Annotated in this window: 48 protein-coding genes and 1 tRNA gene (1 of these 49 only partly in view); 28 read left to right on the top strand and 21 right to left on the bottom strand. The window is 69.1% G+C overall.

Going from position 1 to position 57537, the window contains the following annotated elements:
• The 3 genes in view from E8A49_RS06015 to E8A49_RS06005 are tightly spaced (at most 10 nt apart) and all read right to left on the bottom strand, a layout consistent with a single transcriptional unit that may run on beyond the window.
• On the bottom strand, positions 1-791 hold the 5' portion of the coding sequence (locus E8A49_RS06015; RefSeq protein ID WP_293377598.1) for a 2-oxoacid:ferredoxin oxidoreductase subunit beta. It extends 265 nt beyond the left edge of the window; 791 of the gene's 1056 nt are visible here — the first part of the coding sequence; the start codon lies at positions 789-791; the stop codon falls past the left edge of the window.
• Positions 792-801: 10 nt separating this feature from the next.
• Positions 802-2652 (bottom strand): 2-oxoacid:acceptor oxidoreductase subunit alpha, encoded by a 1851-nt coding sequence (locus E8A49_RS06010; RefSeq protein WP_293377595.1) that lies wholly within the window; start codon positions 2650-2652, stop codon positions 802-804.
• On the bottom strand, positions 2637-4421 hold the full coding sequence (locus E8A49_RS06005; RefSeq protein WP_293377592.1) for an FAD-dependent oxidoreductase: 1785 nt from the start codon (positions 4419-4421) through the stop codon (positions 2637-2639). The genes E8A49_RS06010 and E8A49_RS06005 overlap by 16 nt, the downstream gene beginning before the upstream one ends.
• A gap of 380 nt (positions 4422-4801) precedes the next feature.
• On the opposite strand from E8A49_RS06005, the gene E8A49_RS06000 reads away from it, so the two are divergent.
• Positions 4802-4960 (top strand): hypothetical protein, encoded by a 159-nt coding sequence (locus E8A49_RS06000; protein WP_293377589.1) that lies wholly within the window; start codon positions 4802-4804, stop codon positions 4958-4960.
• A 166-nt stretch (positions 4961-5126) separates the two neighbouring features.
• Here the strand turns inward: E8A49_RS06000 and tig are convergent, their stop codons facing one another.
• Together tig and E8A49_RS05990 are read right to left on the bottom strand one after the other, a co-directional pair.
• Positions 5127-6485 carry a trigger factor gene (tig, locus tag E8A49_RS05995; protein WP_293378021.1) on the bottom strand — a complete coding sequence of 453 codons (1359 nt, stop codon included), beginning with the start codon at positions 6483-6485 and terminating at the stop codon, positions 5127-5129.
• A 212-nt stretch (positions 6486-6697) separates the two neighbouring features.
• Positions 6698-6780, bottom strand: a tRNA-Leu gene (locus E8A49_RS05990).
• Between the two features lie 88 nt (positions 6781-6868).
• Between E8A49_RS05990 and E8A49_RS05985 the strand changes: the two genes are divergently transcribed.
• The gene (locus E8A49_RS05985; protein ID WP_293377586.1) at positions 6869-8122 is read left to right on the top strand and encodes a glycosyltransferase; all 1254 of its coding nucleotides are present in this window, start codon (positions 6869-6871) and stop codon (positions 8120-8122) included.
• Here E8A49_RS05985 and E8A49_RS05980 read toward each other — a convergent pair.
• The 3 genes from E8A49_RS05980 to E8A49_RS05970 are packed head-to-tail and all read right to left on the bottom strand — an operon-like array spanning position 8119 to position 10736.
• Entirely contained in the window at positions 8119-8580 is a 462-nt protein-coding gene (locus tag E8A49_RS05980; protein WP_293377583.1) for a DNA polymerase III subunit chi, read from the bottom strand. The two genes, E8A49_RS05985 and E8A49_RS05980, sit on opposite strands and share 4 nt — an antisense overlap.
• The gene (locus E8A49_RS05975) at positions 8573-9283 is read right to left on the bottom strand and encodes an alpha/beta fold hydrolase (protein ID WP_293377580.1); all 711 of its coding nucleotides are present in this window, start codon (positions 9281-9283) and stop codon (positions 8573-8575) included. Before E8A49_RS05975 ends, E8A49_RS05980 begins: the two co-directional genes overlap by 8 nt.
• Before the next feature lies 1 nt (position 9284).
• Positions 9285-10736 carry a leucyl aminopeptidase gene (locus E8A49_RS05970; protein WP_293377577.1) on the bottom strand — a complete coding sequence of 484 codons (1452 nt, stop codon included), beginning with the start codon at positions 10734-10736 and terminating at the stop codon, positions 9285-9287.
• Between the two features lie 167 nt (positions 10737-10903).
• Here E8A49_RS05970 and lptF point away from each other — a divergent pair, with 167 nt between their 5' ends.
• The 6 genes from lptF to rsmA all read left to right on the top strand — a co-directional run bounded on the left by lptF (position 10904) and on the right by rsmA (position 19112).
• Positions 10904-12040, top strand: coding sequence for an LPS export ABC transporter permease LptF (lptF, locus tag E8A49_RS05965; RefSeq protein WP_293377574.1), 1137 nt, complete (start codon positions 10904-10906; stop codon positions 12038-12040).
• A gap of 7 nt (positions 12041-12047) precedes the next feature.
• A complete protein-coding gene (lptG, locus tag E8A49_RS05960) occupies positions 12048-13148 on the top strand; it encodes an LPS export ABC transporter permease LptG (RefSeq protein ID WP_293377571.1) in 1101 nt (366 codons plus the stop codon).
• 153 nt (positions 13149-13301) lie between these two features.
• Complete coding sequence (lptD, locus tag E8A49_RS05955; protein ID WP_293377568.1) at positions 13302-15746, top strand: LPS assembly protein LptD; 2445 nt, start codon at positions 13302-13304, stop codon at positions 15744-15746.
• A 99-nt stretch (positions 15747-15845) separates the two neighbouring features.
• On the top strand, positions 15846-17201 hold the full coding sequence (locus E8A49_RS05950; RefSeq protein ID WP_293377565.1) for a peptidylprolyl isomerase: 1356 nt from the start codon (positions 15846-15848) through the stop codon (positions 17199-17201).
• Between the two features lie 7 nt (positions 17202-17208).
• Positions 17209-18267, top strand: coding sequence for a 4-hydroxythreonine-4-phosphate dehydrogenase PdxA (gene pdxA / locus E8A49_RS05945; RefSeq protein ID WP_293377562.1), 1059 nt, complete (start codon positions 17209-17211; stop codon positions 18265-18267).
• An 11-nt stretch (positions 18268-18278) separates the two neighbouring features.
• A complete protein-coding gene (rsmA, locus tag E8A49_RS05940) occupies positions 18279-19112 on the top strand; it encodes a 16S rRNA (adenine(1518)-N(6)/adenine(1519)-N(6))-dimethyltransferase RsmA (RefSeq protein WP_293377559.1) in 834 nt (277 codons plus the stop codon).
• 62 nt (positions 19113-19174) lie between these two features.
• On the opposite strand, the gene E8A49_RS05935 is transcribed toward rsmA, so the two are convergent.
• Positions 19175-20323, bottom strand: coding sequence for an NAD(P)/FAD-dependent oxidoreductase (locus E8A49_RS05935; RefSeq protein WP_293377556.1), 1149 nt, complete (start codon positions 20321-20323; stop codon positions 19175-19177).
• A gap of 307 nt (positions 20324-20630) precedes the next feature.
• Entirely contained in the window at positions 20631-20756 is a 126-nt protein-coding gene (locus tag E8A49_RS05930; RefSeq protein ID WP_293377553.1) for a hypothetical protein, read from the bottom strand.
• Between the two features lie 86 nt (positions 20757-20842).
• Here E8A49_RS05930 and E8A49_RS05925 point away from each other — a divergent pair, with 86 nt between their 5' ends.
• The 7 genes from E8A49_RS05925 to E8A49_RS05895 all read left to right on the top strand — a co-directional run bounded on the left by E8A49_RS05925 (position 20843) and on the right by E8A49_RS05895 (position 28224).
• On the top strand, positions 20843-21544 hold the full coding sequence (locus E8A49_RS05925) for a DUF969 domain-containing protein (RefSeq protein ID WP_293377550.1): 702 nt from the start codon (positions 20843-20845) through the stop codon (positions 21542-21544).
• Positions 21541-22512, top strand: a complete 972-nt coding sequence (locus E8A49_RS05920; RefSeq protein ID WP_293377546.1) for a DUF979 domain-containing protein — start codon at positions 21541-21543, stop codon at positions 22510-22512. Before E8A49_RS05925 ends, E8A49_RS05920 begins: the two co-directional genes overlap by 4 nt.
• On the top strand, positions 22493-23518 hold the full coding sequence (locus E8A49_RS05915; RefSeq protein ID WP_293377543.1) for a DUF2891 domain-containing protein: 1026 nt from the start codon (positions 22493-22495) through the stop codon (positions 23516-23518). The genes E8A49_RS05920 and E8A49_RS05915 overlap by 20 nt, the downstream gene beginning before the upstream one ends.
• A gap of 181 nt (positions 23519-23699) precedes the next feature.
• Positions 23700-23924 (top strand): hypothetical protein, encoded by a 225-nt coding sequence (locus E8A49_RS05910; RefSeq protein ID WP_293377540.1) that lies wholly within the window; start codon positions 23700-23702, stop codon positions 23922-23924.
• Positions 23925-23971: 47 nt separating this feature from the next.
• On the top strand, positions 23972-24289 hold the full coding sequence (locus tag E8A49_RS05905) for a hypothetical protein (protein ID WP_293377537.1): 318 nt from the start codon (positions 23972-23974) through the stop codon (positions 24287-24289).
• A 164-nt stretch (positions 24290-24453) separates the two neighbouring features.
• The gene (locus tag E8A49_RS05900; protein WP_293377534.1) at positions 24454-24918 is read left to right on the top strand and encodes an Lrp/AsnC family transcriptional regulator; all 465 of its coding nucleotides are present in this window, start codon (positions 24454-24456) and stop codon (positions 24916-24918) included.
• 285 nt (positions 24919-25203) lie between these two features.
• The gene (locus tag E8A49_RS05895; protein WP_293377531.1) at positions 25204-28224 is read left to right on the top strand and encodes a TonB-dependent siderophore receptor; all 3021 of its coding nucleotides are present in this window, start codon (positions 25204-25206) and stop codon (positions 28222-28224) included.
• A 62-nt stretch (positions 28225-28286) separates the two neighbouring features.
• Here E8A49_RS05895 and E8A49_RS05890 read toward each other — a convergent pair whose 3' ends face one another.
• From E8A49_RS05890 to E8A49_RS05880, 3 genes are read right to left on the bottom strand one after another with little or no spacing between them, the layout of a single operon-like run.
• On the bottom strand, positions 28287-29732 hold the full coding sequence (locus E8A49_RS05890; RefSeq protein WP_293377528.1) for an NAD(P)H-hydrate dehydratase: 1446 nt from the start codon (positions 29730-29732) through the stop codon (positions 28287-28289).
• Between the two features lie 17 nt (positions 29733-29749).
• The gene (locus tag E8A49_RS05885; protein WP_293377525.1) at positions 29750-30319 is read right to left on the bottom strand and encodes a histidine phosphatase family protein; all 570 of its coding nucleotides are present in this window, start codon (positions 30317-30319) and stop codon (positions 29750-29752) included.
• A 9-nt stretch (positions 30320-30328) separates the two neighbouring features.
• Complete coding sequence (locus E8A49_RS05880) at positions 30329-31873, bottom strand: acetyl-CoA acetyltransferase (RefSeq protein WP_293377522.1); 1545 nt, start codon at positions 31871-31873, stop codon at positions 30329-30331.
• A 240-nt stretch (positions 31874-32113) separates the two neighbouring features.
• Between E8A49_RS05880 and E8A49_RS05875 the strand changes: the two genes are divergently transcribed.
• The 5 genes from E8A49_RS05875 to E8A49_RS05855 all read left to right on the top strand — a co-directional run bounded on the left by E8A49_RS05875 (position 32114) and on the right by E8A49_RS05855 (position 36982).
• Positions 32114-32452: a P-II family nitrogen regulator gene (locus E8A49_RS05875; protein ID WP_293377519.1), complete on the top strand. Its 339-nt coding sequence runs from the start codon at positions 32114-32116 to the stop codon at positions 32450-32452.
• Between the two features lie 38 nt (positions 32453-32490).
• Entirely contained in the window at positions 32491-33903 is a 1413-nt protein-coding gene (gene glnA / locus E8A49_RS05870; protein WP_293377516.1) for a type I glutamate--ammonia ligase, read from the top strand.
• A gap of 84 nt (positions 33904-33987) precedes the next feature.
• Entirely contained in the window at positions 33988-34227 is a 240-nt protein-coding gene (locus E8A49_RS05865) for a hypothetical protein (RefSeq protein ID WP_293377513.1), read from the top strand.
• A gap of 149 nt (positions 34228-34376) precedes the next feature.
• Positions 34377-36257, top strand: coding sequence for a peptidase M61 (locus E8A49_RS05860; protein ID WP_293378018.1), 1881 nt, complete (start codon positions 34377-34379; stop codon positions 36255-36257).
• An 11-nt stretch (positions 36258-36268) separates the two neighbouring features.
• Positions 36269-36982 carry a hypothetical protein gene (locus E8A49_RS05855; RefSeq protein ID WP_293377510.1) on the top strand — a complete coding sequence of 238 codons (714 nt, stop codon included), beginning with the start codon at positions 36269-36271 and terminating at the stop codon, positions 36980-36982.
• Here the strand turns inward: E8A49_RS05855 and E8A49_RS05850 are convergent.
• On the bottom strand, positions 36979-38832 hold the full coding sequence (locus E8A49_RS05850) for an aspartyl protease family protein (RefSeq protein ID WP_293377507.1): 1854 nt from the start codon (positions 38830-38832) through the stop codon (positions 36979-36981). The two genes, E8A49_RS05855 and E8A49_RS05850, sit on opposite strands and share 4 nt — an antisense overlap.
• 87 nt (positions 38833-38919) lie before the next feature.
• Positions 38920-39831: an alpha/beta hydrolase gene (locus E8A49_RS05845; RefSeq protein ID WP_293377504.1), complete on the bottom strand. Its 912-nt coding sequence runs from the start codon at positions 39829-39831 to the stop codon at positions 38920-38922.
• A 170-nt stretch (positions 39832-40001) separates the two neighbouring features.
• Here E8A49_RS05845 and parE point away from each other — a divergent pair, with 170 nt between their 5' ends.
• A complete protein-coding gene (parE, locus tag E8A49_RS05840; protein WP_293377501.1) occupies positions 40002-42065 on the top strand; it encodes a DNA topoisomerase IV subunit B in 2064 nt (687 codons plus the stop codon).
• A gap of 144 nt (positions 42066-42209) precedes the next feature.
• A complete protein-coding gene (locus tag E8A49_RS05835) occupies positions 42210-43427 on the top strand; it encodes a TIGR03118 family protein (protein ID WP_293377498.1) in 1218 nt (405 codons plus the stop codon).
• A gap of 66 nt (positions 43428-43493) precedes the next feature.
• Here E8A49_RS05835 and E8A49_RS05830 read toward each other — a convergent pair whose 3' ends face one another.
• From E8A49_RS05830 to E8A49_RS05815, 4 genes are read right to left on the bottom strand one after another with little or no spacing between them, the layout of a single operon-like run.
• Positions 43494-44267: a LytTR family DNA-binding domain-containing protein gene (locus E8A49_RS05830; RefSeq protein WP_293377495.1), complete on the bottom strand. Its 774-nt coding sequence runs from the start codon at positions 44265-44267 to the stop codon at positions 43494-43496.
• The gene (locus tag E8A49_RS05825) at positions 44257-44646 is read right to left on the bottom strand and encodes a hypothetical protein (protein ID WP_293377492.1); all 390 of its coding nucleotides are present in this window, start codon (positions 44644-44646) and stop codon (positions 44257-44259) included. The genes E8A49_RS05830 and E8A49_RS05825 overlap by 11 nt, the downstream gene beginning before the upstream one ends.
• On the bottom strand, positions 44643-45449 hold the full coding sequence (locus E8A49_RS05820; RefSeq protein ID WP_293377489.1) for a hypothetical protein: 807 nt from the start codon (positions 45447-45449) through the stop codon (positions 44643-44645). Before E8A49_RS05820 ends, E8A49_RS05825 begins: the two co-directional genes overlap by 4 nt.
• On the bottom strand, positions 45433-46536 hold the full coding sequence (locus E8A49_RS05815; RefSeq protein ID WP_293377486.1) for a histidine kinase: 1104 nt from the start codon (positions 46534-46536) through the stop codon (positions 45433-45435). Before E8A49_RS05815 ends, E8A49_RS05820 begins: the two co-directional genes overlap by 17 nt.
• Positions 46537-46785: 249 nt before the next feature.
• Between E8A49_RS05815 and E8A49_RS05810 the strand changes: the two genes are divergently transcribed.
• Complete coding sequence (locus E8A49_RS05810; protein WP_293377483.1) at positions 46786-50109, top strand: S41 family peptidase; 3324 nt, start codon at positions 46786-46788, stop codon at positions 50107-50109.
• Here the strand turns inward: E8A49_RS05810 and E8A49_RS05805 are convergent.
• Complete coding sequence (locus E8A49_RS05805) at positions 50075-50566, bottom strand: hypothetical protein (RefSeq protein WP_293377480.1); 492 nt, start codon at positions 50564-50566, stop codon at positions 50075-50077. The genes E8A49_RS05810 and E8A49_RS05805 overlap by 35 nt on opposite strands.
• Before the next feature lie 205 nt (positions 50567-50771).
• On the opposite strand from E8A49_RS05805, the gene E8A49_RS05800 reads away from it, so the two are divergent.
• The 4 genes from E8A49_RS05800 (at position 50772) to E8A49_RS05785 (ending at position 56648) form a co-directional block, all read left to right on the top strand.
• Complete coding sequence (locus E8A49_RS05800) at positions 50772-52712, top strand: PQQ-binding-like beta-propeller repeat protein (RefSeq protein ID WP_293377477.1); 1941 nt, start codon at positions 50772-50774, stop codon at positions 52710-52712.
• 221 nt (positions 52713-52933) lie between these two features.
• Positions 52934-54577: a DEAD/DEAH box helicase gene (locus E8A49_RS05795; RefSeq protein ID WP_293377475.1), complete on the top strand. Its 1644-nt coding sequence runs from the start codon at positions 52934-52936 to the stop codon at positions 54575-54577.
• 125 nt (positions 54578-54702) lie between these two features.
• On the top strand, positions 54703-55761 hold the full coding sequence (locus E8A49_RS05790; protein ID WP_293377473.1) for a GGDEF domain-containing protein: 1059 nt from the start codon (positions 54703-54705) through the stop codon (positions 55759-55761).
• Positions 55762-55844: 83 nt separating this feature from the next.
• Complete coding sequence (locus E8A49_RS05785; protein WP_293377470.1) at positions 55845-56648, top strand: enoyl-CoA hydratase/isomerase; 804 nt, start codon at positions 55845-55847, stop codon at positions 56646-56648.
• A 15-nt stretch (positions 56649-56663) separates the two neighbouring features.
• On the opposite strand, the gene E8A49_RS05780 is transcribed toward E8A49_RS05785, so the two are convergent.
• Positions 56664-56840 carry a hypothetical protein gene (locus E8A49_RS05780; RefSeq protein ID WP_293377468.1) on the bottom strand — a complete coding sequence of 59 codons (177 nt, stop codon included), beginning with the start codon at positions 56838-56840 and terminating at the stop codon, positions 56664-56666.
• Positions 56841-57069: 229 nt separating this feature from the next.
• On the opposite strand from E8A49_RS05780, the gene E8A49_RS05775 reads away from it, so the two are divergent.
• A complete protein-coding gene (locus E8A49_RS05775) occupies positions 57070-57435 on the top strand; it encodes a response regulator (RefSeq protein ID WP_293377465.1) in 366 nt (121 codons plus the stop codon).
• Positions 57436-57537: the final 102 nt, after the last annotated feature.

Genomic DNA, 57537 nt, shown 5'->3' with positions numbered 1-57537 from the left:
GTCACCGTCTCGCCCGGGGCGTAGTCCACGTGGATGGGGCTGCGGGCCGGGATCATGTCCAGCCGGTTCACCGCCTCGTTGTGCTCGCGCACGTAGTCGAAGCTCTTGGTCGAGCCGACGTGGTTGTTGAACTGCACGCAGGGGCTGATGACGTCGATGAAGGCCGCGCCCTTGTGCGCCAGGCCCGCCTTGATCAGCGGGACCAGCTGGTCCTTGTCGCCGCTGAACGAGCGGCCGACGTAGGTGGCGCCGAGTTGCAGGGCCATGCCGACCAGGTCGATCCCGGCGTCGTGGTTCACCACGCCCTTCTTGGACTTCGAGCCCTTGTCGGAGGTGGCCGAGAACTGGCCCTTGGTCAGGCCGTAGACCCCGTTGTTCTCGACGATATAGAGCATGTTGACGCCGCGCCGCACCGCGTGGGCGAACTGGCCAAGACCGATCGAGGCGCTATCGCCGTCACCGGAAACACCTAGGTAAATCAGATCCTTGTTGGCGAGATTTGCGCCGGTCAGAACGGAGGGCATGCGGCCGTGGACGGTGTTGAAGCCGTGGCTCGCACCCAGGAAATAGTCCGGGGTCTTGGACGAACAGCCGATGCCGGAGAGCTTGGCGATGCGGTGCGGCGGCAACTCCAGCTCGAACACCGCCTGGATGATCGCCGAGGAGATCGAGTCATGGCCGCAACCGGCGCAGAGGGTCGAGACCGAGCCCTCGTAGTCGCGCCGCGTGAAGCCCAGATTGTTGGTGGCCAGCTTGGGGTGGTGCAGCTGGGGCTTGAGGATGTAGGTCATGCCGCCGCCCCTATTCCGCCGCTTCGATCTGGCCGAGCGCCAGGAGCTGGCCAATCTCGCCGGCGATGAACCGCGCGGTGATCGGCGTCCCGTCATAGTGCAGCACCGGCACCAGCTTGGCCGGGTCGATCTCGCCCTCGTTCATCAGGAGGGTCCTGAGTTGGCCGTCGCGGTTCTGCTCGACCACGAACACCCGCTCGTGCGCCGCCACGAAGTCGTAGACCTCGTCGCTGAACGGGAAGCCGCGCAGGCGCATGGCGTCGAGGTGGCGGCCGTGGCCTTCCAGCATCTCCAGCGCCTCCAGCATCGAGGGCGTGGTCGAGCCGAAGTAGAGCACGCCGTCTGTCGTCTTGCGCTTGGCGTCCTGGCGGACCGGCTTCGGCATAAGGGCCTTGGCGCTCTCGAACTTGCGCAACAGGCGCTGCATGTTGTCGACGTAAACCGCGCCCTCCTCCGAATAGCGGGCGTAGGGATTGCGCGAGGTGCCGCGGGTGAAATAGGCGCCCTTGGACGGGTGCACGCCGGGATAGGTGCGGAACGGGATACCGTCGCTGTCGACGTCCTTGTAGCGGCCGAAGTCGGCGCCCGCCTCCAGCATCTCCGCCGTCATCACCTTGCCGCGGTCAAGATTGTGGCTGTCGTCCCAGGCGAAGGGCTTGGTCAGCCACTCGTTCATGCCGATGTCGAGGTCGAGCATGACGAAGACCGTGGTCTGCAGGCGGTCGGAGAGATCGAAGGCCAGCGCGCCCATCTCGAAGCACTCGCCCGGGTCGGCGGGCAGCAGCAACGGGTGCTTGGTGTCGCCGTGGCTGGCGTAGGCCGCGCCCAGCAGGTCGGCCTGTTGCGTGCGGGTCGGCATGCCGGTGGAGGGCCCGCCGCGCTGCACGTCGAAGATCACCGCCGGGATCTCTGCGAAATAGCTGAGGCCGATGAATTCGGTCATCAGCGAGACACCGGGCCCGGAGGTGCAGGTGAAGGCCCTGGCGCCGTTCCAGCCCGCGCCCACCACGATGCCGATGGAGGCGATCTCGTCCTCGGCCTGGACGATGGCGTAGCGCGCCTTGCCGTCCGGATCGGTGCGCAGATCCTCGCAATAGCCGGTGAAGGCCTCCGCCAGCGAGGTGGACGGCGTGATCGGATACCAAGCGCAGACCGTGGCGCCGCCATAGACAGCGCCGAGCGCCGCGGCCGAGTTGCCCTCGACGTAGATGCGGTCGCCGACCTTGTCGGCCTTCCGGACCTGCAGCCGGATCGGCGCCAGGTGCTCGTGGACGTAGCCCACGCCCATGTGCAGGGCCTCGATATTGGCGTCGATCAGCTTCTGGCGGCCGGCGAACTGCTCGGCGAGGATGGTCTCGACCACCGCCGGCTCGACGCCCAGCAGCGCCGCCAGCGCGCCGAGATAGACCACGTTCTTGAACAGCTGGCGCTCGCGGGGCAGCTGGTAGCGTTCGTTGCACATGGCCGTCAGCGGCACGCCGATGACGGTCACGTCGTCGCGGAACTTGCTGGGCGGCAGCGGCTTGGTGGAATCGTAGAACAGGAAGCCGCCGGCCTCGATCTCGGCCACGTCGCGGTCCCAGGTCTGCGGGTTCATGGCGACCATCAGGTCGACCCCGCCGCGGCGGCCCAGGTGGCCGGCCTCGGTCACCCGCACCTCGAACCAGGTCGGCAGGCCCTGGATGTTGGAGGGGAAGATGTTGCGCGCCGCCACCGGCACGCCGCAGCGCAGGATCGACTTGGCGAACATGCCGTTGGCGCTGGCCGAGCCGGAGCCGTTCACATTGGCGAACTTGACCACGAAGTCGTTGATCGTCACCGCACCGGAACTCGTCGAACCCGTTTTCACCGAGATTGGCATGCACCCCCCGCATGGGTCATTTCCAAGGTGAAGCGCTGCATGTCCCAGGCGCCGGTGGGACAGCGCTCGGCGCAGAGGCCGCAGTGCAGGCAGACATCCTCGTCCTTGACCATGACGCGGCCCGTGGGCAGCGCGCCGGAGACGTAGAGCGGCTGGTCGAGGTTTAGCGCCGGCGCCTTCAGGTGCTGGCGCAGGTCCGGCTCATCGCGTTCCTGAGTGAAGGTGATGCAGTCCACCGGGCAGATGTCGACGCAGGCGTCGCACTCGATGCACAGGTTGTCGGCGAACACTGTCTGGACGTCGCAGTTCAGGCAGCGCTCGGCCTCGCGGTAGCCGGTCTCGCGGTCGAAGCCGAGCTCGACCTCCATCTTCACGTCCTTCAGCGCCACGGCCTTGTCGCGCAGCGGCACGCGGTAGCGGCGGTCGTTGGCGATGTCGTTGTCGTAGCTCCACTCATGGATGCCCATCTTCTGGCTGATGAGCGAGAACTCCGGCGGCGGGCGGTCGGCGACGTCCTCTCCGCAGCAGAACTTGTGGATCGAGACCGCCGCGTCATGGCCATGGGCCACCGCCCAGATGATGTTCTTCGGCCCGAAGGCCGCGTCGCCGCCGAAGAAGACGTTGGGGATGCCGCCGCGCATGGTGATCGGATCGACCTTGGGCACGTCCCACTCGTCGAACTCCAGGCCAAGGTCGCGCTCGATCCAGGGGAATGCGTTCTCCTGGCCCACGGCCACCAGCACGTCGTCGCATTCATAGTGCTCGTCCGGCGCGCCGGAGGGCGTGAGCCGGCGGCGGCCCTTGTCGTCGTACTGGGCCTCCACGACCTCGAAGAGCACGCCGGTCAGCCGGCCGTCCGCATGGGTGAATTCCTTGGGCACCCGGAAATTGATGATCGGGATGTCCTCGTGGACGGCGTCTTCCTTCTCCCAGGGGCTGGCCTTCATCTCCTCGTAGCCGGAGCGGACGATCACCTTGACGTCCTCGCCGCCCAGCCGGCGCGAGGTGCGGCAGCAGTCCATGGCCGTGTTGCCGCCGCCCAGCACGATCACGCGCCGGCCGATCTTGTCGACGTGGCCGAAGGAGACGCTGGAGAGCCAGTCGATGCCGATGTGGATGTTGGCCGCCGCGGCCTGGCGGCCCGGCAGGTCCAGCTCGCGGCCGCGGGGCGCGCCGGAGCCCACGAAGACCGCGTCATAGCCCTCGGCCAACAGCGTCTTCAGGCTGCCGATCCGCTCGCCCAGGCGAAGCGTCATGCCGAGGCCGGTGATGTAGCCCACCTCCTCGTCGATCACGCTCTCGGGCAGGCGGAAGCGCGGGATCTGGCTGCGGATCATGCCGCCCGCCTTGGCGTCGCCGTCGAAGATGGTGATGTCGTAGCCGAGGGGCGCGAGATCGCGGGCCACCGTCAGCGAGGCGGGTCCGGCCCCCACCATGGCCACCCGCTTGCCGTTCTTCGCCGCCGGCGCGGGCATGCGGGCGGAGACGTCGTCCTTGTTGTCGGCTGCGACCCTCTTCAGCCGGCAGATGGCGACCGGCTCCTCCTCGACGCGTCCTCGCCGGCAGGCGGGTTCACAGGGGCGGTCGCAGGTCCGCCCGAGCACGCCCGGGAAGACATTGGACTGCCAGTTGATCATGTAGGCGTCGGAGTAGCGGCCCTCCGCGATCAGGCGGATGTACTCCGGCACCGGCGTGTGGGCCGGACAGGCGTACTGGCAATCGACGACCTTATGGAAGTAGTCGGGAGTCCACGCGCTGGTACGTTGCAACGGCTTCAGGTCCCTTCCCGCGACGCTCTACTCTCGCGGCGGCAAGTCGGACCTGGGTCAGGCGCGGAGCGCTTCGGCTCAGGAGGGGCTTTGGCCGTCACAACGCGGCGTTATTGCGTCAGGTTAGGCCCCGTTGCCCGGTCAAGCCAAGCCCATTCCTGATCGGCGTTCGGTAATTTCAGGCGGGACATGCGCGATCCACGCGAGAAATCTGCCTTTTCGGGCGTGAGCTTGGCGGGCGTTTTCCCTAGGGGCGCCTCAAGCGAACGTGAGCGCGCCGCCAGCTTTTCTGGCGGGCGTCCGGATTTCCTAATGGTAACTTAACGACGGGAGCCTCGTGGGTCCGCCAACCGGCGGATGGCGGGGATTGGGAGAAGGCCATGGAGCCATTCAGCGAAGCCGCAGTGCAAGAGTCCCTGCCCTATTCGCCCGCCCCGCTCGACGAGGACCTGGGCGCGCCGACCCTGTTCCAGGAAATCAACGAACGCCGCGCCCGCGTGGAGAACACCGAGCTGCTGCAGCACCTTCGGGGGCTCTGAACCTCTGAGGGTGTCATCCCGGTTTCGCGGCACGCGAAGACCGGGATTCATGGACTCAGCAGAACGAAAAAGGGCTCAGCCACGTGGCCGAGCCCTTTTTGGCGCATCATGCGCTTATGGGTCCCGGACAGCCGCTCCGCGGCTTCGGGATGACATCCAAGGAAACTCAGTCCCCGTAGCCGGCCGGAAGGTCGTCGTCCTTCATCAGCTCGTCCTTGGAGACCTTGGTGTCCTTCACCTTGGCCTTCTCGACGATCAGGTCGACCACCTTGTCCTCGAAGATCGGCGCGCGCAGCTGTGCCTGGGCGTTGGGGTTCTGGCGGAACAGGTCGAAGACCTGCTGGGCCTGGGGCCCGTACTTCATGGCTTCCTGGCGCATGGCCTCGCCCAGCTCCTGGTCGGTGACCTGGACGTTGTTGGCGCGGCCGATCTCGGCCAGGACCAGGCCCAGGCGCACCCGGCGCTCGGCGATCTTGCGGTATTCCTCGCGCAGCTTGTCGTCCGACTTCCCCTTGTCCTCGTCGGGCAGGGCGCCGGCTTCCTTGTCCTGCTCCACCTGTTGCCAGATGGCGTTGAACTCCGCCTCGACCATCTTCGGCGGCAGCGGGAAGTCGTGCTTGGTGTCGAGCTGGTCCAGCAGGGCGCGCTTCAGCTTGAAGCGGCTGGCGCCGGCGTATTCGCGCTCCAGGTTGCCTTTCAGCAGCTCGCGCAGCTTTTCCAGGCTGTCGACGCCCAGGCGGGTGGCGAAGGCGTCGTCGGCGGGCGCGTCGACCGGCGCCTTGATCTCCTTCACCTTGACCTCGAACACCGCGGCCTGGCCGGCCAGGTTGGCGGCCTGGTACTGCTCGGGGAAGGTCACCTTGACCTCGACCTCGTCGCCGGCCTTCACGCCGACCAGCTGCTCCTCGAAGCCCGGGATGAACTGGCCCGAGCCCAGGACCAGCTCTGCGTCCTCGGCCGCGCCGCCGTCGAAGGGCGTGCCGTCCAGCTTGCCCAGGAAGTCGATGACGACCATGTCGCCGTCCTTGGCCTTGACGGTCTTGCCGGTCTTGGCCTCGTAGGTGCGGTTCTGCTTGGCGAGGTCGGCCACGGCCTCGTCGACCTCGGCCTCGGTGGGCTCGTAGACCGGCCGGGTCAGCGACAGCTTGGCGATGTCGGTGGGCTCGAAGTCCGGCATGACGTCGACGGCGATCTCATAGGCGAGGTCAGCCTTGCCCTCGATGACGGCCTCCATGTCGCCTTCCGGCTTCAGGTCCGGATCGGCGGCGGGGCGCAGCTTGTTCTCGTCGAGCACCTTCTGGGTGGTCTCGTTGAGGGTCTTTTCGACCACCTCGCTCATCAACGCCTTGCCATAGAGGCGGCGCACGTGGCCCGGCGGCACCTTGCCCGGCCGGAAGCCCTTGATGTTCAGGGTGGGCGTGATCTCGGCGATGCGCGCGTCCAGCGCGGCGTTGAGGTCCGACACCGGAACGGTGACCCCGAACACGCGGCTCAGGCCTTCACCGGACTTTTCAACGATCTGCATCGACATCTTGGGACTTTCGGTTCGAAAACTTCCGGACCGCCGCGCCGTATCCGCGCCATCGGCCACGCTGAGATTGAGGACAATAACCGCCAATGCGGCGGAGGGCGCGGGTTATGTCACGGCGGCCCTTCTTCGCCAAGGCTTCGAAGGGCAAGCCCTTTTCGCGGCGCTGGAAACCTGTCCCGCGCAGCGCCTCCAGGCGCGAAGCAGGATGGTGCGGCTAGAGGGACTCGAACCCCCACGGTTGCCCGACGGTACCTAAAACCGTTGCGTCTACCAATTCCGCCATAGCCGCGTGGGACCGCCATAGCCGGGATGGCCCGCGCCGCCAAGCCGGCGCCTCGCCCCGTGACAGGGGCGTCGGCTGCGGGCAGAAGGCGGCGATGTCGCGCGGCGTGCTCTTCGTCCACACCAACTTCCCCGGCCAATTCCGCAAGCTGGCCGAGGCGCTGACGGCGCGCGGCGTGCCCTGCTGGGCGCTTGCGGGCAAGGATGCGCGCGGCATGCCCGGAGTGCGTATGGGCCGCTATACGCTCGACCGGGGCACGACGCCGGGCGTCCTGCCTCTGGCCATGCGCGCCGAGGCCGACATGATCCGCGCCGCCAACGCCCTGCGCGTCGCCGGCGTCCTGAAGGCCGAGGGGGTCGAGCCGCGGGTGATCGTGGGCCACAACGGCTGGGGCGAGACCCTCTTCCTCGACGAGGTCTGGCCGGACGCCAAGCAGGTGGCGTTCTCGGAGTTCTTCTACAGAGGCCGCGGCCTCGACATCGGCTTCGACACCGAGTTCTTCCAGCCCACGGAGCTGTCGATCCTGCTGGGCAAGTCCAAGAACGCCGGCATGGCGCTGGCCCTGACCGACGCCGACGCGATCGTTGCCCCGACGCCCTTCCAGGCCTCCGTCCTGCCGCCGGTGTTCCAACCCCGGGTCCGGGTGATCCACGAAGGCATCGACGTGGACGCCATCCGGCCCGGGCCGGCCGAGCCCTTCGCCCTGGCCGACGGCCGGGTCATCGCGCCCGGAACCCCGGTGATCACCTACGCCAACAACCACATGGAGCCGCTCCGGGGCCTGCACATCTTCGCCCGCGCCCTGCCCCGGCTGATGGCCGAGGTCCCGGACGCCCAGGTGCTGATGTTCGGCGAGAGCAACCCGCGGCCCTATGGCGGCGCTTCGCCCGATGGGCGCAGCTGGCGCGAAGTGGCCTTCGAGGGGCTGGCGCTGGACACCAGGCGCCTGCACTTCCTCGGCAAGGCGCCGCACGAGCAGTTGCTGGCGGCGATGCGGCTCTCGACCGCGCACATCTACTACACCTACCCCTTCGTGCTCTCCTGGTCGCTGGTCGAGGCCATGGCCAGCGGCTGCTACGTCATCGCCTCCGACACCGCCCCGCTGCACGACGCCATCGAGGACGGGGTGAACGGACGGCTGCTGCCGTTCTTCGACGTGGACGCCCTGTCGCGCGCGATGATCGAGGCCTGCTGCGACCCGCAGGCCTCAGCGCCCTTGAGAGCCGCCGCCCGCGCCACGGCCGTGGCGAGGTTCGCCAGCCGTGACGGCCTGGCCGCCTGGTTCGAGGTCCTGCGCGAGATGGGGTTGGAGATCCCGGAGCCGCCGGCGGAGGGCGCGGCGTCCTAGGCCTGCCGCGCCCAGCCCCTCGCCTGCTGCTTCCAGTAGGAGACCTGGGCGCCGGCGGCCTTGATGGCGCTCCACTGGGCGCGGGCGACCGCCAGCTGGGCTTCGTCGGCGCCGTCGAACAGCACCAGGCAGCGTTCGAAACCGGCGAGTTCGCCGGGCTCGGCGCCGTCCACCAGGAAGAGCGCGGCGGCGGCGTTGGGGTTCTCGAAGCCGGTGGTCAGCAGGATCGGCTGGCGCGCGGCGCTGGCCTCGTCGGCGGGGGCGTGCGGCAGGAAGCTGTCGTCCCGATAGGTCCAGAGGGCGGCGTCCAACTCGCGCACGCGGGCCGGGTCGCGGGCCCGCACCAGGGCGCGCCAGCCGCGCTGCAGGGTCTTTTCCAGGAGCTCCGGCAGGGCCTGCTCCAGGCTGGTCCGCTCCAGATGGTAGAACCACACCTCGATGGGCGCCGCCTCAGCCATGCGCGGGCTCCGCCAGTTGCACGGCCAGCGACTCCAGCGCCGCCGCGACAGCTTCGGGATGGGTCAGCATGGCCAGATGATGCAGCGGAAGATGCACCCGAGGCCAGCCGTATCGCCCGGCCACCAGACCTTCCGCCTCGTAGGCGCCGCTCAGCTGCAGATAGGCGACGGGCCCCGTCAGGGCCTCTTCGGGCGCGGGTTCCTCGAAATAGGCCTGCGGCAAGGGCTCCAGCTCGGCGAGGAGTTCACTGCGGACGGCGGCGTCGGGCACCAGGCGCTCCAGGGCGCCCGGGGGCCACCATTCATCCCAGGCGGGCAGTTCGCCCATCTGGGCGCCGGCCCGCAGCCTCTGGCGCATCTCGGCCGGCGCGGTGTCGAACCAGCTGCGCCCGGGATGCGGCAGGATGGCGTCGACCAGGATCACGCCGGCTGGAGGAGACGAAAGCCGCGCCGCCAGGGCCGGGATCAGGGCGCCGGCGCCGCTGTGGGCGACCAACAAGGCGGGCGCCTCGCCGGCAAGCTCAGCCGCGACGCCGTCGGCCAACGCGCCGTAAAACCCCTCAACGATGTCCGACAGCCTTGGCCATCTCGGCGTCGGCGCCGCGTGGCCCCGCCGCTCGAGTTCGGCGGCGACCCGACGCCACGCCATCGGGCCCAGCAGCGGGCTGTGCAACAGGACGAAACGCGGCGCGCGCTCGGCCACCTCAGCCCTCGTACTTCTCCGCCACCATGCGGTTCAGAAGGCGCACGCCATAGCCGGTGGCGCCGTCCGGGCTGGTGGGGATGGTCGAAGGCTTCTTCCAGGCGGTGGATGCGATGTCGAGGTGGGCCCAGGGCACGCCGTTGACGAAGCGCTGGATGAACATGGCCGCCGTGATCGAGCCGCCCGGCCGTCCGCCGGTGTTCTTCATGTCGGCGATCATCGAGTCGATGTTCTTGTCGTACTGCGCCGGCAGCGGCATGCGCCACAGGGGCTCGCCCTCGGTGTTGGAGGCGGCGACCAGGTTGTCGGCCAGCTCGTCGTTGTTGGCGTAGCAGCCGGCCAAGTCGTTCCCCAGCGCGATGATGATCGCCCCGGTGAGCGTCGCCAGGTCGACCATGAACTTCGGCTTGAAGCGGTCCTGGCAGTACCAGATGGCGTCGGCCAGCACGAGGCGGCCCTCGGCGTCGGTATTGATGATCTCGATGGTCTGGCCGGACATGGAGGTGACCACGTCGCCGGGCCGCTGGGCGTTGCCGTCGGGCATGTTCTCCACCAGGCCCAGGATGCCCACGGCGTTGACCTTGGCCTTGCGGCCGGCCAGCACGTGCATGAGGCCCGCGACGGCGCCCGCGCCGCCCATGTCCCACTTCATGTCTTCCATATTCTCGGCCGGCTTCAGCGAGATGCCGCCGGTGTCGAAGCAGACGCCCTTGCCCACGAAGGCGATGGGCTGGGCGGTTTTGTCCGCCGCCCCGTTCCACTTGAGGATCGCGAGCTGGCTTTCGCGGATCGAGCCCTGGCCCACGCCCAGGAGCGAGCCCATACCGAGCTTCATCATCTCCGGCTCGCCCAGGATCTCGACCTCCAGGCCCAGGCTCTCCAGCGCCTTCACCCGGCGGGCGAACTCGGCGGGATAGAGGACGTTCGGCGGCTCGGAGACCAGGTCGCGGGTGAAGGCCACCGCGTCGGCCAGGGCGGCCAGGGGCTCGAAGGCCTTCAGCGCCTGGGTGACGTCGCCGACGACGATCTCGGCCTTGACCACCGAGGGCTTCTTCTCCGCTGGCTCCTTGGTGCGGTACTTGTCGAAGCGGTAGCTGGCGAGGCGGACGCCGAGGGCGGCGCGGGCGGCGAGTTCCGGCCCGGCGTTGGGCAGCTCCAGGCGAAGCGCCGTCAGGCCCGAGGCCTTCACCGCCGCATAGGCGCTGGCAGCGGCGTGCTCCAGCGTCAGCGCATCGACCGCCTCGGCCTTGCCAGCGCCCACCAGCACCAGCCGGGCCGCGTCGAGGCCCGCCGGCGCCAGCACATCGAGGGTCTGGCCCTTGGCGCCGGTGAAGCGGCTGGCGGCCGCGGCCGCGCCCAGGACGCCGTCGAGGCCCGCGCCTTCATAGACGACCCGGCCGACGGCGGTGTTCGGGGAAAGGGCGGCGCCGGCGGCGACAAACTCGATGTCCATTCAATCTCTCTGTGCGTGGTGGGCCGTGGATGCCAAAAGGCTACACCCGCGTCCGACAAGCTCGGCGAGAACTGAGCGGCGGTTGTCTGACTGGGCGACGCATGGTTTAGATCACCTCCGCGGCGGGGGCGCGGCAAAATCTCCGAGCGAATCCCGATTTTTTAGCCATGCGCCTGATCGACCGCTACCTGCTCCGACAGCTCTTGGGCCCGACCGTGTTCGCGATTCTGGCGCTGACCGGTGTTGTCCTGTTGGGTGAAAGCCTTTCGGGCCTGGACCTGATCGTCAATCAGCAGCAGAGCGCCATCGTCTTCCTGAAGGTCACCCTGCTGGCCATGCCGCAGCAGATCAACCTCGTCCTGCCGATCGCGGTGTTCGTGGCTGCCCTGGTGGCGCTGAACCGGCTGCACACGGAGCAGGAGATCGTCGTCTGCTTCGCCGGCGGCATGAGCCGTTGGCGGGTGATCTCGCCGGCCATGCGGCTGGCGGCCACCATCGCCTTCCTGGCCCTGGTTATGAACCTGTGGGTGCAGCCCCTGGCCTACCGCGCCCTGCGTCAGGTGTGGATGGACGTGCGTGGCGACATGGCCGCGACCATGGTGCGCGAGGGCGAATTCACCCAGCCCGCGCCGGGCCTGACGGTCTACGCCCAAAGCATCGACAACAAGGGGGACATGCACAACATGTTCATCCACGAGCTGAAGCAGGACGGCACGGCGACCAGCTATCTGGCCAACACCGGTCACATCGCCAAGAACCGCGGGAACTCGGTGCTGTATCTGGAGAACGGCTCGACCCAGAAATTCTCGGCCCGGGGCGTCCTGGAGGTCCTGACCTTCAAGGAATATCCCTACGAGCTGAACCAGCTCAGCAACGCCGATGAGATGATCCACTACAAGCCGTCGGACCGCTGGCTGCATGAGCTGTTCCACCCCGACATGCAGCAGACCTGGGAGAAGAAGAACCGCAAGCAGCTGCTGGCCGAGGGGCATTCGCGGCTGGCGACCCCGCTCTACAACATCGCCTTCATGGCCATGGCGCTCTCGGCGATCATCGGCGGCGGGTTCTCGCGCCTGGGCTACGCGCGTCGGATCATCACCACCATCGGCGTCGCGGTGCTGGTGCGAATCCTGGGCTTCGTGGCCCAGTCGGCCAGCGAGGCCAACGTCGCGGTCAATCTGTTGCAGTACCTGATCCCGCTCGGCGCCACCGCCTTTGCCCTGCACGCCATCTTCCGCCAGCGGGTGAGCCGCTTCATCGACATCCGCCGCAGGCCGACACGCCTCGTGGCGGCGCCCGCGTGAGGCAGCGATGAACGGTCGGCTCGAACGCTATGTGCTCTACCGCAACCTGACCGGGGTCGCCGGCGCCTTCGCGCTGTTGTCTTCGGTGATCCTGCTCGTGCAGTTCGTCGACCTGTCGCGCTCGTTGGCGGTGCGCGCCGACGTCAGCGCGGCCGACATCTTCGGCCTGACGCTGCTGAAGTCGCCCTCGGTGATCCAACTGCTGCTGCCCCTCGTCTTCCTGAGCGGGGTGATGTTCGCCTATGTGGGCCTGAACCGCCGCAGCGAGCTGGTGGCCATGCGCGCCGCCGGCATCTCGGCGTGGCGGTTCATCACACCCTCGGCCATCGCCGCCTTTCTCGCGGGGATATTGGCGGTGGTGGCGATCAACCCGGTCTCGGCGGCGCTCAACGCCCGGTTTGAAGCCGACCGCGCCAAGATCATGTCCGAATCCCAGGGCGCCGCCCCGGCCAAGGACCTCTGGCTGCGCCAAGGCGACGAGCACACCCAGATGGTGATCCACGCCAAGTCGCGGGTGACCGTGAACGGCGAGGTGCGCCTGCGCGGGGTCTCGATGTTCATCTACCAGAAGACCCCCACCGGCCAGCCGGAGTTCAAACGCCGGCTGGAGGCCGCCGAGGCGGTGATGCGTCCGGGATTCTGGCAGCTCACCGACGTGCGCGAGGCCACAGCCGGCGAGAGTTCGGTGCAGTCGGACAGCCTGACGATCCGCTCGACCCTGGATTCGGAATCCGCCCTCGAAAGCCTGGCCGCGCCGGACACCATCACCTTCTGGCGCCTGCCGCAGGCGATCGAACAGACGGAACAGTCCGGCTTCTCCGCCGCCGGCTACCGGTTGCGCTTCCAGCAGTTGCTGGCCACGCCGCTGATGTTCGCCGCCATGGCGATTCTCGCAGCGGCCTTCTCGCTGCGGCTGGTGCGCCTGGGCGGCCTCGCCAGCCTAGTGGGCGCGGGTATGGCGCTGGGCTTCATCGTCTACTTCTTGAACCAGTTCTCGGGCGCGCTCGGCAAGGCCAGCATCATTCCGACCTTCGCGGCGGCCTGGGCGCCGGCGGTGGTGGCGCTGCTGTCTGGCCTTACCCTGCTCTGCTACACCGAAGACGGTTGAATCCTCAGCATGCGGGGCTATGCAGGCGGTGAGGCGCGTCGCGATAGGGATCGGAAAGCCAAGATGACTCCGCGTCGGCGCGCGCTGCCCGCTGCCGTCCTTGTTTGCGCCTCCCTTGGGGGCGTCTCGGCGAAAGCCCTGAAACGCGCCCTGATGATGGGCGTGGCGCTGGCCGCCGCGTGGCCGGCGCTGGCCTTCGCCCAGCAGGACCAGCCGACGACGCAGCCGAACGCACAGCCGACCTTCCAGAGCCCGCTGGGCCACGATGAGCGCGGCCAGCTGCTCAACAACCTGACCGGCGCGAAGCAGGCCGGGGCAAGCAAGGCTCAGGCCCCGGTCCATACCGACGGCCTGAAGCAGGGCGAGCTCTATCTGGAGGCCGACGAGCTCACCCGCGACGACAAGAACGGCATCACCACCGCCGAAGGCCACGTCGAGGTGCGCTACCAGGACCAGACCCTGCGCGCCGACCGCCTGGTCTATCAGGAGGCGCCGCCCGCGCCGGCGGGGGAGCAGCGCACCCACGACAAGAACGCCCCCGCCCAGGGCGTCATCCGCGCCTACGGCCACGTGCAGATCATCAAGGACGACGGCACGGTCGAATACGCCGACCAGATGACCATCGACGACAAGATGCAGGCCGCGGTGGCCATCGCCTTCTCGACCCAGATGAAGGACCTGCACTCCAACCAGGAGGTGAAGATCTCCTCGGACACCGCCGTGCGGCGCTCGGAGGACCTGCAGGAGCTGAACCGGGCGATCTACACGCCCTGCGCCATATGCATCGGCGAGACCCCGAAGGACCCGACCTGGTCGATCAGCGCCGACCGCATCGTCCGCGACGAGATCCATCACATCATCTACTACCGGCACGCCAAGGTGCACGTGCTGGGGATCCCGATCCTCTACCTGCCGGTGTTCTGGCACGCCGACCCGTCGGCCGACCGGGAGTCCGGCCTGCTGGCGCCCACCATCGGCTACAACAAGCGCCGCGGCTTCACCTACCAGCAGCCCTATCTGTTCGTCTTCAGCCCCTCGGCGGATCTGACCGTCAGCCCGCAGTTCAACTCCAACGCCAACCCGTTCATCAGCATGCGCTTCCGGGAGGCGTTCGATAACGGCGTCGTGGACGTGCGGGCGGGCTTCACCCACGACTACGACCTGACGTCCGACGGCGTCCGTTTCGGAGACGACACCTTCCGCAGCTTCATCCTAGCCCGCGGCGCTTTCCAGATCACCGACGATTGGGTGGCCGGCTTCACCGCCGAGCGGGTCTCCGACACCCTGCTGTTCGACAAGTACGACATAGGCCGGGTCTATGAGGCGCGCGGCCCCTATGTCGCCGACGACCACCGGCTGATCAGTCAGGTTTACGCTGACCGCCAGGACGCCAATTCCTACTTCTCCATCGCCGCCTTCGACATCCAGGGCATCCGGGTCGGCGACAATAACCGCACCTTCCCGGTGGTCGCCCCGATCATCGACGGCCACTACGAGGACCCCAACGACATCTTCGGCGGGCGGCTGCGCTTCACCGCCAGCGAGGTCACCCTGACCCGTGACCAGTCGCCGGACGTCCTCACCGAGGAAGCGCCTGGGATGAATTCGACCCGCATCTCGGCGGGCGCCGACTGGAATCGCGTCTTCACCTCCGAGAGCGGCTTCCGCGTCAGCCCCTTCATCAATATCCGGGCCGATGACTACGACATCAGCGACATCCTGGTTCAGCTCGGTCAGGCCACCCCCACCAGCCTGGCGACTTTCAACAAGACTGAATCCCGGCTGGTGGGCGTCGCCGGCGCCGACTTCTCCTATCCGATCTATCGGCGCATCGGCGACGCCACCGTGGTCCTGGAGCCCCTGACCCAGATCGCGCTGTCGCCCAAGGCCGACCAGATCGTAATCGGCAAGAATGCGACGACCGGCTTGCCGATCTACTTCAACGAGGACTCGGTCGCCTTCGAGTTCGACGAAACCACCCTGTTCCAGGCCGACAAGTTCCCCGGCTACGACCTCTACGAGGACGGGGACCGCCTGAACCTCGCCGGCCGGGTGTCGGTGCTGTGGGACGACGGTCGGCGGGCCAGCTTCCTGATCGGCCGCAGCTTCCGCGCCGAGCCGAACAACGTCTTCCCGCAGGGTTCAGGCCTCAACGACACCGCCTCGGACTGGATCGTCGCCGGCGACGCCGCGCCGATTAAAGGCCTGTCCTTCTTCGGCCGCGCCCGCATCGACGGCGAGACCTACAAGATCCACCGCCTGGAGGCGGGCGCGAGCGTCAACTTCAAGTGGGGCACCGGCTTTGTCAGCTACCTCACCGACGACGAGGGCATCGACGGCACGCCAATCAAGAACGTGGAGTTCGGCGGCGACCTGAACCTCACCCAGCACTGGGGGCTGTCGACCTACGGTAACCGCGACCTGATACAAGATGCCTGGGTGATCCGGGACGTCGGCGTGTTCTACAAGGACGACTGTATCCGTGTGGACGTGTATTATCGGCACGAGGACATCATCGCGGGCCGCCTGGGCACCACCGATGCGCTGTCCCTGCGCCTAACGCTCGCCACATTGGGCGCACCATTTTATGGCAGATAAGGATACGGCTGTACGCGGCCGGACGAGGGAATGAGTTCATCCATGATTCGCGTGCGTAAGGTCGCCAGCTCCGGGGCCGCGTCGGGGGTAGGCGCCGCTATGGGCGCCGCCCTCCTCGCCCTGGCTGTGCCCGCCGGCGTGCAGGCCCAGGCCCTGCGCGGCGAGGTCGGCGCGCCGCCGCCGGTGGTGACGCCCGCCTCCACGGCGCCCACCACCGACCGCTCGACAGCGCCGCCGCCGACCTACACGCCGATGCGTCCGATGTCGGAATCGATCGCCGCGATGGTCAACGACGAGATCATCACCACCTACGATCTGGCGCAGCGCATGCGCCTCTTGATCGCCACCACCGGCGTGCAGCCCACCCAGGAGAACCTGCCGGAATTCCAGCAGCAGGCCCTGGTCTCCCTGGTCGACGAGCGGCTTCAGATCCAGGAGCTGAAGCGGGTCCAGAAGGACCAGAAGATGACCATCATCGCCAGCGACGACGAGGTTCAGGACGAACTCGCGTCCATGGCGCAGCAGAACAAGATGAACACCGACGGCTTCCTGGCCGCGCTGAAGACCCAGGGCATCGCCCAGGACACCCTGTTCGAGCAGATCCGCGCCCAGATGAGTTGGCAGCGCTGGATCCGCGGCCGCTATGGCAGTCGCCTGCGCATCGGCGAGGACCAGATCAAGGCCACCCAGGCGCGCCTGATCGCCGACGCGTCCAAGCCGCAGTACGACATCAGCGAGGTGTTCATCGACGCCAGCCGCGCCGGCGGGATGGAGACGGCCACCAAGGGCGCCGCCCAGCTCGTGGCCCAGATCCAGCAGGGCGCGCCCTTCGCCGCCGTGGCGCGGCAGTTCTCCTCCTCGTCCACCGCCGCGGCCGGCGGCGACGCGGGCTGGGTGAGCCCCGCCGACATGCCGGCGGAAGTGGACGCCGCCCTCGAGCAACTGCGCCCCGGCCAGCTGTCCCAGCCGATCCGGGTCAAGGACGGCATCTACATCATCTACCTGCGCGACAAGCGCGCCGGCTCCGGCCAGACCCTGGTCAACCTGAAGCAGGCCGCCATCGCCCTGCCCGCCGACGCGTCCCAGGCCGATTTCGACGCCGCCAGGGCCAAGCTGGAAACCGTCCGCAGCGAAATCAAGGACTGCAAGACCCTGGAAGCCACGGTCGCCAAGACCCCGGGCGTCGTGGCCGGCGACCTGGGCGAGGCCGAGACCGGCGACCTGCTGCCGGAATTCGCCGAGGCCGCCAAGACCCTGCAGCCAGGCCAGCTGTCCCAGCCGATCCGCACCAAGGTCGGCCTGCACGTCCTGGCCGTGTGTGGCAAGCGCGCGGCGGGCGCGGCCCAGATCGACCACGATCAGATCGAGAGCCGGCTGACCGGCGAGCAGCTCAGCATGATCTCGCGGCGCTACATGCGCGACCTGCGCAACTCCGCGACCCTCGAATACCGGTGACGGCGGCGTGGCCGGGCCCCAGAACAGGCCAACGGCCGCGCCCCTAGCCCTCACCCTGGGCGATCCGGCCGGCGTCGGCCCGGAGATCGTCGTCAAGGCCTGGGCGGCGCTGCGGGACTTCGGCCCGGCCTTCGTGGTGATCGGCGACCGCCAGGCGCTGGCCTCGGCTTCCGGCGGCGGCGGCTCGATCCTCAAATCGGTGGTGGCCCCTAGCGAGGCGGTCGAAGCGTTTCGCGACGCCCTGCCCGTCCTCGACCTGCCGCTGCGGAGCCCGGTGGTGGCTGGCCAGCCGTCCGCCGCCGCGGCGCCGGCGATCATCCAGTGGATCGAGACCGCCGTGGGCTTGGCGCTGTCCGGCGCCGTTAGCGGCGTCGTCACCGCCCCCATCGCCAAGGCGCCGCTCTACCAGGCCGGCTTCAAGTTCCCCGGCCACACCGAGTTCCTGGGCGAGCTCACCGCGAGCGAGAATTTCGAGGGCGCCCGCGGGCCGGTCATGATGCTGACCGCCCAGGACCTGCGCGTGGCCCTGGTCACCGTGCATGCGCCGCTGACCAAGGTTCCGGGCCTGATCAGCATTGAGGCCATCGTCAACACCGGCCTGGTGACCGCCCAGGCCCTGCGCCGCGACTTCGGGATCGAGCAGCCTCGGCTGGCGGTCGCGGCCTTGAACCCGCACGCCGGCGAGGACGGCGGCATCGGGCGCGAGGAGATCGAGATCGTCCGTCCGGCCGTGCGCATCCTGGCCGACCGGGGGATCGAGGTCAGCGGCCCGCATCCCGCCGACAGCCTGTTCCCACAGGCGATGCGCGCCCACTACGACGCCGCCATCTGCCTCTACCACGACCAGGCGCTGATCCCGGTGAAGATGCTGGACTTCTGGGGCGGGGTGAACGTGACGCTGGGCCTGCCGATCGTGCGGACTTCGCCGGACCACGGCACCGCCTTCGACATCGCCGGGCGCGGCCTGGCGCGGCCCGACAGCCTGATCGCCGCCATCCGCCTCGCCGACCAACTAGCCCAGGCCCGCGCCGCCGCTGCTCCGGCGAGACGGGCCCGTACTGGGTGAGCTTGGGCCGGGTGAGCCTCGAGACCCTGCCGCCCCTGCGCGACGTGCTGGCGGAACACGGGCTGATGGCCAAGAAGGCCTTCGGCCAGCATTTCCTTCTCGACCTCAACATCACCCGCAAGATCGCCCGCCTGGCGGAGGTCGGCGCCGGCGACCGGGTGATCGAGGTGGGTCCCGGCCCCGGCGGCCTGACCCGAGCCCTGCTGGAGACCGGCGCCCAGGTCATCGCCGTGGAGAAGGACCCGCGCTTTGGGCCGTTGCTGGAAGACCTGGCCGCCGCCGCGCCCGGCGCGCTCACCCTGGAGGTCGCCGACGCCCTGGACGCCGACGAGGCCGCTCTGACCGGCGGCCAGCCAGGCCACGTGGTCTCCAACCTGCCCTACAATGTCGGCACCGCGCTGCTGATCAAATGGCTCACCGGGCCCTGGCGGCCGGCTTCCATGACGCTCATGTTCCAGAAGGAGGTCGCCCAGCGCGTGGTGGCGCCGGTGGACGGCGACGCCTACGGCCGCCTGGCGGTGATCGCCCAGGCCACCAGCCACGCCGCCATCGTCATGGACGTCCCGGCCCGCGCCTTCACCCCGCCGCCCAAGGTGGAGTCCGCGGTGGTCCGCCTGACCCCGCTGGCCGAGCGCCCCTCGCCCGCCCGCCTCGACGCCCTGCAGAAGATCACCGCCGCCGCCTTCGGCCAGCGCCGCAAGATGCTGCGCGCCAGCCTGAAGGCGCTGGGCGGCGAGGCCCTGATCGAAGCCGCCGGCCTCGATCCGCAGGCCCGCGCCGAGACGGTGGACGTGGCCGGCTTCCTACGCTTGGCGGACGCCTGGCTGGCGGCGCGGTCGGCCTAGGGCGCGCGCTCAGGGACTTGGCGGCGTCAGCCATCTGCCGAACGCCGACGGAGCGGACGGAGTTACGCGTCGGTCTCGCCGTCCCTGAGATATTGGCTGAATAGGGCGGCCACACTGTGCGGCGCGGCGTCGCCGAAGAACAGCGCCAGGTTCTGGGCGGTCTCCTCGGCCACGGCCGCGCTTCGGGGAAAGAGGTCGCGTTCATAGGCGGCGAGCGCGGCGTCGATGTCGTCGGGCGAAGCGATGAGCGCCTTGGCGAGTTCCGCGCCGTCATAGAGAGCGAGGTTCGCGCCTTCGCCTGAGAAGGGCGACATCAGATGCGCCGCGTCCCCCAGTAGGGTCAGGCCGGACGCACGCTTCCAGTCATGGCCGACCGGCAGGGCATGGATGGGGCGAAGGATAGGATCGGTGTCGCCGTCTGCGATGAGGGCCGTGAGCTGCGGCGCCCAGCCTTTGAACTGCGCCGCGATCTGGGCCAGGGCGGCCCTCGCATCGCTGAAGCCGATGGCGTCGAACCAGTCTTCCGGCTTCTTCAAGGCGGCGTAGGTATGCAGCGTCCCGTCGGCATAGCGGTGCGCCAGGATGCCTTTGCCCGGAGCCACGGCCATGAGCGTGCCGCCGCCGATCGCGTCTGCGCTGGCGCCGTGGCGCGTGTCGCCATCGAAGAGCGAGGTCTCGACGAACGAGAGGCCCGTGTAGGCGGGCGCCGCGTCCGAGAGCAGCGGGCGCACCTTCGACCAGGCGCCATCGGCGCCCACGAGCAGGCCCGAGGTGACCGTTGCGCCATTGGCGAAGGTGACCTCGTGTTGTCCGTCGCCACGCGCGGCGACGGACGTCACCCTATGGCCCCATCTGATCGTTTTCGGAGGAAGCGAGTCGATCAGCATCTGCCGCAGCTCGCCCCGGTCGACTTCGGGACGGCTGCTCGCGGGGCTGCCGGGGTGGTCGAACAGGACCTCGCCGTCCTTGTCGACGACCCGGGTGGCGTCTTCGCCGGGGCGGACGAGACCAAGGAAGGTGTCGAAGAGCCCGGCCGCCTTCAGGGCGATCTGACCGTTGTAGTCGTGGATGTCGAGCAGGCCGCCCTGCGTTCGGGCGCTGGCCGAGACTTCGGCTTCGTAGACCGTGGCTCGGATCCCATGAAGATGCAGGATCCGGGCGAGGGTCAGGCCGCCAAGACCGGCGCCGATGACGGCGATCGGGACTTTCATTGTTGCGCTCCTGTCTTCGCAGACACGCAGCGGCCGTGACCGCTGACGGCTGTGATTGCCTGAGATCGTCAGGCGGCTGATTTCGGAGACGCTGGCCGACCCATGCGAGTTGCTCGAGTGGCGTGTATTCGACGGCCCAAGACTAGGAGGTCGTTTTTCGCGGCGGTCTTGAAATTACATCAGTCGATAGAAAGGAACAACCTTCCTCCCGTCTGTTCGAGCCGAGACAGGCGCCGTCAACACCGCATGTGGGCGATACGCCGGCGTGGCCCCACGCCGGCGCCGCGTTTCCTTGCGAATGCGCAGCCTAGCGCCGTTCCGGGTCCGGATCGCGGCGGGGTGCGGCCCAGGACGGCGGATCGCTGGCGGGGAAGGACTCCTCGCCAGCCTCCTCGACAGGATCCCGGTCTTCGTCGTCCCGCGGTTCGCTCATGGCCGATCCTTTCGGGCCCGCAGTCTACGCCGTTGCGGAAACCGGCTCCAGGCGCTCCTATGGCCGGCGAGTGTTGAGGGGACCGGATGCTGATCCTGCTGGGCGTGGGCGTGATCGTCGTGGGCTTCGCCCTTCGCCTCAACCCGCTCCTGGTGGTGGTGGCCGCGGCGTTGACCAGCGGCTGGTTCGCCGGCCTCTCGCCGCTGCAGGTGATCGCGGCCTTCGGCAAGGCCTTCAACGACAACCGCTTCGTCAGCACCGCCTATCTGGTCCTGCCCCTGGTGGGGACGCTGGAGCGGGCCGGCGTGCGCGAGCAGGCGGGCCGAGTGATCGCGCGGCTGCGCGGGGTTTCGGTCGGGTGGCTGCTGGTGAGCTATATGATCTTCCGTCAGGCCACGACGGCGGTGGGCCTGATGTCGATCGCCGGCCACGCCCAGACCATCCGCCCCATCGTCGCCCCCATGGCCGAGGCCGCCGCCGAGCGCCGTGACGGCCCGCCGACGGACGAAACCCGGCACGCCATCCGCGCCATGGCCGCAGCCACCGACAATGTGGCGGTGTTCTTCAGCGAGGACATCTTCGTGGCGCTAGGCGCGGTCCTCCTGATGGTCGGCTTTCTCACTTCGGCGGGGATCGTGATGGACCCGATTCGGCTGTCGGTCTGGGCGATCCCCTCGGCCCTGGCGGCGTTGGCGATCCATGCGACGCGCCTGATCGTCTTCGACCGCCGCCTGTCGCGCGACGCCCGGTCCGCGGAGCCAAGCGACGCCCAGGGCGGCGAAGCGTGATCAAGCTCGGCTTCGTCTATGTGCTGGCGGGGTTGATGTTCGCAGGCTTCGCGATCTACAGCGCCCGCGACGCCGGCAACCCCAAGAGGTTCGGCAACGCCGCCTTCTGGGGCCTGACGAGCTTGAGCTTCCTGGCCGGCGACCGGCTGGGCGATCTGGGCAATGGCGTCCTGGTCCTGGCCCTGGCGCTGCTGGGCGCCCTGGGTCTGGTGGGCCGCGGCCCAGCCCGGCCGGCGGACGCCGCCCAACGCCTGGCCGCCGCCGAGCGCCAAGCCTCGGCCGAGCGGCTCGGCGCCCGCATCTTCGTGCCGGCCCTGGTGCTGCCGCTGGTGGTGGCCATGGGCGTGCTGGTTTTGAAGCCGATGCGGATCTCCGGCGTCCCGCTGATGGATCCGAAACAGGCGACGCTGATCTCGCTGGCGCTCGCGGTGATCGCCGCGCTTGGCGCCGCCCTCGTCCTGTTGCGCCAGCCGCCCACCGCGCCTTTCCGGGAGGGGCAGCGCCTGGCCAATACGGTGAGCTGGGCGGCGCTCCTGCCGCAGTACCTGGCCGCGCTGGGCGTGGTCTTCGCCACCGCCGGCGTGGGCAATCAAATTGGTCTTCTCGTCAACACCTACCTGCCGGTGGACACCCGTCTCGCCGCGGTCGGCGTCTATTGCGTGGGGATGGCGGCCTTCACCATGCTGATGGGCAACGCCTTCGCCGCCTTCCCAGTGCTGACCGGCGGGGTGGCCATCCCGATCCTGGTGAACCACTTCGGCGGCAATCCGGCGGTGGTCTCGTCCCTCGGCATGCTGTCAGGGTTCTGCGGGACGCTGATGACCCCGCTCGCCGCCAACTTCAACCTGGTGCCGCCGGCCCTCTTGGAGATCCCCGACCGTTATGCGGTGATCAAGGCCCAGGTCCCGACCGCCCTCCTCATGCTGATCGTCAACGTGGTGCTGATGTATGTCCTCGCCTTCCGCTAGTCGGCTGACCGCCGAGACCGCCTCGAAGTTCGCCCGCATCGCGCTCGGCCACGTGGCCCGGGAATATCCGAACAAGCTCGACCATGTTCTGGACGGCCCCGGCGACGCGAAGGGCCCCCGCGACCTGCACCCGATCTTCTTCGGCAGCTTCGACTGGCACTCCTGCGTGCATGGCTACTGGCTGCTGGCGAGCCTGCTGCGGCGGGAGCCCGGCATCCCCGAGGCGGCGGCGATCCGCGCACTGTTCGATGACGCCTTCACGGCGGAGAAGGTCACCGCCGAGGTCGCCTACCTGGCCCGGCCATCCTCGCGCGGCTTCGAGCGGCCATACGGTTGGGGCTGGCTCCTGAAGCTGCAGGCCGAGCTGATGGCGCATGACGCGCCCTGGGCGGCGACGCACCGCCCCCTGGCCGAGGCCTTCGCCCAGCGGTTCCGCGACTTCCTGCCCAAGGCGGCCTATCCGATCCGCACGGGGGTGCATTCCTCCACCGCCTTCGCCCTGGCGCTGGCCCAGGACTACGCCGCCGCGGCCGGAGATTCGGCGCTGACCGACCTCTTCGCCGACAAGGCGCGGGCCTGGTACCTGGCCGACCGCGACGCGCCGGCCTGGGAGCCGTCCGGCGACGACTTCCTCTCGGCGACCTTGATGGAGGCCGAGTGCCTGCGCCGCCTGTTGCCGGCCGACGCGTTCGCCGCCTGGTTCAAGGCCTTCCTGCCGCGCGCGGCCGACCGCCAGCCGGCCAGCCTGTTCATCCCCGCCGAGGTCTCCGACCGCAGCGACGGCAAGATCGCCCACCTGGACGGGCTCAACCTCTCGCGGGCCTGGTGCTGGCGCGAGATCGCCGCGTCCTTGCCCGCCGGCGACCCGCTGGCGGGCGTCGCCGAGGCCGCCGCCCAGGCCCACATGGCCGCCAGCCTGCCGCACGTGGCCGGCGACTACATGGGCGAGCATTGGCTGGCGTCCTTCGCCCTCCTGGCGCTCACGGCCGGCGAAGCTATTGGATAGGTTACATTTTCTTCACATTACAGATTACATCTTCTTCACATCTCAAAGTTGCGCTTTTTGAGCGCGAGCCGTCTGAAGAACGCGGCGATTGTGCGCGCCGCTTACGCGGATAACGGCAAAACCGCATCCGGATCAGCCTAGGTTTTTGGACAGCGGGACAGCTTCGCTTGCGAGGACGGCTATGAAACTGTGCGGTCAGATCTCTGTCGAACTGAACGTCGGCGACTACATCGAGGCGGCCGATCACCAGAAGCGGTTGGAGGACATCCTCAAGCTGGTGCGCGACGCCTATCCCGAGGCCACCCTGGCCATGCGCGAGCGCCGCCAGCGCCGGGCCCTGCCGCTGACCCGCGCCCTGCCGCGCGCCGCGGCCACCGGCGCCCTGAACCGCTACGCCGAAGACTAGGCCCGAGATTGCGACCAAGGGATTCCCTGCTCGAGGCGATCCTCGCCTTGAAGGCGCTCGATGCCCGCATCAGCGTCAACGAGATCGTGGCCTTCCTCTATGTCTGCGAGAACGAGGGCCTGAGCGTGCAAGAGCTGGCCTATGTGGCCGGCCTCACCCAGTCGACGGCCTCGCGCAGCCTGCGCTCGCTCGGCAGACCGGGTTCCGACTGGGCCCAGCCGCCGGCGCTCGGCCTGGTTGACGCCTTCCTGAACCCCAGCGATGGGCGGAGCCACGTGGTGCATCTGACCGACCAGGGCCGCGCGCTGCGCGACCGGCTGGACGCCAGCATCCGTAGGGCGGTGCCGATCGACTACACCGGCTGATGGCAGGACTTGCAGGTTTTCTGGCCGGAAGGTTCATGCACAGTCGCAACAAACCCATGATCGAATACTTAAATGTCACTATGTTACGCCAGATGAACGCAAGTTAACTGTCGCACCGTCGAATCTTGTGGTTGGTTCCCGATCCTTGGGGAACGTGAACCGTTATGGCCTATCCACTCGACCGCCTGGATGTGCAGATCCTGGCCGCGCTGCAGGAGAACAACCAGGCCACCGCCCAGGCGCTCGCCGAGCGCGTGCCCCTGTCGCCGTCAGCGATCCTGCGCCGCATCCGGCAGTACCGCGACGAGGGCGTTATCGCCGCCGACGTTTCGATCATCGAGCCGGGCCAGGTGGGCGAGCGCATCTCGGTGGTGATGATGGTTCAGCTCGAGCGCCACTCGCCCTCGGCGGTGAACGAGTTCCGATCGCACCTGGCCCGCTCGCCGCAAGTGCAGGTCTGCATGGAGGTCTCCGGCGCCTACGACATCTCCTGCATCGCGATCTTCCGCGGCATGGAGGAGTTCAACGCCTTCACCGACGCCAACATCGCCAGCCACCCGGCGGTCCGCCGCTACGAGGCCAGCTTCGTCAAGAAGCGCGTGAAGTTCACCACCGCCATCCCGCTGTAGGCGCCTCGCCTGTCTCCCGCCCTATTCACAGCCTCGCTCAGGGTCGCCATATGCAGATGCATGCAGATTCGACTATAGTATAGTCATTATCGAATACTTCTATTTTTGTGTCCAATTCGAGACACGTAGACGACATTACCTTGTTGCGGCCGACATCTACGTTGACCGGCTCGTTCAGCGATAAGTAACTCCAGCGTAACCGGCGTCTCCGTGAGGCGCGCTGGGACTCGTTTTGTTGGGGGTCGGCCGGCTCCTTAAGGGGTGCGGCCGCTGGAGGAGTTGACCTTGAAAATCCAAAGCACCCGGGAGCGCCTGTTGGCCTCCTCGATGATTTGCGGCGTGGCCCTGCTGGGCCTTTCCGCCACCCAGGCCGCGGCGGCCGCGGATGACGCCACCAGCGGTCAGGTCTCCGAGGTCGTGGTGACCGGGACGCGTATCCCGTCGCCGAACCTGACCTCGATCGCGCCGGTGACCACGGTCGGCAACGCCGACATCAAGGCCCAGGGCGTGACCCGCATCGAGGACATCACCAACAGCCTGCCGCAGGTGTTCGCGGGCCAAGGCTCCTCGATCACCAACGGCGCGACGGGCGCCGCCTCGGTTAACCTGCGCGGCCTCGGCCCCTCGCGCACCCTGGTGCTGATCGACAACCGCCGCGTCATGCCGGGCGACCCCAACTCGACCAGCGCCGCGGCCGACCTGAACTTCATCCCGGCCGCCCTGGTCGAGCGGGTTGACGTGCTGACCGGCGGCGCCTCGGCGACCTACGGCGCCGACGCCGTGGCCGGCGTGGTGAACTTCGTGATGCTGCACAACTTCGAAGGCGTGCGCATCGACGCGGAATACAACGGCTACCAGCACGACAACGGCAATTCGGTCGGTCAGAACGCCCTGAATACCGCGGCCAAGACCGCCATCATCCCCTCGCAGTTCGCCCTGCCGCCGAGCAGCGTCACGGACGGCGAGGGCTCGGAGGTCAGCCTGGTGCTGGGCTCGAACGCGCCGGACGGCAAGGGCAACATCACCGCCTACGCCACCTACCGCCAGAACAACCCGATCCTGGAAGGCAGCCGCGACTTCAGCGCCTGTACGCTGGCCTCCACCGTGGCCGCCGGGTTCGCCTGTTCGGGGTCCGGCACGGCGTTCCCGGCCCGCGTCGGCAACTTCCTGGTCGACCCGACCACCTTCAACACCTTCCGCCCGCGCGTCTCGACGGACGTGTTCAACTTCGGCCCCGCCAACTTCTTCCTGCGTCCGGACGAGCGCTACAACCTGGGCGCGTTCGCCCACTATGAGATCGCGCCGTGGGCCACCGTCTACATGGACACCATGTTCATGGACGACGTCTCGCAGGCCCAGATCGCCTCGGGCGGCATCTTCGCCGGCACCTTCAACATCAACTGCGCCAACCCGCTGTTGAGCGCCCAGGAAGCCGGCCTGCTGACCGCCACGGCGGCCACCGGCGGCGGCACCTGCGCCAGCAACCCCGGCGGCACCTTCTCGGGCATCGTCGCCCGCCGCTTGCTGCCGCAGGAACAGACCGGCCGCCTGACCAACTTCCGGCACACCGACTACCGGATCGTCGTCGGCATGAAGGGCGATCTCGGCAAGAACTGGAATTACGACGGCTACATGCAGTACGGCGCCGTCCAAGTGCACAACCAGCAATCGGGCAACTTCGACACCACCCGCATCAATCAGGCCCTGAACGTCGTCAACGGTCCGAACGGTCCGCAGTGCGCGCCCGGGGCCGACACGGGCTGCGTGCCGCTGAACATCTTCACCAGCCAGTTCATCTCGCCCGCGGCGATCAAGTTCCTGTCGATCAACAGCTTCAACAACGCCGACACCAACGAACGCGTGGTCAGCCTGGCCTTCACCGGCAAGCTGGCCGACTACGGAGTCAAGAGCCCGTGGGCGTCGGAAGGCGTGGGCGTGGCGTTCGGCGCCGAGTACCGCCGCGAGCACCTGGATACGGTGGCCGACTTCCTGTCGAACAACGGCCTGGTGAACGGCAACGGCGGCGCGGCGCCCCCGGTCAACGGCGGCTTCGACGTCTACGAACTGTTCGGCGAGGCCCGCGTGCCCCTGATCAGCGACATGCCCTTCGCCAAGGACGTGTCGCTGGAGCTCGGCTACCGCTTCTCGGACTACTCCTCGGTCGGCGACACCAACACCTACAAGGTGTCCGGCGAGTGGGAGATCATCGACGGGTTCCGCCTGCGGGCCGGCTACAACCGCGCCGTCCGCGCGCCGAACGTGATCGAACTGTTCGCGCCGCAGAACGTGGTGCTGGACGGCTCGGCCGACCCCTGCGCCGGCCTCAGCGCCGCCAACCCGCTGGTCGCCAAATGCGCCTCGGTCTTCCACTTGACCACCGCGCAGGTGCTGGCCATCGAGCCCAACCCGGCCAACCAGTACAACGGCGAGCTCGGCGGCAACCCGAACCTGAAGCCGGAAATCAGCGACACCTACACCGCGGGCGTCGTCTGGCAGCCGAGCTTCGCGCCCGGCCTGAACATGTCGGTCGACTACTTCAACATCAAGGTCGACCAGTTCATCGCCAGCATCGGCGCGACCCTGATCCTCAACCAGTGCCTCGCCACCGACAGCCCGACCTTCTGCAACCTGGTGCACCGCGACGCCAACGGCTCGCTGTTCCTGAGCAACCAGGGCTTCGTGCAGGACACCACGCTGAACACCGGCTCGCTAAAGACCACCGGCGTCGACTTCAACGTCAACTACCGGATCGACCTGTCCACCCTGGGCCTGGGCGACAATGGCTCGGTCTCGGCGAACTTCGTCGGCACCTGGCTGGACAGCCTGCAGACCCAGCCCCTGCCGGGCGGCCCCTCCTATGACTGTAAGGGCCTCTACGGCGTGATCTGCAGCGGCACGGCGACCAACGGGGCCCCGGCTCCGGAATGGCGCCACAAGATGCGGGTCACCTGGAACACGCCGTACTCGTACGGCGACTGGTTCAAGAGCCTGAGCCTCTCGGCCCAATGGCGCTACTTCGGCGGGGTGAGCCTGGACGCCTACTCGTCCAACCCGCTGCTCAACAACCCGGCCAACCAGCTGCCCAACGAAAAGAACCTCGCGGCCCAGAACTACCTGGACCTGACCGCGAACTTCACGGTCCACAACAACCTGAACTTCCGGGTGGGCGTGAACAACGTGCTGGACGACGACCCGCCGCTGGTGGGCACCAACTGCCCGGGTACGACCTGCAACGGCAACACCTTCCCGCAGGTCTACGACGCGCTCGGCCGCTTCTTCTTCGTGGGCCTGACGGCCGACTTCTAGGACGAAGCCCGGAGTCCAAGGATGGGGGCGGCGGAGCGATCCGCCGCCCTTCTCTTTGGGCGTCAGCGCTCGTCGAAGAGGCGGCGCAGCACCGTGGGGGCGAGGCCCGGCAGATCCTCGGAGATCAGCCCCGGGCCATGGGCCTCGGCGGCCTCGGCGTGGATCCAGGCGCCGGCGCAGGCGGCCTCGAAGCTCTCCATGCCCTGCGCCACCAGCCCGCCGATGAAGCCCGACAGCACGTCGCCAGAGCCGGCGGTGGCGAGCCAGGGCGAGCCGTTGCCGTTCACCGCGCAGCGACCGTCCGGCGCGGCGATCACCGTGTCGGAGCCCTTCAGCAGCACCACGGCCCCTGCCCGCTCGGCCGCCGTGCGCGCCGCGCTGATCCGCTCAGGAGAACTCGCCAGCAGGCCCGGGAACAGGCGCTCGAACTCGCCGGGATGCGGCGTCAGCACGTCGTCGCGGTCGAGCAGGGAGAAGAGCTCGTCGGGATCCTCGCGGAAGACGGTGATGGCGTCGGCGTCGAGGATCAGGGCCGCGCCGGTGCGGGCCAGCGCCAGGACGTTCAGCAGGGTGGGTTCGCCCACGCCGGCGGCCGGGCCGATCACCGCGGCGTCGACGTCCTTGGCGGCCTGCTCGAGCTCCAGGTCGGTCTCGAAGGGCTTCAGCATGACAGCCTCGAGGTGGCCGGCGTTGATCGGCAGGGCCTCGGGCGGCGACAGCACTGTCACTAGGCCCGCGCCGATGCGCAGCGCCCCGCGCGCCGCCAGCCGCGCCGCCCCGGTCTGCCAGGCCTCGCCGCTCACCACCACCAGGCGGCCTCGGGCGTGCTTGTGCGAGGCGGCGGTTGGCCACGGGAAGCGCGGCAGCCAGAGCTCCGGCCCGTTCTCCACTGTCTTGCTGTCGGTGGGCGCCAGGCCGATGTCGGCGACGATGACCTCGCCGCAGCGGCCGTGTCCGGGCTCCAGCAGATGCGCTGGCTTCTTGGCGTGGAAGGTGACGGTGATCGCCGCGCAGGCGGCCGGGCCGAGGGGCTTGCCGGTGTCGCCGGGGACGCCGCTCGGCACGTCGACGGCCACCACCTTTTCCGGCGCCTCGGCCATGCGCAGGGCGGCGGCGGCGGCTGGGCCGTCGAGCGGGCGCGAGAGGCCCGCGCCGAACAGGGCGTCGATCCAGACCCCGGGCTCCAGCACGCCGTTCAGGGGCTTGGCGACGCCGTCCCAGCGGGCGCTGGCCGCGTGGGCGTCCTGGGTGGCGGGCTCGCCCAGGGTGCGCACCTCCACGGGCCAGCCGCGGTCTTTCAGCACGCGCGCGGCCACATAGCCGTCGCCGCCGTTGTTGCCCGGCCCGCAGAGCACGGTGGTGGCCTGGCGCGGGAAGCGGGCGCAGACGGCGTCGGCCACCGCGGTCCCGGCGCGCTCCATCAGCGTCAGGCCGGGCGTGCCGGCGGCGGTCGCCGCCGCATCGGCGCGTCCCATCTCGGCCACAGTCAGGATTTGGCGTACGCTCAACTGATTAGCATCCCATCTTAAAGCACGCCGGTCGTCGCCTCGCGGCCCTTCTCGACCAGAGAAAGGGTGTCGCCGTCGGTCTCCAGCACGGTGATAGAGGCGTGATCCGGCCGGAACGCCAGCACCTTCGGGTCATCTAGCAGATGGGAGACCACCGCGTTCGTCGCCACATAGTGCGAGAAGACGGCCGTGTTTCCCCGCACGATCAGCGAGCGGGCGATCTCGCGCCGCCATGCGTCATAGTCCAGGTCGCCCTCGATCTCCGCCCAGGTCCCGGCGAAGGACGTGCGCAGCCAGCGCCCGCGTTCCTCGAGCGACAGCGCCGCCGGCGTCGGAATCTCACCCACCCGAGGGTCGACCTCAATGGATACGCCCAGAGCCTGGGCGGTGGGCTCGGCGGTCTCGCGGCAGCGGCGCAGGGGCGAGCTCACCACCTTGGTCGGCCGCTCGTCCGGCGGCAGGGCCATCAGCCAATCGCGAGCCGCGGTCGCCTGGGCGCGGCCGGTTTCATCCAGGCCCGGATCGTCGTCGTCCCCGCCCCAGGTGGCGGAGGGCTTGCCGTGGCGGATCAGGTAGAGGCGGGCCATCGGGGTTCCTCAGTCTGGGACGAAGCGGTTGGGGTGGCCGTCGGCGCCGGCGGTCACCCGGCCGGGACGACCGACCTGCTCGCCCTGCTCCAGCCCGGCCAGCACCGCCGGATCGTCCGGGGTCACCGCGGCGAAGCGGCGTCCGGCCTCGTCTCTACCGATGACGATCCCCATGAACGGCCCCTCGCGGCGATGGACGACGGTGTAGGTCTCGATCTTGCCGGGCCCCTGCGGCGCCTCTGTGACGGGCGGATGCGGCAGGGCGTCGATCTCGGCCTGCAGAAGCTTGGGGTTCTGCCGCTCGAAGGGCCGGTCGGGCCTGCAGCGGGAATAGATCCCGGTCGACTGCTTGGTCAGATACCAGCCGTTGGCGGTGACCAGGCCATAGGCGTCGGGCGCGGCGCGCAGCTTGCCGGCCATCGCGGCGATGGAGTGCATGGCGTAGTTGTTGCCTGGCCCGCCGGCGTAGGGCAGCCCGCCGGTCACCGTCAGGCCGCGCGGGTCGTCCAGCGCCAGGCCCAGCGCCTCCGCCCCGATCTCCACCGCCACAGGGAAGCAAGAGTAGAGGTCGATGAAGCCCACCTGACCCAGGTCGATCCCGGCCATCTCCAACGCCAGCTTGCCGGTCAAGCGCATGGCCGGGCTGGAATGGAAGTTCTGGCGGTCCAGCGGATACCAGAGGTCGGCGGCGTCGGCGCAGCCGTGCAGATAGACCCACCTATCCTCTGGCACGCCCAGCTCGCGGGCCTTGTCGGCGCTGGCCAGGATCACCGCGGCGGACTGGTCGACCTCCATGATGGCGTTGAGCAGCTTCGGATAGGGAAAGCCGATCATCCGGTTCTTCTCGGAGACCTCGACGAGCTCTTCGGCGGTGCGCGCGGTCGGGAACCAGGCCTCGGGGTTCCTGGCCGCAACTTGCGTGAACGGCGCGAACAGCCGCCCGAGCCTCGCCTGATGATCCGCGACCGACCGGCCGTCGCGGGCGCGCAGCGCGTTCTCGAACAGCGGATAGATGTTGATCGGCCGGTCGAGGCCGTTGCGCGCCTCGTAGGGCGTGACGCCGGGGCGCGGGTCGCCAATGCGCTCCGGCGCCGGTAGGTCCTCGTCTTCCTCGACCCGCCAGTCGTCAAAGCCCAGGTCCTGGGTGAGCCGCTTCATGGCTGAGCCGAGGAACTCGCAGCCGACCGCCAGCGCGAGGTCCGTCTCGCCCCGGGCGATGCGCTCGGCGATGACATTGACCAGCTGCTGGGGCGTGTTGCCGCCCATGTGAGAATAGACCGCCCAGGCCGGTGCGGCGCCTAAGACCTTGGCCAGGTTCGCCGGCGGGTTGCTCGAATGCGGGATCATGCCCCGCCGCGAGCCCGGCGCGTCGATGGTGAAGCCCGCCACCGCCAGACCGTCGATCGCCGCCAGCCCTCCCGCACCCAGGCCCGCGTCCGCCGCCGCCCGTTCCGCCGCAATCTTCAGCAAAGCCGTCGGCGCCGGCGATTCGCCCGGATCGCCCCGATAGGTGAATTGACCCGCCCCGATCAGAACCGGCGTCCTGCCGTCCATGCTTCACCCATCTCCGACCACTCAGGCGACCGATCCTAGGCGCCCGAACCGTGCTCTTGAAGGCAATTCGGCATTGACCGTTTTTTGATCTCGTGGCGCCTTGAGTTTGGGCGCCGACCGCTTTGGGGCCCGCCCGTCCCTGCCCGCCCCGCAACCGCGCTTGTGAGGCCCCACCCAGCCATGCTCCGTCGCCCCGACCGCGCAGGTCCAATCAAGGGGGGCGGCGCGTCCGAAGGACCCATGAAAAAGATCGAAGCCATCATCAAGCCGTTCAAGCTGGACGAGGTGAAGGAAGCCCTCCAGGAACTCGGCGTCCAGGGCATGACGGTGATCGAGGCCAAGGGCTACGGACGCCAGAAGGGCCAGACTGAACTCTACCGCGGCGCCGAGTACGTCGTGGACTTCCTGCCGAAGATCAAGATCGAGGTGGTCATCGCAGATGACCAGCTCGGCCGCGCCCTGGAAGCCATCGCCGGCGCCGCCCGCACGGGCCGCATCGGCGACGGCAAGATCTTCGTCTCCGAAGTCCTCGACGTCATGCGCATCCGCACCGGCGAGACCGGAGCCGACGCCGTCTAACCCATCACCATTCGAGACCGATAAAGGGGATTACCGACATGGCCGTGACCGCCAAAGACATCCTGGCCCAGATCAAGGAGAAGGACGTCAAATACGTCGACGTGCGCTTCACCGACATGCGCGGGCAGATGCAGCACGTCACCTTCGACATCGACCTGGTGGACGATGACTTCCTGACCGACGGCACCATGTTCGATGGCTCATCGATCGCCGGCTGGAAGGCCATCAACGAGAGCGACATGAAGCTGCGGCCCGACCTGGAGTCGGCCAACATCGACCCGTTCTACCAGCAGAACACGCTCTTCCTGTTCTGCGACGTGCTGAACCCCGACACCAACACCCCCTACAACCGCGACCCGCGCTCCATCGCCAAAACGGCGCTGAACCACGTGAAGGCCTCGGGCATCGGCGACACGGTGTTCTTCGGCCCGGAAGCCGAGTTCTTCATCTTCGACGACGTGCGCTGGGACACCGCTCCGCACAACACCTTCTACGCCTACGATTCCCAGGAGCTGCCGGTCAGCTCCGGCAAGGCGTTCCCCGAAGGCAATATGGGCCACCGGCCCGGTCCGAAGGGCGGCTACTTCCCGGTCAACCCGACCGACTCCGCCCAGGACCTGCGCGGCGAGATGCTGGCGGTGATGGGCGAGCTCGGCATGCAGCCGGAAAAGCACCACCACGAGGTGGCGCCGGCGCAGCACGAGCTGGGCCTGAAGTTCTCCGACCTGCTGACCATGGCCGACCGGCTGCAGCTCTATAAGTACGTGATCAAGAACGTCGCCCACGCCTACGGCAAGACGGCGACCTTCATGGCCAAGCCGATGTTCGCCGACAACGGCTCGGGCATGCACGTCCACCAGTCGATCTGGAAGGGCGGCAAGCCGCTGTTCGCCGGCGACAAGTACGCGGGCCTCTCGGACATGTGCCTCTGGTACATCGGCGGCATCATCAAGCACGCCAAGGCGATCAACGCCTTCGCCAACTCGACCACCAACTCCTACAAGCGTCTGGTGCCGGGCTATGAAGCGCCGGTGAAGCTGGCCTACTCCTCGCGCAACCGCTCCGCCTCGATCCGCATCCCGCACGTGGATTCGGCCAAGGCCAAGCGCATCGAGTGCCGCTTCCCCGACCCGATGGGCAACCCCTACCTGACCTTCACGGCCCTCTTGATGGCCGGCCTCGACGGCATCGAGAACAAGATCGATCCGGGCGCGCCCGCCGACAAGAACCTCTACGACCTGCCGCCGCGCGAGCAGAAGAAGATCCCTGAGGTCTGCGGCTCCCTGCGCGAAGCCTTGGAGAACCTCGACAAGGACCGGGGCTTCCTCAAGAAGGGCGGCGTCATGGATGACGACTTCATCGACGCCTACATCGAGCTGAAGATGGAAGAGGTGATGCGCCTGCAGCTGCACCCGCACCCGGTCGAATTCGACATGTATTACAAATGCTGACGGTCCTCCCCGAAGGCTAAACTGAAGGGCCGCGGCGCAACCGCGGCCCTTTTCTTATGCGCCGCCAGGGCCCACCTTCGGCCCATGCCCAACTGGCTCAGTCCCCTGATCGCGATCGCGGCGCTCCTGGTGATCGCACCGCTAATGGGTTGGATGTTCAGCCGGCAGGGACGGCGGCGCATCAAGGGCGGCATGGCGCTGGCCTCCATCATGCTGGGGTTCGGCGTCCCCATGGATCCGCCGACGAAACACCTGATCGAGGCCAAGGAAGGCCGCGTGAACCCCGGCGACGAGAACGGCGAGCCGCCCAAACCGCCGGTTTGACGTTAGGTTATAACGGACGGTTGAGCTTTGCGCCGAACACGCCCTACAACGGGAAATCCTTACCCGTTCGAGGTCCGCCGAAGTTGAAGCCCGCCCTCTTCGCCTGCGCCGCGGCGCTGGCCCTGTCCGCCGCCCTGCCGGGCGCTTCCATGGCCCAAACCGGCGCGGCCTCGCCCGGTCCGCAGCCCTACCCGATGCCGCCGAAGACCGAGGCGCCGCAGGACACGCCCTATCCCGGCGTCCTGAAGGTGCAGGTCGACGCCACCGACCTCGACCACCACATCTTCCGCGTCCATGAGACCATCCCGGTGGCCAAGGCCGGGCCGATCACCCTGCTCTATCCGCAGTGGCTGCCCGGCAACCACGCCCCCAACGGCCCCTTGCGGAGCATCGGCGGCTTCCGGTTCAGCGCCGGCGGCAAGCCGCTGACCTGGATGCGCGATCCGGTGGACGTCTACGCCTTCCACCTCGACGCGCCCGCCGGCGCGACCAGCATCGACATCGACTTCGACCTGCTCTCCGCGGTGGCCGGCGACGAGGGCCGTATCGTCATGACCCAGGAGATGCTGAGCCTGCAGTGGATCGACCTGGCGCTCTATCCCGCCGGCCACTATGCGCGGCGCGTGCAGATCGAGCCCAGCGTGCGCTTCCCCGAGGGCTGGACGCCGTTCTCGGCGCTGGAGACCACCGGGACCGAGGGCGGGATCACCCACTACAAGGCCGTCGACTTCGACACCCTGGCCGACAGCCCGATGATCGCCGGCCGCTACGCCCGCCAGATCGACCTCGATCCGGGCGGCCCGGCGCCGGTCCACCTGGACGTCATCGCCGACCGCAGCGACCTCTTGGAGGCCACGCCCGACGAGGTCGAGAAGCACAAGGCGCTCGTGCAGCAGGCCTACAAGCTCTACGGCTCGCACCATTACAACCACTACGATTTCCTGTTCTCGCTGTCGGACCGCATGGGCGGCTCGGGCCTGGAGCACCACCGCTCCAGCGAGGACGGCACCATCCCCGACTACTTCACCGGCTGGGCGAAGAACCCCGCCTCGCGCGACCTCCTGGCGCACGAGTACACCCACTCCTGGAACGGCAAGTTCCGCCGGCCCGCCGACCTCTGGACGCCCAACTTCAACGTGCCGATGCGCGGCTCGCTGCTCTGGGTCTACGAGGGCCAGACCCAGTACTGGGGCTTCGTGCTGGCCGGCCGCTCGGGCCTGCTCACCAAGCAGGAGGCGTTGGACGCACTCGCCTCGACCGCGGCCACCTACGCCAACCGCGTGGGCCGCGACTGGCGGGCAGTGGAGGACACCACCAATGACCCGATCATCGCCTCGCGCCGGCCGCAGCCCTGGCTCAGCTTCCAGCGCAGCGAGGACTACTATTCGGAGGGTCAGCTGGTCTGGCTCGACGCCGACACGCTGATCCGCGAGAAGTCCGGCGGCAAACGTTCGCTCGACGACTTCGCCAAGAGCTTCTTCGGCATCGAGAACGGCAGCTGGACGCCGGTGACCTACACCTTCGACGACGTGGTGGCGGCGCTGAACAAGGTCGAGCCCTACGACTGGGCGACCTTCCTCAACGAGCGCATCAACCAGGTCGCGCCCAAGCCGCCGCTGGACGGCCTGGCCCGCGGCGGCTGGAAGCTGGTCTACACCGAGACGCCCACCGACTACTTCAAGTCGGCCGAGATGCGGCGTCACGCGACGGACCTGACCTATTCCATCGGCCTCGTGCTGGGCCGCGAGGCGGATATCACCCAGGTGCAGTGGGACGGACCGGCCTTCAAAGCGGGGCTGACGGTCGGGGCCAAGCTCCTGGCCGTGAACGGCATCGCCTATGACGCCGACCGGCTGAAGGAGGCGGTCACCGCAGCCAAGAAGGGCGGACCGCTCAGCCTGCTGGTCAAGCGTGGCGACCACTACGACACTGTCGACCTCGACTACAAAGGCGGCCTGCGCTACCCGCGCCTGGAGCGCATCGAAGGCACGCCCGACTTGCTCTCGACGATCTACACGCCGAAGAAGTAGGGCCGCCGCAGATGGGACGTCCGTCGAGGTCGCCGGCGAACGCCGCCGCGTTCGCCCTGTCGTTAACGGGCCTGTCGCTGGCGGGCCCCGCGGCGGCTCAGCACCTGAGCGGCCTGGGCGCGACCCATGTCTACGGACCCGTGGCCGATCAGCTCGCCACCCAGCCTAGCGACGACGAGGTGATGGCGGCGTGGCCCGCCAGGGCCAGGGCCAAGGACCTGGGCGGCAGCGCCGTCATGCGCTGCGTGGCCGATTCCGCGGGAGCCTTGTCCGGCTGTCACGTCATGCTCGAACGCTCCCACGCGGGGTTCGGGGACGCCTTGGTCTCGCTCGCGCCGAAGTACCGCCTGAAGCCTGCGGAACCGGGACAGCGCCCGGACGGCGCGGAGGTCGTGGTCACCGCGACCTGGCCCGCGCCGGAGACCCCGGTGGATTGGCAGACCGCGCCGAAGGCCCACGACTTCGCCACCACCATGACGCCCGCGGTCCAGCGGAGCGGCGGCCGCGGCGTGGCGGTGATGAACTGTCTCGCCGCCCAGATGGGCGCCCTGCACGACTGCACGGTCGTCTACCAAGCGCCCGCCGCCGTGGGCTACGGGACGATGGCCCTGCGCTTCCAGGGCTTCTTGCAGCTGAAGCCCGCGACGCTGCAGGGCAAGCGCATCGCCAGCGGCGTCGACATCGTCTTCAACTTCCACCCGATGGCTCCGGGCGAGACGTTCTAGGGGGCCGAGGCCTGGGGCTTCGCCGCATCGGACGCCAGGCCCATGCGCTTGTAATAGCCGCTCACGTTGGGCGCGAGGGCCGTGGCGGCGGCGATGTCGGCGTCACCCTCGGCCTTCTGGCCCTTCTTCAGCTCCGCGACGCCCCGCCCGTAGAGGGCGACGGCGTCGCGCGGCTGGGCCTTGATGGCGGCGGCGTACTGGGCGATCGACTCGTCGAGCCGGCCCAGGCGCAGCAGGACCAGCGCGCGCAGCTGCATGGTCTGCGAAACCCGGTCGCCGCGCATGGCGAGGTCGCAATCGGCGAGCGCCTTGTCCAGGTCCTTGCCCGCGATCGCCCGGACCGAACAGCGTGACGCTAGCACCGCCGGCAGGTTGTCGGCCTTGGGATGCGCCGCCACCCAGGCGTCGAGCTGCTCCAAGGCCAGATCGAACTGGCCGGCATTGCCGTAGGCAGCGCCGGCCATGGCCGCGAACTCCGGCCGGTCGGGGGCCAGCTTGATGGCCGCGTCGAAGTCCGCCTTGGCGCGGGGCACGTCGTGGGCGTTGAGGTAGAGTTCGCCGCGCCGCAACAGCGCCTCGGGGTCGTTGGGCTGGCGCTTCAGCGCCTCGTCGAGGTCGGCCATGGCCAGGACGGGCTGGCGCGCCAGGAGCCGCACCATGCCGCGGGCCCGGTAGTGGGCGCCGTTGTCGGGCTCCAGGGCGATGGCCTGGGTGTAGTCGGCGATGGCCAGGGCGAATTCGCGTCGCGAGGTGCGGGCCGCGGCGCGCCGGGCGAATTCCACGGCGGTCTTCGGCTCGTCGGACGGCGCGGAGGTTGTGGACGCGCCCGGCGCGGCGGCGGCGTCCCCGCCGGACGCCGCCGGGCCTGCGTGAGCTTGAGCCTGCCCCTGGGCCTGTTGCTGCCGGGGCGGCGGACCATCCAGGCGGAACACCGAGCCGCCGTTGTAGGTGAAATAGACCTTCTTCTGGCTGTTGGAGATCAAGATGCGGTGCGACAGGAAGAAGTCGGCGCCCAGCAGCATGTCGGCATTGGGCAAGTCGATGTCGGCCACCCGCAGCTTGGTGTTCTTGATCTCCTCGTCGCCGATCTTGAAGCTGTCGAACGGCGCGATGAAATTCTCGATGCCGCGGCCGAAGACCCCATGGCTGACCCCGCCGTTGACCACCCCGGCCGAGGTCACCTGGATGCCGGCGCGCCCAGCGGCGTTGCGGCTCATCACCGACTGGAACGAGCCGGAATCCCAGGTCACCCGGATGCTGTGGCCGTCGACCTTGGCGTTGGTGATCACCTTGTTGACGATGCGCGGCGGATCGAGCATCGGGGCCCGCGACAGGGCCATGCCCTGCGACCAGTACGCCAGATTGGCGTCGGGGCCGCAGCCCTCCGCCTTGAAGTAGCGCATGACCCCGTTGGCGAAGTCGTACTCCACGTCGAACGGCCCCATCAGGTTCTCGCCGATCATGCCCGCCATGCCGGCGTCGGCGCGCTCCAGCAACAGGAAGTCGGTGTTGCGGAAGCCGACGCCGGCGAAGGTGAACAGGTCGGCCCGCATGGCCCGGGCCTCGCGCCGCTCGCCGCCGACCCCCTCGATCACCATGCCGAAGGGCGCCAGGGAGTGCTTCATCCCCAGCGCCGTCCCCGCCTCCTCGGTGACGCCGCCGAAGAAGGCGCCGGTGTCCACGAGGAATCGGGCGTCCTTGCCATTGACCTGGGCGACCGTGGTCGGCCGCTGGCCCTGCATGATGATGGTGACCTCGGCCATCTTCTGGAACTTGCAGTCCGCCTGGGCGGCGCCGCCCAGGGCCATGCCTCCCGCCAGCACGGCGGCGGCTAGATATTTTGCGACCACGGATTCCCCCAAACCCTAAGCTCCGTCATTGGTACAACCCATCGGCGAGCCGCGGCCAGTCTCTTGCGCGATTGTTGCGGGCGCGTCTCAGCCGCCCAGCTTCTCGTCCATCCAGGCGCCGGCGGCGGCGATGGCTTTGCGGGCGGCGGAGAGTTGGCCGCCGAAGACGTGCCAGACGTGGATCATCTCCGGCCAGATCTCCAGGCGCACCTCGACGCGGGCGTGGCCGGCGCGTTCGGCCAACAGCAGGCTGTCGCCCAACAGGGCCTCCTCCGAACCCACCTGGATCAGCAGGGGCGCGAGGCCCTCGAAGTCGCCAAAGGCAGGCGAGGCCAAGGGATCCTTCGCGTCGCCGCCGCCCAGATAGGCCGCCGCGCTCTCGTCGAGGCCGGCGCGGGTGATCATCGGGTCGTCGGCGGCCTTGGTCCGATAGGTCGCGTGCGCCTGGGTGAGGTCCGCCCACGGGCTGATCACGAAGAGGGCCGCCGGCTGCGGCAGACCCTCGGCCTTCAGCTTCAGGGCCAGCGCCAGGGTCAGGCCGCCGCCGGCGCTGTCGCCAGCGACGATCATCCGCTCCGGCCAGACCCCTTCGGCCAGCAGGTGGCGATAGGCGTCCAGGGCGTCGTCGACCGCCGCGGGGAACGGGCATTCCGGCGCCAGGCGGTACTCGATAGAGAGCGCCGCCGAGCGGGCGGCCTCGGCGAGCCTCGCCACCAACGGCCGATGGCTGCGCGGGCTGCCGCCCACATAGCCGCCGCCGTGCAGGTAGAGGATGCGGCGGCCCTCGACAGCGTTGGTCGGGACGATCCGCTCGGCCTTCACCCCACCAGCGCTCACCGGCTCGTGCAGGCAACCGGGCGGCAGGGAGCCCATCTCGCCGAAGGCGTCCATGGCCGCACGGCGCTCGGCGCGGCTGGGCAGGGGTTCGCCCTCCGCCGGCCGGCGCGAGGCCAGGAGGGCGCGGACGCCCGCGATCTCGGGATCCTTCCAGCTGGACATTCCGCTCCGCCCTTTTTGCCGCCCCGGAGGTTGCCGCCAGGGGCTTTGCCACCGATAGGAGCTTGAGACGGAGCGCCTGTCGAGGGGTCATGCGACGCCGCCGCATTGCCTTCCCGCGCGGGGCGATTCATACCCGGCGGGTTCCAGAATCGCCGCACCCTTCAGGCCGAATGCCCAAGCCCTCCGCCCAGCCGCAAGCCTCGTTGTTCGACGACGCGCTGAACCCCGCCCCGGCCGCGCCGCTGGCGCAGAGCCATGAGCCGCGCCCCGATCCGGCGGTGACCGTGGGCAAGGCGGCAGCCGACGGCTATTCGGCCAAGGACATCGAAGTCCTGGAAGGGCTGGAGCCGGTCCGCAAGCGGCCGGGCATGTACATCGGCGGCACCGACGAGCGCGCCCTGCACCACCTGTTCGCCGAGGTGCTGGACAACGCCATGGACGAGGCGGTCGCCGGCCACGCCAAGGTGATCTCGGTCCGGCTGGACGCCGACGGCCAGCTCACCGTCACCGATGACGGCCGCGGCATCCCGGTCGACCCGCACCCCAAGCATCCCGGCAAGTCGGCGCTGGAGGTCATCATGACCGTCCTGCACTCCGGCGGGAAATTCTCCGGCAAGGCCTATGAGACCTCCGGCGGCCTGCACGGCGTGGGCGTTTCCGTGGTCAACGCGCTCAGCGAGCGGGTCGAGGTCACCGCCTGGAAGGATGGCTTCGAGTGGCGCCAGGCCTTCACCCGCGGCAAGCCCATCGGCGGAATCGAGAAGCTGGGGCCGACCCGCAAGCACGGCACCGCCATCGCCTTCTCGCCCGACCCGGTGATCTTCGGCGAGGCGGTCGCGTTCAAGCCGGCGCGGCTGTACCGCATGGCCCGCTCCAAGGCCTATCTGTTCGGCGGGGTCGAGATCCGTTGGTCCTGCGACCCGTCACGGATCCACGACCAGACCCCGGCGGAGGCCACCTTCCGCTTCCCCAACGGCCTGGCCGACTTCCTGGCCGAGCGGGTCAAGGACATCGAGACGGTGACGCCCGAGCCCTTCGCCGGCCGCTATGAGCGCCAGGGCGAGGCTGGCAAGGTGGAATGGGCCATCGCCTGGACGCCCGCCGGCTTCGGCGAGGCCGACGGCTTCCTGCAGTCCTACTGCAACACCGTGCCGACGCCGGAGGGCGGCACGCACGAGGCCGGCCTGCGCGCGGCGCTGACCCGAGGCCTGAAGGCCTATGCGGAGCTGACCGGCGAGAAGCGCGGCGCGATCCTGACCGCCGACGACGTGATCGCCCAGGCCGGGGCCCTGGTCAGCGTCTTCATCCGCGATCCTGAGTTCCAGGGCCAGACCAAGGAGAAGCTGTCCTCCAGCGAGGCCCAGCGCCTGGTCGAGACCGCCCTGCGCGACCCCTTCGACCACTGGCTGACCGCCCAGCCAAAGGCCGCCTCGGCCCTGCTGGAATTCGTCATCGAGCGCGCCGAGGAACGGCTGAAGCGGCGCAAGGACAAGGAGGTCGCCCGCGCCTCGGCGACCCGCAAGCTGCGCCTGCCGGGCAAGCTCGCCGACTGCGCCGGCAGCGCCACCGACGGCACCGAGATCTTCCTGGTCGAAGGCGACAGCGCCGGCGGCTCGGCCAAGCAGGCCCGCGACCGGCGCACCCAGGCGATCCTGCCGCTGCGCGGCAAGATCCTGAACGTCGCCTCGGCCACCCTCGACAAGCTTGGCCAAAACAAGGAGTTGAGCGATCTTCTTCTGGCGCTGGGCGTCCAGGGCGGAGCCAAGTTCAAGGAAGAGGACCTGCGCTACGAGCGCGTGGTGATCATGACCGACGCCGACGTCGACGGCGCCCACATCGCGAGCCTGCTGATCACCTTCTTCTACCGGACCATGCCGGACATGATCCGCTCCGGCCGCCTCTTCCTGGCGCTGCCGCCGCTCTACCGGCTGAGCCACGGGACCAAGGTCGTCTACGCCCGCGACGACACCCACCGTGACGAGCTGCTGGCCGGCGAGTTCAAGGGCAAGAAGCCGGAGATCAGCCGCTTCAAAGGCCTGGGCGAGATGATGCCCGCGCAGCTGAAGGAGACCACCATGGATCCTTCCAAGCGCACCCTGGCCCGCGTCACCCTGCCCCGCGCCGAGGAAAGCGTGGAGGCCCTGGTCGAGCAGCTGATGGGCCGCAAGCCCGAGAGCCGCTTCCAGTTCATCCAGGAAAACGCCGAGTTCGCGGTCGCCGACCTGGACGTCTGATCCCGAAGAATCCGGGTCTCCCACCGCGATTCCCGGCGTTCGTCGGCGTTCCGGTGCGCTCGTCGCCGCCCTGCGGAAGCCGCCACCCGCGAAGCCTAGTCTGTCCCCATCGAAGGCGCAGGGGCGCCTCAGGAGGATAGGATCATGGGTATCTTCGCAATCGCCCGTCCCTGGCGGACGGTGCTCCTGGCCGGGGCGGCGGTGGTCGCAGGCGCGGCCGTCGCCGGCGCGGCGACCGCCGGCGGCTACGGCCAGACAGACCTGGTCACCGACAGCCAGGCCGCGCTGGCCACCATGGGTTATGCGCCCGCGACCTACGTGGACCCGAACCTGGTGAACCCCTGGGGCATCGACCGTTCGTCCACCGGCGAATGGTGGATCTCCAACGCCAATACCGCCACCGAGACCGTCTACAACGGCGCCGGCAAGCCGGGCTCGCTGGTGGTGACGGTGCCTCAGAACGCCCCCTTCGGAATGGGCGGCGGCGTCACTGGCATGGTCTACAACGGCGGCTCGGCCTTCACGCTCGGCACGGGCGGCCCCGCCCGCTTCATCACCGCCGACATCGACGGATCGATCTCCGCCTGGAACGGGGCGCAGGGCACGCAGGCGGTGGTGGTGGTCCCTGGCCCGACGCCCGGGCCGCCGCCGCCCAGCGTCGCCTATACCGGCCTGGCGATAGGCTCGGTCGGCGCCAACAGCTATCTCTACGCGGCGAACAGCGGCACGCGCGGCGGCGTCGACGTCTACAACACCAGCTTCCAACTCGTGAGCCTCGGCGCGAACGCCTTCTCCGATCCCGGCGCGCCGCAGGCCGGCCTGGCGGCCTTCAACGCCCAGAACATCAACGGCAACATCTTCGTCACCTATGCCGTGGGCGGCCCGCCGGCGGCCAACCAGCCGCTGGGCTCGGGCTACGTCGACGAGTACGACAGCGCCGGCAACCTGATCCAGCGGTTCACCGGCGCCGATCTGGATTCGCCCTGGGGCGTGGCGCTCGCGCCCAGCGACTTCGGCGCGTTCAGCAACGACATCCTGATCGGCAACTTCACCCACGATAAGGCCGACGGCTTCATCAGCGCCTATTCGCAGACCGGGACCTTCGAAGGCCTGCTGACCAACCCCGACGGCACGCCGATCACCATCGACGGCCTCTGGGGCCTGGAGTTCGGCAATGGCGGCACGGCGGGACCGGCCAACGCCCTCTACTTCGCCGCCGGCGTGAACGCCGAGCAGGACGGCCTCTTTGGCCGCATCGACGCGGTGCCGGAACCCGCCAGCTGGGCCTTGATGATCCTCGGCGTCGGACTGACCGGCGCCCAGCTACGCCGGCGTACTGGACGCGCCGTCTTCGCCGCCTGATCCCCGATTTCGCGGCGGCGATCTGGCGCCCGGCCGTCCCCTCGGCCGGGCGCCTCCCTTTGCGCGCTACATGTGCTTGAAGAGCTTGCGGTGGGCCTCGCTGACGGTCAGCCGCTCGGGCCGGGCCTTCAGCTTCAGGACGGTGGCGCCGGCCATGTTGCGGGTCACCGAGGCGATGGCCTCGACATTGACGATGGTCGAGCGGTGGATCTGCCAGAACCGCGACGGGTCAAGCTCGGCCGTCAGCTCCTTGATCGAGGCGCGGATGAGGGCTTCGCGGCTCTCGGTGAAGACGCTCGTGTACTTGGTGTCGGAGCGGAAGTAGCAGACGTCGCCCACCATGATCAGATCGACCTCGGCCCCGCGCGAGGCCTTGATCCAGGTGAGGTAGGGCTTGGGCCGCGCGGCGGCCAGGTCCTGTAGCAGGGCGTCCAGGGGCGGCGGGGCCGCGCCCAGCCGTTCCTGTACGCGGCGCAGCGACGCGCCCAGGCGTGCGTCGTCGTAGGGCTTCAGCACATAGTCCACCGCGCCCTGCTCGAAGGCGGCGACCGCATAGGCGTCGTAGGCGGTGAGGAACACCACGTGGCATCGCCCGCCCACCTGCTGGGCGACCTGCAGACCGGTGAGGCCCGGCATCTGGATGTCGAGGAACATCACCTGCGGCTGGTGCTGGTCATACATGGCCAGGGCCTCGACGCCGTTCGACACCGCCGCCACGACGTTGAGCCTGGGCCACAGGGTCGCGAGCAACGCCTGCAGCTGCTCGCGCAGGACCGGCTCGTCCTCGGCGATCAGGGCCGTGACGCCGGGCTGGACGCGGGCCAGGCGGTCAGCGGCCATTGGCAGGATGCTTCAGCTCGACGATCAGCGAGCGCACCGGCGCGCCGCCGACGTTCTCGGTCTCGTGGGTGACTGCCTCCGACCAGAAGACGTCGCCCGGCTTGTTCTCGGCGATGAAGGTCTTGCCGTTCTGGGTCACCTTCACCTTGGCCGCGGTCAACACCACGGTGAGGTGGGCGGGATGGCTGTGCAGGCCTGAGCCGCAGACGCTCATGCCGGGGCGGCCGGTGAACTCCAGGACCCGGACGCTGTCGTTGTCCAGCGCGACCCGATAGCTCGCCGGCTGCACCTTCGCGGCGTCCTGGCTCAGCGCCGAGGAACTGGCTAGAGCCAGGCTGGCCAGCACGGCGGCGATCAAAGGGAGACGATGTTGGGTCATGGCGTGGCTCCAGACGGGGGTTTCCCCGGGGTGATCGGGATGGCGAAGGCGGGGTCTTCGATGGCGTTGCGCAGGGCCTGGCGTGCTTCGGCGACGCGGGCGTTCGACGCGCGCGCGGAGCCGCCGACGGCGGCGCGCAGATAGGCGACGAGGTGGTCCAGCAGGGCGTCAGCCGCCGCCGGATCGACATCGTAGCGCTGGCGCAGCACGCGGATGGCGGCGATCAGCACAGATGGCTGCAAGGCGCCGCGCAGCGAATTCAGCCGCGCCGCCTGCAGCAGGGCCGCCTCGTCGCTAAGCGCGAGCTGGACCTGGGCCAGCCGGCGCCGCGAGCGCACGGCGCGCAGGAAGGCCCAATAGCCCGCCACATAGAAGCCGCCGAACACCGCGTTCATCCAAAGGGTGTGCGCATAGGCGGCGTCGAACGACACCCGGCGGCCGATCAGCACGGCGGTCTCGTCGTCGATCCCAAGCCCGGTGTGGCTGACCATCAGCAGGGCGTTGATCGCCGAGAGCGAAAGGCTCATCAGCAGCCAGTTCGAGACCATCCGCAGCGCCGACAGCCGCTGGCCGGCGAGCCGGGTGGCCACGGCCCAGCACAGGCCGGTCGCCGACCAGAGGATCATCATGGCCGCCAGGAACTGGACCAACTGAGCCAGCGGCATATCCACGGGCGGCTGGCGCAAAGTCTCGATGGCGCCCATGGCCCAGCCCCAGAGCGCGCCGCTGGCCAAGGCGGCCAGCCAGCCCGCGACGCCGGGGCTGAGGCGGCCGGGGCTGAGGCGGCTAGGCGGCCAGGGCATCGGGCACTCCGATCACCGCGCGCACGCCGCCCTGCGGCTGCGGCTCCAGGGCGAAGGCCGCGGCGGGGCCGTAGAGCAGGCGCAGCCGCGCCACCAGGTTGGCGAGGCCGATCCCCGCGCCCGACGCCTGGCCGGTCAGGCCTGAGCCGCTGTCGGCCACCGCAACCTCCAGCCGCGGCCCGCGGCGCCGGGCCGAGACGGTGATGGTGCCGCCCGCTTCGACAGGGGCGAGGCCATGCTTCAGGGCGTTTTCCAAGAGTGTGCCCAACATCAGCGCCGGGAAGCGCCGGTCGCGGGCCGCCTCGTCGACGTCCCACACGACGGTCAGGCGCTCACCCATCCGCGCCGCGCAGACGTCGAGGTAGGCCTTGGCCAGGTCCAGCTCCTGGCCAAGGGTGGTCTCGGCTTCCCGTTCCGCGCTCAAGGTGGCGGTGGTGAAGTCCAGGAACCTTGAGAGAAGCTGGCGGCCCTCCCGCGGCGAGGTCACGCCCAGCCGCTTGATGGTGGCCAAGGTGTTGAACAGGAAGTGCGGCTCGATCTGCCGCTGCAGGGCCTCCAACTGGGTGGCGGTGGTCAGCTGGCGAAGCCGCGCCGCGCGCATCTGGGCGGCCTCCGCGGTCGCCGCATAGTCCGCGCCGAAGCGCCAGGCGGCGACGATCCCGCCCAGGGCCGAGCCCGCCAGCGTCCAGGCGGCGATCCGGCCCAGGGTCGCGGCGAGATCGTCGCGTTCGCCGTAGAGGTGCAGGACCCGGCGCAGCCCCTCGCCGGCCGTCGCGCCGGCCAGGGCCGCGAGCGCGAACTGCGCGCCGCGCAGCCCCAGACTCCGCGCCGGGCGCCAGCCCGCCGCCACCATGCAGGCCGCCATGGCGCCGGCCACCACCAGCCGGTCGGCCAGGATCGGCAACCAGCCCAGCAGGATGTCGTCCAGTGTCCAGGAGCGCCACACGAAGGGCTGGGCGAAGAACTCTGTGGACATCACCAGGCCGATGGCGCCGGCCCAGATGAAGATGCGCGCAGCCGGCCACGGTTCGCGCGCGGCGGTCCAGTCGCTCCAGGGTCCGTCCCGTTTGCGCCTGCCCTCGACCAAGATCGGTCTCCCCGGTTGCGAAGATCATTTCCCGCAAGTCGACGCCGCCGCAACCGACCCGCCTGCGGCCCGCGCCGCCTCGGGGCCGGTTTTCGGGCGTCCAGGACCGCTTTCGCCGCATTCGTCGGCCCAATGGGGCGCTCGTCACATCCTGGCGCACGGAGACGCTTTGCCCCTCACGAAAAGCTTGGCTACCAATCGGGTTCGGGTCACGGCGAGGGCGGCGGCATGCGGGTTTGGCGATTGGTGATGGGGCTCGCGGCCCTGGCGGCGGCGCTCGGGACCGGCCCTGCCTTGGCCCAGACGATCACGCCCAAGCCGGCCCTGGCCACGCCCGCCCTGTCGCCAGACGGCTCGGAGATCGCCTTCGCGTCCGGCGGCGACATCTGGACCGTGCCGGCGGCCGGCGGGACCGCGCGCCTCCTGGTCACCGACCCCGCGACCGAGGAGCGGCCGATCTATTCGCCGGACGGCAAGGAACTCGCCTTCACATCGACCCGCGATGGGTCTGCGAACATCTACATCCTGACGCTCGCCACCGGCCGGGTGCGGCGGCTGACCTGGTCGGACGCCAACGAGATGCTCGACGCCTGGTCGCGCGACGGCAAGTGGATCTACTTCTCGTCGGCCGCCAACGACGTGGGCCGCCAGGCCGACATCTTCCGGGTGGCGGCGACCGGCGGCACGCCCCTGGAGGTGAGCCGCGAGCGCTTCTTGAACGAGTTCAACGCCGCGCCCTCGCCGGACGGCCAGACCCTGGCGCTGATGGCCAAGGGCCTTTCCGCCGCCCAGTGGTGGCGCAACGGCCACGCCCACATCGACGAGGCCGAGCTGTGGCTGAAGCCGATCGCCGCCGGCGCGCCCTACCGCCGCCTGCTGGGCCCCGACGCCAAGCACCTGTGGCCCATGTGGACCCCGGACGGCGCGAGCCTCTACTACATGAGCGACCAGTCGGGATCGGAGAACCTCTGGCGCCTGGCCGCGGTTGGCGGCCAGCCGGCGCAGGTGACCCACTTCACCTCCGGCCGGGTGCTCTACCCGTCCATCGCCAAGGACGGTTCGGCCATCGTCTTCGAGCGCGATTTCGGGATCTGGAAGCTGGACCTGAAGAGCGGCCAGGCCGCGGCGGTGCCGATCGCCCTGCGCGGGACCCCGGCCTCGGCCGGCGACCGGCGGCTGAGCGAGACCAGCTTCCAGCAGATGGCGCTGTCGCCGGACGGCAAGAAGATCGCGGTCATCGCCCATGGCGAGGTCTTCGCGGTGCCGGCCAAGGACGGCGGCCCGGCGGAGCGGATCACCGAGGCCGGCGGCATCCAGGGCGACCTCTACTGGTCGCCGGACAGCCGCAGGCTGGCCTACGTCGCCCAGCGCGGGCTCTCGGCCCACCTGATGACCTATGACTTCGCCCAGCGGCGCGAGCGGACGATCACCACGGGTGAGGCCTATGACGCCGGGCCCGCCTGGTCGCCGGACGGCAAGATGCTGGCCTACACCCGGGGCCGCAACGAGATGCGGGTCGTCACCCTGAACGACGCCGGCGAGCCGCAGAAAGACATGGCGGTGTTCACGGGGCTGGTGCTCAACTTCCGCGCCACGCCGCCGGCCTGGTCGCCGGACAGCCGCTGGTTGGCCTTCGGGGTCACCGACGCCAAGTCGTTCCGCAACGTCTATGTGGCCCCGGTAGCCGGCGGCGAGGCCAAGCCGGTGAGCTTCCTCGCCAACGGCGAGGCGGCCTCGACCATCGCCTGGTCAAAGGACGGCAAGTACCTGCTGTTCGACACCGCTCAGCGCTCTGAGGACGTGCACATCGTGCGCGTCGACCTCCTGCCGCATGTGCCGCGCTACCGCGAGGACGAGTTCTCTGACCTGTTCAAGCCGGCGGAGAGCCCTGACCGCCGGCCAGCCCCAAGCTCTAAGCCAGGCCCGGCGCCTTCGCCCGACACCGTCCCGGACTCCGCGCCCAAGACCGACACCCCCGAACCGCCTGCGCCGCCGGCGGAGAGCAAGGCGCCGAACGCCGAGGCCAACGCCAAGACCCTGGCCGGGCCGCCGGCCAAGCTGAAGATCGAGCCGGTCCGCATCGTCTTCGAGGGCATCCGCGAACGAGCCACCTACCTGCCGCTGGGCGTCTCGGCCGAGGCGCCGGCGATCAGCCCCGACGGCAAGACGCTGGTCTTCCGCTCCAGCCTGTCCGGCCAGAGCGTGCTCTACAGCTACAATCTCGACGAACTGGTCCGCGAGCCGCCGACCCCGCAGCAGATCGCCAGCTCCAAGCGGCCGAAGCGGTTCTTCGCCTTCACCCCGGATTCCAAGTCGCTCTACTACCTGGACGGCGGGACGGTGACGACGACGGCGCTGGACCAGCCCCGGCCGCGGCCCGTCGCCGTGACCGCCGAGATGGCGGTGGCCTTCGACCAGGAAAAGCTGACCGCCTTCAACGAGGCCTGGAGCCTGCTCGACCGCAACTTCTTCGACCCGAAATTCCATGGCCAGGACTGGAAGGCGCTGCGCACGCGCTTCGAGCCCTACATCGCCGGCGCCCATACGCCCGACGAGATGCGTCGCATCACCAACCTGATGATCGGCGAGCTCGACGCTTCGCACTCCGGCATCAACCGGCCGCAGGCCGGCTATGGCGCCACGCCGCCGCCGCGGGTCGGCGACCTTGGCGTGCGCTTCGACCGCGAGGCCTACGAGGCCGGCAAGGGCCTGGTGGTGCGTGAGGTGATCGCGCTCGGTCCCGCCTTCATCGAAGGCTCCATCAAGCCGGGCGACGTGCTGGTCGCGGTGGAGGGCCACGCCATCGGCCCAGGCGTCGACCTCGACCAGCTGATGCTCGACCGCACCGAAAAGCGCACGGTGCTGACGGTGCGGACCGGCTCAGCGACCCGTCAGGCGGTGGTGCGGCCGGTCTCGGCCACCGTGGCCTCGGGCCTGCTCTACCGGCAGTGGATCACCCAGCAACGGGCCTATGTCGACAGGATCAGCGGCGGGCGGCTGGGCTATGTCCACATCGCCGACATGTCGTCGGAGTCGCTCGACCAGCTCTATCTCGACCTCGACGCCCAGAACCAGGGCAAAGAGGGCGTGGTCATCGACGTGCGCAACAACAACGGCGGCTTCGTCAACGGCTATGTCCTCGACGTCTTCGCCCGGCGCAACTACCTGACCATGACCAACCGCGGCGAGACGCCGGTGCCGAGCCGCCAGGCGCTGGGCCAGCGCGCGCTGGGCCTGCCCACGGTGCTGATCACCAACGAATCATCACTCTCCGACGCGGAAGACTTCACTGAGGGCTACCGCGCGCTGAAGCTGGGCAAGGTGGTGGGCGTGCCGACCGCCGGCTGGATCATCTACACGTCGAACGTGCCCCTGGTGGACGGGTCGGTGGTGCGCCTCCCCTCGACCCGCATCCAGGGCGCGGCCGGCGACGACATGGAGCTGCATCCGAGGCCCGTGGACGTGACGGTGGAGCGCCCGCTGGGCGAGACCCTCGCCGGCAAGGACGCCCAGTTGGAGGCCGCGGTCAGTGAGCTGCTTAAACAGCTGGGCGCGAAACCCCCGGCGCACTGAGCAGCAGGCGGGCGACCACGGCGATCGGCAAGCCGAACGCGAAGAGGTGTGTCCCGAAGCTCAGCGAGAACAGCAAGAGGCTTTTCGGCAGGGCGAAGCCGATCCTCGACAGTGGGATGACCACGAAGGTCATCACCCCATAGCAGGGGACGCCGTAGAGGATCCCGAGGGTCACCGGCCGCCTCAGCAGGACCGGCAGGCGGTCGCTGGCGAAGACATAGAGGCCCGCGGCGACCACCGAGATCAGCACATGGACAAAGACCCCCAGCGCCACCGTCGAGGCGCCGCCGGCCAGCGCCGCCGCCCGGCCGACGGCGCCGGCGGCGATCGACTGGAAGACCAGGGCTGGCGAGGCGCCCATGGCCGCCTGGATCGGCAGCACCACCGCCATCTCCACGGCGGCGGCGGCGAGGCCTGTGGCCAAGCTGACCCACAGCTTGCGTGACGTGTCGCCCATGCGGGCCTCCCGTTTTCCGGGAGCCTAGCGGCTCGGGGCGACCCGCCGCCCTCGCCTTGCGACCGACGGCGCGCGCCGATCTGCGACCGGTCACGAGCGCTCTGGAAGCACAGCCTTGCCGCGCGGGAAATCCACCCGCAAAGTGCGGGAAATTTGCCCGCAAACTGCGTCGCAGAATTTCAAAGAAAAGATTTCGGGGAGCGCGATGAGATTTCCGATCTGGATGGCGGCCTTGGCCGCCCTCACCTTGCCGATATTGGCCTTGCCGGCCGCCGCCCACGCCCAGGGCGCTTCGGGGAGCGCGGGCGAGACCGTGTTCAACGGCCACTGCAAGGCCTGCCACGAGCCGGCCATCGACCGCGCGCCCAACCGCGCGACGCTCTCCACCTACCAGCCGGCCCAGATCGTCGACGCGCTGACCAACGGCGTCATGAAGCCCATGGCCACCGGCCTCTCCGACGCGGACAAGCAGGCGGTCGCCGCCTACCTTACCGCCAACGCCGCCGCGCCGCAGACCGCCGCGGCGGGCCGTTCGCCCGCGCCCGCCCCGGTCGGCGTCGACGTCAAGTGCGAGACCAATCCGCCGATCCGGCCCACGGCCAGCGACTGGACCAGCGTCGGCCTCGACACCTCGCACCGCTACCAGGTCAATCCGGGCCTCGCGGCGGCCGACGTGCCGAAGCTGAAGGTGAAGTGGGCCTTCGCCATGAGCGGCGGCTCCATGCCCACGGTGATCGGCGACTGGCTGTTCATCGCCAACCGCTCGGGCAAGTTCTACGCGCTCGACGCCAACACCGGCTGTGTGCGCTGGGTCCTGCCCGACGTGGCCTCGCGCACTACGCCGATGATCGTGAAGTCCTCGGTCTCGCCCAGCGGCTGGCTGACCATCGTGGGCGTGCGCGACCGCACTGCGCGGGCCTATGACGCCCAAACCGGCAAGGAGCTCTGGCGCTCGCCCGCCCTGCACGCCAACCCGGTGGTCGGCATCACCGGCACGCCGCTGATCGTCGGCGACCAGGTCTTCGTGCCGCTGACCTCAGGCGAGGAAGGCGCGGCGCGCCAGCCCAGCTACCGCTGCTGCTACTTCCAGGGTGCGCTCGTCGCCCTCGACCTGAAGACCGGCCAGAAGCAGTGGTACACCAAGGTGATCCCGGAGACCCTGCACGACACCCACCCGAACGCGGCGGGGACCATGCAGCAGGGCCCGGCGGGCGCGGCTATCTGGTCGGCGCCCACCGCCGACGCCAAGCGCGGCCTGGTCTATGTGGCCACCGGCGACAGCTACACCGACGTCGACACCAAGGGCGCCGACGCCATCGTCGCCATGGACATGAAAACCGGGGCCATCAAATGGTCGACCCAGGTGGAGGCCGGCGACAATTTCATCGTCGGCTGCACGGACAAGACCAAGCCGGCCAACTGCCCGAGCCCCGACGGCCCGGACTACGACTTCGGCGCCTCGCCGATCCTTTTCCACCTGGCGAGCGGCAAGGACGTCGTCCTGGCCGGCCAGAAGTCCGGCATCGCCTACGGACTGGATCCGGACAGCGGCAAGGTGCTGTGGCGCCAGAAGGTCGGGGGCGGTTCGTCCCTGGGCGGCATCGAATGGGGCATGGCCGCGGACCTGAAGCGGCTCTACGTCGCCAACGCCGACACCGTGAACCTGATCGACGAGTACCTGCGCCCGCTCGGCAAGTCGCCGGTGGCCGACAAGGAGCCGCCCTCGGCGCCCGGCCTCTATGCGCTGGATCCCGCGACCGGCAAGGTGCTGTGGAAGACGCCCGCGCCGGCGGCGCCCTGCCACTATGAGGGCGACCGCAGCCGCGACCGCTCCGGCGGGGCCTGCATCCGCGCCCAGTCCGCCGCGCCGTCGGCCATGCCGGGCGTGGTGTTCTCCGGCACCATGGACGGCTGGTTCCGCGCCTATGACGCCGCGACCGGCAAGATCGTCTGGGCCGATAGCACCACCGATCGCCACTATGACACCGTCAACCAGGTGAAGAACCAGCCGGGCGGCAGCCTCGACGGCCTGGGTGCGGCCATCGCCGGCGGCCGGGTCTATGTGATGAGCGGCTTCAATGGCGCGGCCAACACCGGCGGCAACGGCACCAATGTGCTGCTGGCCTATTCGGTGGACGGCAAGTAGCCAGGCCTTCGGGCGCGCCGCGGGGGTGACATCCCCGTCCTCGCGGCGTCCTGAAAGCGGGCTTAATGCCGCCGCCTGAACCGCAACTCCAGCGCGCGCGTTGACTTGGGCGTCGTCGCCCGTATGTTCCGCCGCGTGCGACGATCTCCGTTCGCGCCGCCGCGGCGCGCTGTCCCAGTTCCCTCAAAAGCCCTGGGCGGCTCCGCACCTAATCGTACCGAATGACAGAATTTTCCGAACTTGGATTGTCGCCTGCCACCCTGCAGGCCGTAGCCGACACGGGCTACACCACGGCCACGCCCATCCAGGCCGAGGCCATCCCGCACGCCCTGCACGGCCAGGACGTGCTGGGCATCGCCCAGACCGGCACGGGCAAGACCGCCGCCTTCACCCTGCCGATGATCGATCGGTTGGCCGCCGGCCGCGCCCGGGCGCGGATGCCGCGCGCCCTGGTGATCGAGCCGACGCGGGAGCTGGCCGACCAGGTCGCCGCTTCCTTCGAACGCTACGCCAAGGGCCAGAAGCTCTCCTGGGCTCTGCTGATCGGCGGGGTTTCCTTCTCCGACCAGGAACTGAAGCTGGACCGCGGCGTCGACGTGCTGATCGCCACGCCGGGGCGCCTGCTCGACCACTTCGAGCGCGGCAAACTGCTGATGACCGGCGTGCAGATGCTGGTGGTCGACGAGGCCGACCGCATGCTCGACATGGGCTTCATCCCGGACCTGGAGCGCATCTTCAAGCTGACGCCGGTGAAGAAGCAGACCCTGTTCTTCTCCGCCACCATGCCGCCCGAGATCACCCGGCTCACCAAGCAGTTCCTGAAGGACCCGATCCGCATCGAGGCCTCGCGGCCCGCGACCACCGCCGAGACCATCACCCAATACCTGGTGCGGATCCCGACCGCCGATCCCAAGGCCAAGCGCACGGCCCTGCGCATGCTGATCGAACGCGACGACGTGAAGAACGGCATCGTCTTCTGCAATCGGAAGTCGGAAGTCGATATCGTCGCCAAGTCCCTGAAAACGCACGGCATGGACGCCGCGCCGATCCACGGCGACCTCGACCAGCAGACGCGCATGCGCACGCTCGAGAGCTTCCGTAACGGCTCGCTGAAGCTGCTGGTGGCCTCGGACGTGGCCGCCCGCGGCCTCGACATCCCGGCGGTGAGCCACGTCTTCAACTTCGACGTGCCGCACCACGCCGACGACTATGTCCACCGCATCGGCCGCACCGGCCGCGCCGGGCGGTCCGGCCAAGCGTTCATGATCGTCACGCCCGCCGACAGCCGCAACCTCGACAAGGTGCTGAAGCTGATCGGCAAAGCGCCGGAAGAGCTGAAGCTCGAGGCCGACTGGGCCAGCATCAAGGACGAGCCGCGCAGAGACCGCGACCGTGGCGGCCGCAGCGGCGGCGGTGGCGGCGGCGGACGCTCGTCCAGCCGTGACCGGGACCGCGAGCGCCGCCCGCGCCCCGTGCCCGTCCACGGCGAAGTGGCCTCGATGGAGCCCTTCGATCCCGCCGCCGCGCCGCAACCCGCCGCCGAGGCCGCGCCGCGCCCGCAGCGGGCCGAGCGCCCCGAACGGTCTGAGCGCCGCCCGCGCGGCCGCCGCGACGAACCGCGTCCGGAAGCCTCGGAAGCGCCCGCCCCCGTCGAGGCCCGGGAAACCGAGCGTCCGGCGCGTGAGCCGGCCCATCGCGAGCGGGAGCGCCCAGAGCGTGACCGGCCCGACCGTAACCGGCCAGATCGGGGACGCAGCGAGGCCAGCCGTCGCGACAACGACCGCGACGGCGGCGACGACGGCGTGGTGGGCTTCGGCCGCGACGTCCCGGCCTTCCTGTCGCGTCCGCCGCGTTCCGAGAGCTAGCCGCTCAAAAATCCCCTGCGACACGTCGCGCCGCTTAACCGCTCGTTGGGTGTTCCGGCCTTAGATTCCTGCGCAACTCCAGTCGTGTCGCATAAGGCGGCCGGCTCCGTCGGGAAGACCAGAACATGTCGGTGGACGTTCAGACCGCGCTCCGCAGTCCCAAGTCTTATGACCTCGCCCGCACCGCGATCGAGGTCATGGAGGCCAACCACGTCTGGCCGACGCCGCGCAATTTCGGCCTGTGGGTGCACTACGTCGCCGAGCGCGAGAGCCCGCTGGCGCAGGAGATCGACCGCCTGCTGGCCGCCGGCGAGCCGATCACCGAGACCCTCGGCGAGGCGCTGGCCGCCCAGTTCCTGCCGGAAGCGCGCCTGAACGGCGACATCTTGGAAGCCGGCGACGTGCTCTCCAAGGAATTGCAAACCGTCACCAAGGCCATCGAGAGCGCCCAGCGGTCCAGCGAGGAATACGGCCACGAGCTGGCCATCGCCACCGGCCGCCTGGACGAGGACGACGCCCAGACCGTCAAGGCCGTGGTGGTCGACCTGACCGCCGCCACCAAGAAGGTGCAGGGCGAGAACGCCGTCCTGGAAAGCCAGCTCGCCGAAACCACCGCCGAGCTCGGCCGCCTGCGCGAGAGCCTCGACCAGGTCCGCCGCGACGCCATGACCGACGGCCTGACCAACCTCGCCAACCGCAAGGCCTTCGACGAAGGCCTGGAAGCCGTCTGCGCCCGCGCCGACGCCGCCGGCGAAGGCATGACGCTGGCGATCATCGACATCGATCACTTCAAGGGCTTCAACGATGCCTGGGGCCACCAGATCGGCGACCAGGTGCTGCGCTATGTGGCCAGCGTCATCGGCCGCATGGGGGCGACGCCCCGCCTGGCCGCCCGCTACGGCGGCGAGGAGTTCGCCATCATCTTCCCGGCGGAGAATGGCCGCACCGCGAAGGCCGTGCTGGAAGAGATCCGCGAGGAGGTTTCCTCCCGCTCGCTGAAGCGCCGCTCCACCAACGAGGACCTGGGCACCATCACCGTCTCGGCGGGCTACGCCGAGCGGATCAGCGGCGAGAGCTCCATGAGCCTGGTGGAACGCGCCGACGCGGCCCTCTACGCCTCCAAGCACGCCGGCCGCAACCGCACCACCGCCGCCCAGCCGATGGCCGCCGTGGTCGCCGCCTGAGGCGCCGCGCAACCGCTTTCGGCTAGGCTGACGCGAGGGTAAAGTCCTTAGATCGAGCGTCAGTCTCGAACGGAGGACATGCCATGGACGGCGCGCAACCCGCTGCAAAGGTCCGGACCGAGGTCCGCGGCAATATCGGCGTCATCACCCTCAACGATCCCTCGACGCTGAACGCGGCGGGGCTGGAGCTGATGCAGGGGCTGACGGCGGCCTTCGAAGGCTTCGTCGCCGACCCGGCGGTGCGCGCCATCGTCATCACCGGCGAAGGCCGCGGCTTCTGCTCCGGCGCCAATCTGACCGCGGCGACGGTCGGCGGGGTCACGCAGGACCCCAACGGCCCCAACCAGTCGCTGCTGAAGGTCTACAACCCCTTCGTCAGCGCGGTGCGCAAGTCGCCCAAGCCGCTGGTGGCCGCGGTGAACGGCGTGGCCGCCGGCGTCGGGGCTTCGCTGGCCCTGGTCTGCGATCTGATCGTCGCGGCCGAGAGCGCCTACTTCCTACAGGCCTTCCGCCGCATCGGCCTGGTGCCCGACGGCGGGTCGACCTACCTCCTGCCGCGCCTGGTGGGCAAGGCGCGGGCCATGGAGCTGATGCTGCTGGGCGAGAAGCTGCCGGCCGCCACGGCGCTGGACTGGGGCATGATCAACCGCTGCGTCCCGGACGCCGAGCTGATGTCGACCGCCCTGGTGCTGGCCGCCCAGTTGGCGGACGGCCCGATCTCGCTGGGCTACACTCGCAACCTGGTCTGGGCCTCGCTGGACAGCGCCTGGCACGACCAGATCGAGGCCGAGGCCTACCGCCAGGGCGACGCCCAGCGCACGGAAGACGCCCGTGAAGGGATCACCGCCTTCGTCCAGAAGCGCCCAGCGGAGTTCAAAGGACGCTAGGCGCGGCGCGCCGGGCTACCAGCGCCTTACGACGAAGACCACCAGGAAGATCGCCACCAGGCAGAAGACCAGCACCACCGCGCCGGTGCGCAGCGCCAGCTTCAGCAGGCTGAGCTGCAGGGACCAGCGCGGCCAGGGTCCATGCACCACGCGATAGTCCGCATCGATCTCGCGAGGGGGTTCCGGCTCCATGCCCCATGATGACGCGCCGCGCCGGCCGCGTCATCGCGGGAAGTGAGCTTTCGCCCGTCCACGGACGGCGGATTGCGGCGAACCTGACGCAAACTCGCCCTACTGGTGGGTGAAATTCCCCTTTCGGGGGAAAGCGGCGTGCGGCGGTCGTTATTCCGTTGCGTCGGGCCCCCGGCCCGTGAAAATGGACAGATCGTCGCACCCTGACCTGTTTACCCTCGCCCCAACTATGACCGACCCCCAGTCCGGCCGGCACGCCCTGATCATCGAAGACGAGATGCTGATCGCGCTGGAGGTTGAGAGCCTGCTGCACGACTTCGGCTTCGTGAGCTGCGATATCGTCGACAACCCCGCCGACGCGGTGAAGAGCGCGCTCGCCCATCGCCCCGATCTCGTCACCGCCGACATGCGCATCCTGGGCGGCACCGGCGTCGACGCCGTGACGGCGATCACCGAGAAGCTGGGTCCCGTGCCGCACATCTATGTGACCGGCAATCCCGACATGCTGGCCGGCCGCACCGCCGCCCCCATCGTCGACAAGCCGCTCAGCCGCCGTGCGCTCGCCGAAGCCTGCAAGCGGGCCTTCGCGGCCTAGCTGTCGAAGCTACGAAGGTTGTTCACCCGGGATCGGGTTGAGAGAGTGGGGTTGCGAAGCTCCAACCTCTAACCGGGAGACCCCGGATGAACGTCCATAAGA

Origin of the sequence: Phenylobacterium sp., from assembly GCF_004799515.1 — a bacterium.
Classification (GTDB): Bacteria; Pseudomonadota; Alphaproteobacteria; order Caulobacterales; family Caulobacteraceae; genus Phenylobacterium.
The sequence above is the reverse complement of the archived record's forward strand: the minus strand, read 5'-3'. Positions and strand labels throughout refer to the sequence as shown.

Bases quoted from the DNA above. Each gene is read 5' to 3' on its own strand.
- E8A49_RS06010 (WP_293377595.1), bottom strand. From the start codon at position 2,652: ATGCCAATCTCGGTGAAAACGGGTTCGACGAGTTCCGGTGCGGTGACG.
- E8A49_RS06000 (WP_293377589.1), top strand. From the start codon at position 4,802: ATGGAGCCATTCAGCGAAGCCGCAGTGCAAGAGTCCCTGCCCTATTCG.
- tig (WP_293378021.1), bottom strand. From the start codon at position 6,485: ATGCAGATCGTTGAAAAGTCCGGTGAAGGCCTGAGCCGCGTGTTCGGG.
- E8A49_RS05985 (WP_293377586.1), top strand. From the start codon at position 6,869: ATGTCGCGCGGCGTGCTCTTCGTCCACACCAACTTCCCCGGCCAATTC.
- E8A49_RS05980 (WP_293377583.1), bottom strand. From the start codon at position 8,580: ATGGCTGAGGCGGCGCCCATCGAGGTGTGGTTCTACCATCTGGAGCGG.
- E8A49_RS05970 (WP_293377577.1), bottom strand. From the start codon at position 10,736: ATGGACATCGAGTTTGTCGCCGCCGGCGCCGCCCTTTCCCCGAACACC.
- lptF (WP_293377574.1), top strand. From the start codon at position 10,904: ATGCGCCTGATCGACCGCTACCTGCTCCGACAGCTCTTGGGCCCGACC.
- lptG (WP_293377571.1), top strand. From the start codon at position 12,048: ATGAACGGTCGGCTCGAACGCTATGTGCTCTACCGCAACCTGACCGGG.
- lptD (WP_293377568.1), top strand. From the start codon at position 13,302: ATGATGGGCGTGGCGCTGGCCGCCGCGTGGCCGGCGCTGGCCTTCGCC.
- E8A49_RS05950 (WP_293377565.1), top strand. From the start codon at position 15,846: ATGGGCGCCGCCCTCCTCGCCCTGGCTGTGCCCGCCGGCGTGCAGGCC.
- E8A49_RS05935 (WP_293377556.1), bottom strand. From the start codon at position 20,323: ATGAAAGTCCCGATCGCCGTCATCGGCGCCGGTCTTGGCGGCCTGACC.
- E8A49_RS05930 (WP_293377553.1), bottom strand. From the start codon at position 20,756: ATGAGCGAACCGCGGGACGACGAAGACCGGGATCCTGTCGAGGAGGCT.
- E8A49_RS05925 (WP_293377550.1), top strand. From the start codon at position 20,843: ATGCTGATCCTGCTGGGCGTGGGCGTGATCGTCGTGGGCTTCGCCCTT.
- E8A49_RS05915 (WP_293377543.1), top strand. From the start codon at position 22,493: ATGTCCTCGCCTTCCGCTAGTCGGCTGACCGCCGAGACCGCCTCGAAG.
- E8A49_RS05910 (WP_293377540.1), top strand. From the start codon at position 23,700: ATGAAACTGTGCGGTCAGATCTCTGTCGAACTGAACGTCGGCGACTAC.
- E8A49_RS05900 (WP_293377534.1), top strand. From the start codon at position 24,454: ATGGCCTATCCACTCGACCGCCTGGATGTGCAGATCCTGGCCGCGCTG.
- E8A49_RS05885 (WP_293377525.1), bottom strand. From the start codon at position 30,319: ATGGCCCGCCTCTACCTGATCCGCCACGGCAAGCCCTCCGCCACCTGG.
- E8A49_RS05880 (WP_293377522.1), bottom strand. From the start codon at position 31,873: ATGGACGGCAGGACGCCGGTTCTGATCGGGGCGGGTCAATTCACCTAT.
- E8A49_RS05875 (WP_293377519.1), top strand. From the start codon at position 32,114: ATGAAAAAGATCGAAGCCATCATCAAGCCGTTCAAGCTGGACGAGGTG.
- glnA (WP_293377516.1), top strand. From the start codon at position 32,491: ATGGCCGTGACCGCCAAAGACATCCTGGCCCAGATCAAGGAGAAGGAC.
- E8A49_RS05865 (WP_293377513.1), top strand. From the start codon at position 33,988: ATGCCCAACTGGCTCAGTCCCCTGATCGCGATCGCGGCGCTCCTGGTG.
- E8A49_RS05860 (WP_293378018.1), top strand. From the start codon at position 34,377: ATGGCCCAAACCGGCGCGGCCTCGCCCGGTCCGCAGCCCTACCCGATG.
- E8A49_RS05855 (WP_293377510.1), top strand. From the start codon at position 36,269: ATGGGACGTCCGTCGAGGTCGCCGGCGAACGCCGCCGCGTTCGCCCTG.
- E8A49_RS05845 (WP_293377504.1), bottom strand. From the start codon at position 39,831: ATGTCCAGCTGGAAGGATCCCGAGATCGCGGGCGTCCGCGCCCTCCTG.
- parE (WP_293377501.1), top strand. From the start codon at position 40,002: ATGCCCAAGCCCTCCGCCCAGCCGCAAGCCTCGTTGTTCGACGACGCG.
- E8A49_RS05835 (WP_293377498.1), top strand. From the start codon at position 42,210: ATGGGTATCTTCGCAATCGCCCGTCCCTGGCGGACGGTGCTCCTGGCC.
- E8A49_RS05830 (WP_293377495.1), bottom strand. From the start codon at position 44,267: ATGGCCGCTGACCGCCTGGCCCGCGTCCAGCCCGGCGTCACGGCCCTG.
- E8A49_RS05825 (WP_293377492.1), bottom strand. From the start codon at position 44,646: ATGACCCAACATCGTCTCCCTTTGATCGCCGCCGTGCTGGCCAGCCTG.
- E8A49_RS05820 (WP_293377489.1), bottom strand. From the start codon at position 45,449: ATGCCCTGGCCGCCTAGCCGCCTCAGCCCCGGCCGCCTCAGCCCCGGC.
- E8A49_RS05810 (WP_293377483.1), top strand. From the start codon at position 46,786: ATGGGGCTCGCGGCCCTGGCGGCGGCGCTCGGGACCGGCCCTGCCTTG.
- E8A49_RS05805 (WP_293377480.1), bottom strand. From the start codon at position 50,566: ATGGGCGACACGTCACGCAAGCTGTGGGTCAGCTTGGCCACAGGCCTC.
- E8A49_RS05800 (WP_293377477.1), top strand. From the start codon at position 50,772: ATGAGATTTCCGATCTGGATGGCGGCCTTGGCCGCCCTCACCTTGCCG.
- E8A49_RS05795 (WP_293377475.1), top strand. From the start codon at position 52,934: ATGACAGAATTTTCCGAACTTGGATTGTCGCCTGCCACCCTGCAGGCC.
- E8A49_RS05790 (WP_293377473.1), top strand. From the start codon at position 54,703: ATGTCGGTGGACGTTCAGACCGCGCTCCGCAGTCCCAAGTCTTATGAC.
- E8A49_RS05785 (WP_293377470.1), top strand. From the start codon at position 55,845: ATGGACGGCGCGCAACCCGCTGCAAAGGTCCGGACCGAGGTCCGCGGC.
- E8A49_RS05780 (WP_293377468.1), bottom strand. From the start codon at position 56,840: ATGGAGCCGGAACCCCCTCGCGAGATCGATGCGGACTATCGCGTGGTG.
- E8A49_RS05775 (WP_293377465.1), top strand. From the start codon at position 57,070: ATGACCGACCCCCAGTCCGGCCGGCACGCCCTGATCATCGAAGACGAG.